36 protein-coding genes and 1 pseudogene (1 of these 37 cut by a window edge) are annotated in these 43,024 nt (G+C 41.1%); 13 read left to right on the top strand and 24 right to left on the bottom strand.

The features are described from left to right. Window positions 1-714: 714 nt before the first annotated feature. From H9647_RS15140 to phnE (H9647_RS15120), 5 genes are all read left to right on the top strand, one after another. Window positions 715-1,065: a hypothetical protein gene (locus tag H9647_RS15140; RefSeq protein ID WP_191801343.1), complete on the top strand. Its 351-nt coding sequence runs from the start codon at window positions 715-717 to the stop codon at window positions 1,063-1,065. Between the two features lie 1,233 nt (window positions 1,066-2,298). Continuing rightward, window positions 2,299-3,402 carry a phosphate/phosphite/phosphonate ABC transporter substrate-binding protein gene (locus tag H9647_RS15135; protein WP_404822631.1) on the top strand — a complete coding sequence of 368 codons (1,104 nt, stop codon included), beginning with the start codon at window positions 2,299-2,301 and terminating at the stop codon, window positions 3,400-3,402. 105 nt (window positions 3,403-3,507) lie between these two features. Beyond that, window positions 3,508-4,308, top strand: a complete 801-nt coding sequence (phnC, locus tag H9647_RS15130) for a phosphonate ABC transporter ATP-binding protein (RefSeq protein WP_191801341.1) — start codon at window positions 3,508-3,510, stop codon at window positions 4,306-4,308. After that, window positions 4,301-5,116: a phosphonate ABC transporter, permease protein PhnE gene (gene phnE, locus H9647_RS15125; RefSeq protein ID WP_191801339.1), complete on the top strand. Its 816-nt coding sequence runs from the start codon at window positions 4,301-4,303 to the stop codon at window positions 5,114-5,116. The genes phnC and phnE (H9647_RS15125) overlap by 8 nt, the downstream gene beginning before the upstream one ends. 13 nt (window positions 5,117-5,129) lie before the next feature. Further along, window positions 5,130-5,936, top strand: a complete 807-nt coding sequence (gene phnE / locus H9647_RS15120; protein WP_191801337.1) for a phosphonate ABC transporter, permease protein PhnE — start codon at window positions 5,130-5,132, stop codon at window positions 5,934-5,936. Between the two features lie 125 nt (window positions 5,937-6,061). On the opposite strand, the gene H9647_RS15115 is transcribed toward phnE (H9647_RS15120), so the two are convergent. From H9647_RS15115 to H9647_RS15090, 6 genes are all read right to left on the bottom strand, one after another. Next, window positions 6,062-7,654 carry a bifunctional metallophosphatase/5'-nucleotidase gene (locus H9647_RS15115; RefSeq protein WP_191801335.1) on the bottom strand — a complete coding sequence of 531 codons (1,593 nt, stop codon included), beginning with the start codon at window positions 7,652-7,654 and terminating at the stop codon, window positions 6,062-6,064. A 310-nt stretch (window positions 7,655-7,964) separates the two neighbouring features. Further along, on the bottom strand, window positions 7,965-8,360 hold the full coding sequence (locus H9647_RS15110; RefSeq protein ID WP_191801333.1) for a hypothetical protein: 396 nt from the start codon (window positions 8,358-8,360) through the stop codon (window positions 7,965-7,967). 753 nt (window positions 8,361-9,113) lie between these two features. Next, window positions 9,114-9,992 carry a carbohydrate ABC transporter permease gene (locus H9647_RS15105; RefSeq protein WP_191801331.1) on the bottom strand — a complete coding sequence of 293 codons (879 nt, stop codon included), beginning with the start codon at window positions 9,990-9,992 and terminating at the stop codon, window positions 9,114-9,116. A gap of 16 nt (window positions 9,993-10,008) precedes the next feature. Continuing rightward, window positions 10,009-10,899, bottom strand: a complete 891-nt coding sequence (locus H9647_RS15100; protein WP_191801329.1) for a carbohydrate ABC transporter permease — start codon at window positions 10,897-10,899, stop codon at window positions 10,009-10,011. A 58-nt stretch (window positions 10,900-10,957) separates the two neighbouring features. Then, on the bottom strand, window positions 10,958-12,235 hold the full coding sequence (locus tag H9647_RS15095; RefSeq protein ID WP_191801327.1) for an ABC transporter substrate-binding protein: 1,278 nt from the start codon (window positions 12,233-12,235) through the stop codon (window positions 10,958-10,960). A gap of 86 nt (window positions 12,236-12,321) precedes the next feature. Continuing rightward, window positions 12,322-13,200, bottom strand: coding sequence for an AraC family transcriptional regulator (locus H9647_RS15090; RefSeq protein WP_191801325.1), 879 nt, complete (start codon window positions 13,198-13,200; stop codon window positions 12,322-12,324). A 291-nt stretch (window positions 13,201-13,491) separates the two neighbouring features. Between H9647_RS15090 and H9647_RS15085 the strand changes: the two are divergent. Next, window positions 13,492-14,931: pseudogene (locus H9647_RS15085) on the top strand (metallophosphoesterase); the annotation flags it as partial. After that, window positions 14,920-15,495: an S-layer homology domain-containing protein gene (locus tag H9647_RS26325; RefSeq protein ID WP_404822632.1), complete on the top strand. Its 576-nt coding sequence runs from the start codon at window positions 14,920-14,922 to the stop codon at window positions 15,493-15,495. The pseudogene H9647_RS15085 and the gene H9647_RS26325, both read left to right, overlap by 12 nt. A gap of 293 nt (window positions 15,496-15,788) precedes the next feature. On the opposite strand, the gene H9647_RS15080 is transcribed toward H9647_RS26325, so the two are convergent. From H9647_RS15080 to H9647_RS15070, 3 genes are all read right to left on the bottom strand, one after another. After that, a complete protein-coding gene (locus tag H9647_RS15080) occupies window positions 15,789-17,243 on the bottom strand; it encodes an aryl-sulfate sulfotransferase (RefSeq protein ID WP_191801321.1) in 1,455 nt (484 codons plus the stop codon). Between the two features lie 211 nt (window positions 17,244-17,454). Beyond that, window positions 17,455-19,176: a ubiquinone-dependent pyruvate dehydrogenase gene (gene poxB, locus H9647_RS15075; protein ID WP_191801319.1), complete on the bottom strand. Its 1,722-nt coding sequence runs from the start codon at window positions 19,174-19,176 to the stop codon at window positions 17,455-17,457. Between the two features lie 277 nt (window positions 19,177-19,453). Further along, a complete protein-coding gene (locus H9647_RS15070; protein ID WP_191801317.1) occupies window positions 19,454-19,999 on the bottom strand; it encodes a hypothetical protein in 546 nt (181 codons plus the stop codon). Window positions 20,000-20,092: 93 nt separating this feature from the next. Between H9647_RS15070 and H9647_RS15065 the strand changes: the two genes are divergently transcribed. Then, window positions 20,093-20,842, top strand: a complete 750-nt coding sequence (locus tag H9647_RS15065) for a YqcI/YcgG family protein (RefSeq protein WP_191801314.1) — start codon at window positions 20,093-20,095, stop codon at window positions 20,840-20,842. A gap of 80 nt (window positions 20,843-20,922) precedes the next feature. Here H9647_RS15065 and H9647_RS15060 read toward each other — a convergent pair whose 3' ends face one another. The 5 genes from H9647_RS15060 to H9647_RS15040 all read right to left on the bottom strand — a co-directional run bounded on the left by H9647_RS15060 (window position 20,923) and on the right by H9647_RS15040 (window position 27,710). Continuing rightward, on the bottom strand, window positions 20,923-21,783 hold the full coding sequence (locus H9647_RS15060) for an AraC family transcriptional regulator (RefSeq protein ID WP_191801312.1): 861 nt from the start codon (window positions 21,781-21,783) through the stop codon (window positions 20,923-20,925). A 263-nt stretch (window positions 21,784-22,046) separates the two neighbouring features. Beyond that, a complete protein-coding gene (locus H9647_RS15055; RefSeq protein ID WP_191801310.1) occupies window positions 22,047-23,165 on the bottom strand; it encodes a hypothetical protein in 1,119 nt (372 codons plus the stop codon). A gap of 223 nt (window positions 23,166-23,388) precedes the next feature. Next, on the bottom strand, window positions 23,389-25,113 hold the full coding sequence (gene cysI / locus H9647_RS15050; RefSeq protein ID WP_191801308.1) for an assimilatory sulfite reductase (NADPH) hemoprotein subunit: 1,725 nt from the start codon (window positions 25,111-25,113) through the stop codon (window positions 23,389-23,391). A 37-nt stretch (window positions 25,114-25,150) separates the two neighbouring features. Continuing rightward, window positions 25,151-26,995: an assimilatory sulfite reductase (NADPH) flavoprotein subunit gene (locus H9647_RS15045; RefSeq protein WP_191801306.1), complete on the bottom strand. Its 1,845-nt coding sequence runs from the start codon at window positions 26,993-26,995 to the stop codon at window positions 25,151-25,153. 238 nt (window positions 26,996-27,233) lie between these two features. Continuing rightward, window positions 27,234-27,710 carry a VOC family protein gene (locus H9647_RS15040; protein WP_191801304.1) on the bottom strand — a complete coding sequence of 159 codons (477 nt, stop codon included), beginning with the start codon at window positions 27,708-27,710 and terminating at the stop codon, window positions 27,234-27,236. Between the two features lie 197 nt (window positions 27,711-27,907). On the opposite strand from H9647_RS15040, the gene H9647_RS15035 reads away from it, so the two are divergent. After that, window positions 27,908-28,924: a zinc-binding alcohol dehydrogenase family protein gene (locus H9647_RS15035; protein ID WP_191801404.1), complete on the top strand. Its 1,017-nt coding sequence runs from the start codon at window positions 27,908-27,910 to the stop codon at window positions 28,922-28,924. 105 nt (window positions 28,925-29,029) lie between these two features. Here the strand turns inward: H9647_RS15035 and H9647_RS26190 are convergent, their stop codons facing one another. From H9647_RS26190 to H9647_RS15010, 3 genes are all read right to left on the bottom strand, one after another. After that, window positions 29,030-31,939 (bottom strand): S-layer homology domain-containing protein, encoded by a 2,910-nt coding sequence (locus H9647_RS26190; RefSeq protein ID WP_318245317.1) that lies wholly within the window; start codon window positions 31,937-31,939, stop codon window positions 29,030-29,032. Next, window positions 31,920-33,236 (bottom strand): pullulanase-associated domain-containing protein, encoded by a 1,317-nt coding sequence (locus H9647_RS26185; RefSeq protein WP_318245316.1) that lies wholly within the window; start codon window positions 33,234-33,236, stop codon window positions 31,920-31,922. Before H9647_RS26185 ends, H9647_RS26190 begins: the two co-directional genes overlap by 20 nt. A gap of 334 nt (window positions 33,237-33,570) precedes the next feature. Continuing rightward, window positions 33,571-34,122 carry a hypothetical protein gene (locus tag H9647_RS15010; protein WP_191801302.1) on the bottom strand — a complete coding sequence of 184 codons (552 nt, stop codon included), beginning with the start codon at window positions 34,120-34,122 and terminating at the stop codon, window positions 33,571-33,573. Between the two features lie 181 nt (window positions 34,123-34,303). Here H9647_RS15010 and H9647_RS15005 point away from each other — a divergent pair, with 181 nt between their 5' ends. Together H9647_RS15005 and H9647_RS15000 are read left to right on the top strand one after the other, a co-directional pair. After that, the gene (locus tag H9647_RS15005) at window positions 34,304-34,603 is read left to right on the top strand and encodes an MGMT family protein (RefSeq protein ID WP_191801300.1); all 300 of its coding nucleotides are present in this window, start codon (window positions 34,304-34,306) and stop codon (window positions 34,601-34,603) included. A gap of 73 nt (window positions 34,604-34,676) precedes the next feature. Then, complete coding sequence (locus tag H9647_RS15000) at window positions 34,677-35,375, top strand: YoaK family protein (RefSeq protein ID WP_191801298.1); 699 nt, start codon at window positions 34,677-34,679, stop codon at window positions 35,373-35,375. 18 nt (window positions 35,376-35,393) lie between these two features. On the opposite strand, the gene H9647_RS14995 is transcribed toward H9647_RS15000, so the two are convergent. From H9647_RS14995 to H9647_RS14965, 7 genes are all read right to left on the bottom strand, one after another. Further along, window positions 35,394-36,212, bottom strand: a complete 819-nt coding sequence (locus H9647_RS14995) for a class I SAM-dependent methyltransferase (protein ID WP_191801296.1) — start codon at window positions 36,210-36,212, stop codon at window positions 35,394-35,396. Between the two features lie 352 nt (window positions 36,213-36,564). Next, on the bottom strand, window positions 36,565-36,903 hold the full coding sequence (locus H9647_RS14990; protein ID WP_191801294.1) for a hypothetical protein: 339 nt from the start codon (window positions 36,901-36,903) through the stop codon (window positions 36,565-36,567). Window positions 36,904-36,937: 34 nt separating this feature from the next. Next, a complete protein-coding gene (locus tag H9647_RS14985; protein WP_191801292.1) occupies window positions 36,938-37,540 on the bottom strand; it encodes a hypothetical protein in 603 nt (200 codons plus the stop codon). Between the two features lie 62 nt (window positions 37,541-37,602). Continuing rightward, window positions 37,603-37,980: a PH domain-containing protein gene (locus H9647_RS14980; protein WP_191801290.1), complete on the bottom strand. Its 378-nt coding sequence runs from the start codon at window positions 37,978-37,980 to the stop codon at window positions 37,603-37,605. A gap of 236 nt (window positions 37,981-38,216) precedes the next feature. Then, a complete protein-coding gene (locus H9647_RS14975) occupies window positions 38,217-39,467 on the bottom strand; it encodes a stalk domain-containing protein (protein WP_191801289.1) in 1,251 nt (416 codons plus the stop codon). Between the two features lie 174 nt (window positions 39,468-39,641). Beyond that, window positions 39,642-40,031 (bottom strand): hypothetical protein, encoded by a 390-nt coding sequence (locus H9647_RS14970; RefSeq protein WP_191801287.1) that lies wholly within the window; start codon window positions 40,029-40,031, stop codon window positions 39,642-39,644. Window positions 40,032-40,156: 125 nt separating this feature from the next. Continuing rightward, window positions 40,157-41,977, bottom strand: coding sequence for an APC family permease (locus H9647_RS14965; protein ID WP_191801285.1), 1,821 nt, complete (start codon window positions 41,975-41,977; stop codon window positions 40,157-40,159). A 322-nt stretch (window positions 41,978-42,299) separates the two neighbouring features. Here H9647_RS14965 and H9647_RS14960 point away from each other — a divergent pair, with 322 nt between their 5' ends. Both H9647_RS14960 and H9647_RS14955 read left to right on the top strand, forming a co-directional pair. Beyond that, window positions 42,300-42,800, top strand: coding sequence for a DUF4358 domain-containing protein (locus tag H9647_RS14960; RefSeq protein ID WP_191801283.1), 501 nt, complete (start codon window positions 42,300-42,302; stop codon window positions 42,798-42,800). 38 nt (window positions 42,801-42,838) lie between these two features. Beyond that, a protein-coding gene (locus H9647_RS14955; RefSeq protein ID WP_191801281.1) for an MBOAT family O-acyltransferase crosses the window boundary here: on the top strand, window positions 42,839-43,024 show its 5' end (the start). Its footprint extends 1,221 nt past the window's final position; only the first 186 of its 1,407 coding nucleotides appear in the window; the start codon lies at window positions 42,839-42,841; its stop codon lies beyond the right edge, outside the window.

The raw sequence follows: 43,024 nt of genomic DNA, 5'->3' as shown, positions 1-43,024 counted from the left end.
TTTTAGTTAATCAAGGAATTCTTATGTTTAGAGGGATACCGGGAGCTTTACATCAGTTTTCTATTAAACTTGGAACCTTAGATTAAGCTAACGGAAAAACGATAGCTCAATAAGAACAAGTAAGCAGCCGCTCAAAAAACCGGTTGCTTTTTCTTTTAGCTAACGAACAGTTTAGAGTGAATGAAAAGCAAGCAAAAAATAGATTGTGTTATAATAACCCATCAAGATAAAGAGTAAATGAAGCTGAGCGAAGGGGAGAAATTAATGGAACATGAAAAAGAAATTCAAGAGATTAAAGATCGATTGACAAGTGTGGAAAGTCAACTCATACGTAAATCGCAATTTTCTAGAACATTCAAGATAGTACTAATCGGAATTATTTTTATTTTTCTCGTACTGTTTTTAATTTTAATAGGGTTATATCAATTTGCTTCTGGGAGGATCACCGGAAATTAAGATGGTTGGACATTAGTTGACCTAACGAGAAAACGTTAGTTGAACACAGTAGGGAGCAACTTGCTATTTGATTGATGGAGTAAACTAAAAGGCTGAGATGAGACATGAGTCAGCGTTGCCCAGCAAAGGTAGTTAAAAAAGAACCTATAATCAACAAGACAATGTTGTAATCAAAATATAGGGGGGGAATTTAGTATAGAATACAAGAAACTAAATCGATTACTGAAATTAAGTATGCTTATCACGGGAGTGTTAGTTGTGCTTAGTGGTTGCTCCTCAACAGCAAAATGGGAGGAGGAAGTTACTGATTATGCTCCTTATATTGTAACATCAATTACAGTGAGTCACTCGCCTAATAACATTCATACAATTGACCTGCAGGAGATGAGTTCGAAAGTTGTGGATGTGAAGGATAGGAATGTTCGATATGCTTATTCTTCTTTGCGTATATATTACGGGAAATATGCTTCGCCATTGAAAAACTTCAAAGAGTTTGATGATTTTGATTTAGATTCTCTGGATAGATTTGATATTACATGGCTGGATGACTCCATTGCCGAGATTGGGGTTTATCGATTTACTGAGAACAGGGAAAGAGTAGTTTTGTAGGAAACCATACAATTGGACGTGACGAGATGAATGATTAGTTCCTATGCAATTAAAAAAACATATAAATGAATTTAATTACAAGAAGTAAAAAGTATTCAAAAGACTGGCTGCTTTTTAGTCCTTATAGCTATCAACAAAAGAAGTGATATATACGAAGTTTTCTTTTTAGTAGGGAATATTTGTTGCGGATCACCTATATTATTGTGGTCATTGTACTGATTTACAGATTTCAACTTTGGATTTCCTACAAAGAAAGATGAGATTTTACTTCGGAATCAAATAGTAATATAATGCATGAGAAGGCTGAGCAGTGCGCTCATCGAAGAAAGAGTAGCTCTGATTATGATCAAGTAGCTCTGATTATGATCAACCCACGAAAGAAAGACTTATATACATATGTACAAAATACGGGTTTTGTGATTATGTATAAGAAAAAACGCTTATGGATCAAGGATTATTTCATTGAATTCGATTATTTTGTTCTTCTTATTAATCAAGCTTATTGTTGGTCTTTGCTTCTTTTTTGTTCATTTGTAGCTTTTTTTGTTGCTGTTTACTTTCTTTTTAATAATTCTAAACAATCACAACTCTCAACATTCAAACTTATTCATTAATTAATTTCCCATAATGTTTTCCTAATATTATTTGATTGAAAATTAATAAATCATCTAAATGTGATCATTGATATTTAAACAATGACAAAGTTACTCTTCAATCATTAATTCCATTACTTTGTTATCAAACCTCTGATTTTCCTCACTTTTATTAACTATTACTCGATTCGACCACCTAATAAGCATCCATTGATCTTTTTAAATCCACTAACTAAATTAAACCAGCTACTTTACTCTAATCTATTAAATTAGATCCCACTATATATTTTCTGATCTGCTCACCTTATTAATTATATTACCATTATTTTCAAATTTATATTCACTGAATCTTCTACATGTTCTATTATGACCTATCACAATCCCCTCCTCAAAATCAAAAAAGCTGCAACATGATCCCACCAATTCTCACTTCAATCACTTGGATTATTAACTACATGTTAAAAAACATCATAATCACATCCTATTTGACAAAACAAAGGATATCTCCGCAAATTTTATCATTGGTTTGACACAACGCTTATAAATCGCGAACAAAGAGATTATACAATGAGTTTGTCTTTCAATAGCGAGCGTCTTCCGTCCGCCTTTGAAAATTACAAATATAATCGGGGGTAATGAATTGAGAAAAAGAATCATGCTTTTCACGTTATTCACTTTAGTCATGGTGCTGATCGCAGGTTGTGGAACCAGCAACAGTTCGCAGCAAAACACATCTTCCCCATCCTCTTCATCGTCAGGTGCTGATAACAACGAAACATCGGGTGATACAGGTATTAATTCAAAGGATATTGAGAAGCTGAGAATCAGCTTTGTTCCATCGAAAGATCCAGAAGATATTATTACGGCAACGGATCCGCTAAAAGACTTACTAAAAAACCAATTGGCAACTGAAGGTTTTAATGTTGGAGAAATAAGCATTGATGTAGGCACTACATATGAAGCTGTAGGTGAAGCTTTGACTGCAGGCACGACAGACATTGGATTTGTACCGGGTGGAACTTATGCTCTATACGATGATGGAGCTGACGTTATCTTAACTGCAACACGAGCAGGATTGTCTAATGACTCCGAACTAGCTAAAGACTGGAACGATAACAAGCCAACGGAACCGACAACTGACCAGGCAACGTATTATCGCTCCCTATTCATCGCAGGCCCTTCCGCTAAAGGACAGGCATTAGCTGAGAAAGTCAACAATGGCGAAAATCTGACATGGGAAGATGTAAACGATGCGAATTGGGCGGTTATGTCTACCTCCTCCTCTGCTGGATATATCTACCCTACACTATGGCTTCAAGAAAACTTAAATAAAAGCATTACTGATCTAGCACACGTGGTTACATCTGACTCATATGGCAGCTCCTTTGCCCGTCTAGCAGCTGAACAAGTCGATGTTGTCGTAGCCTTCGCAGATGCAAGACGAGACTACAACGAACAATGGACGAATGAATTTAGTCGCCCAGGTTCGATTTGGGATGAAACCAATGTAATCGCCGTAACGGATGGAATTTACAATGATACGATCAGCGTTAGTAAAAACAGTCCGATTATGACGGATGATCTTAAAAAAGCCCTTCAAAATGCGTTCATCTCCATCGCACAAACGGAAGAAGGCAAAAAAGTAATTGCAGTCTATAGCCATGAAGGTTATCAAGTAGCACAATCTTCAGACTATGATGCTGAAAGAAAAGCTCAAGATATTATTAGAGAAATGAAAAACTAGTAGAGCATAAATCAGGTAAGCAGCTAAAAAGCGAGAGCATCGTGATTTTTAAGATGTTCTCCTTTTCTGCTTGGCAGATGAAGACTATAAGATTGGAGTTTTTCCATGATCGAATTTATGAATGTACAAAAGACGTACCCGAACGGCACAACCGCTCTGAGCAATATAAATCTAAAGATTGAACAAGGTGAGTTTGTAGCCGTCATTGGTTTATCCGGCGCTGGCAAGTCGACACTGATCAGATGTATTAATCGGATGCACGACATAACAGATGGACAGTTATTAGTAGACCATGTGGATGTATCGAAGTTACGCGGCAAACAAATTCGCCGTTTCCGAAGAAGAATTGGGATGATTTTTCAATCTTTTAATCTCGTCAATCGAATAAGTGTAATAAAAAACGTGCTCGTCTCTTTCGTACCAGATCTATCCATATGGCGTAAGCTGACCGGCATTTTTACGAAAGAACAAAAACTCCTGGCATTAGAGGCTCTAGATAAAGTAGGAATTTTGGATAAAGCTTATATCCGTGTAGATCAGCTATCTGGCGGACAACAACAGCGGGTTGCACTTGCCCGTACACTCGCTCAAAATCCAGATATCATACTTGCGGACGAACCGATCGCCTCCCTTGATCCGGTAACTTCGAGAATGGTGATGGAAGATTTCAGGAGAATCAATCAAACCATGAATATCTCTGTTATCATGAACATCCATCATGTAGAGGTCGCTTTGGAGTATGCAAACCGCATTATCGGGGTTCGTGAAGGAGAAATTGTATTTGATGGTGCGCCCACTGAGGTATCAAAGCAAATTTTGAACAACATTTATGGACATGTCTCTGATTCTGAAGAGAAGAACGAAGAAGTTGCTTCAACGTTAGAGGTGGTTTCAGGACATGTATGATAAACTCTTCCCTCCAAAAAAGCTGGTTCTGGCAAACGGAAAAGTCGTCATGGAGAAAAGATCACGGCTCCCTTTCATATTCCTGATTCTTGCTGCCTTAACAGCGACATCCACCCAACTGACTGATTTTGATATTCAAATGCTCTTCGACCGGATAAATCAGTTTTTTATTATTATAGGCGAGATGATTCCTCCAAAATGGAGTTACTTTCCTCACCTGTGGGATGCAATGATCTCAACCTTGCAAATGTCATTTTTAGGATCTATTATTGGCGCTGCTCTAGCTCTTCCATTCGCCATGATGGCTTCTTCTAACGTCATTCGTAATAAATCGGTCGTTGCTGTATTTAAAATTATGCTCAGCCTGCTCAGAACGCTGCCTACGCTAGTAACGGCGCTGATCGCTACCTATGTGTTCGGTTTAGGCCCGATGGCAGGACTCGTGGCGATTATGCTCTTTACCCTCTCCTATGTCGGTAAATTAGTATATGAACAGATCGAAAACGTCGATATGGGATCTTTTGAAGCGATGGAATCGATTGGGATGAACCGTGTAGAGGCCTTTCGATATTCGATATATCCGCAGGTGCTCTCTCGTTATCTATCTACTTCCTTATTTTGTTTTGAAGGAAACGTGCGATACGCGGCTATTCTCGGATACGTAGGTGCTGGAGGAATTGGCCTGCTGATTCATGAGAACATCGGCTGGCGAGATTATTCCAGAGTGGGAATGATTATTTTGTCGCTTATCGTCACTGTATATGTAATTGAAACAATCAGCGAGCATTTCAGAAAAAAGTTAACTTGAGGAGGCTAATTTGATGACAACAATAGAGAAACAAATGCTGGCTTCCCCTCGAAATCGCAGGTATGTGCTAACCGTAACGGCTATTGTGCTTATTCTGTTCATCTGGTCTTTAAACACAGTAAGCTTTAAAGACATGAATCAGAATGGATTCGTGATCGCGCTGAACATCCTAAAAGGATTGGGCAGTCCAGACCTAGAGCTGCTGTTCAACTTATCGAAACAAGGTGTCATCTATTTACTTATTCAAACAACAGCCATCGCTTTTTTGGGTACCTTCGTAGGCGCAGTGTTATCTGTTCCGCTTGCTTTTCTAGCGGCCTCCAACATTGTACCTAAACCGATTGCTTGGATCACAAGACTACTCCTTATTATGATTCGAACCATTCCAGCGCTGGTCTACGGTTTAATGTTCATCCGCGTGTCCGGACCTGGACCATTCACAGGTGTGCTTACCATAGGACTCACTTCGATCGGAATGTTATCGAAACTCTATGTCGACACCATTGAAGAGCTGGATAAGAAAGTACTAGAGTCGATGACCTCCCTAGGCTGTACAACCTTTGAAAAAATCCGCTTCGGCATCTTACCGCAGCTGTTCTCATTATTCCTATCGGTTACGATCTATCGGTTCGACATGAATATGCGTGAAGCGTCTATCCTCGGGTTGGTTGGTGCCGGAGGAATTGGAGCACCACTGATCTTTGCCATGAACAGCTATAGATGGAATCAGGTCGGCTCGATCTTGATCGGTTTAGTGGTTCTAATTCTGCTTATTGAATGGATATCAAATCGCCTTCGTTCCAAACTCATCCATGGTTAAGTATTGGTACATAGTGGTTTTGTGGTTATTCTTCATCAAAATAGACAGCAAAAACCTCCAAATCCATTGGTTCCATGGTATTGGAGGTTTTTTTGTGTGTACCAATAATAGATAACGGTCTTTTTTCAAAAGATGACCTTCCAGTTGTGATCACATGATGCATAGATTACCTTTCGCTTCGTGATATAATCAGCCAAAATCTCGGTCATGTCAGTAGGTATTTCTCGGATCACAGGTTTATTCATCAGCATTCCGAAGTTGCCTCCTCCACCCGCTCGGTAGCTGTTCATCACAACTTCAAAGGAAGCGTGAAGGTTCATAGGAGCACCGTTAAACCATAGCTTACTAACACGGCTCCCTTCGGGTCTTGAGATATCCAGTTCATATTCGATGCCTTCCCACATGTCATAATTAAAGTGCTGCGGTTTAGGTTGCAGATATCCCTCAGATACTTGTAATCTCCCGATATCCTCCTCGAGCGTAAAGTAAAGGGCGTTCTGCTCCAGGGCATCCCGAATATCACGGCCTGTCAGTAGAAGTACCTTCAGGGTATTTGGATAGATATAGTTAGATACGACGTCTCGCATGGTGATGTGTTCTGAGAACCCTTTTGCCTTATTGGTAAAAATAGAAGCACAGGAGATAGCTGCACCCGTAACCTCCATCTGCACCCGATTAATAAATTCTGTGAAGGCATGATCCTTTTGTCTAGCAGTAAATGGATCGAGTATCGATAAGTCACCTTCTGCTCTGCCAATGGGCTGATCCAGCCATGCCTGGGTATTTCGTTCCGCCTCAGCAAAAAGTGCAAGCACTTCCTGATCTGCTTCTGCTTCGCTTGCATGTATCAGCTGTGCCTTCTTACCACATATTCCCCATCTGCCTTCCCCATCCTGCTCAAATCGAAGTTCCACTTTAGCAATGGCTTGTCCAGCCGAACCAGGCTGCGCATACACAACGCCATTTAATTCTCCGGTAAGAAGCCGATGCTGATGCCCCGTGAGCAAAACATCCACCCCTTCGAGGTGCATACACATCTCATAGCCCTGATTTTCCCCTGTAAGAGGCTCTGTAGCCTTTCCGGTGACTGGATCACATTCAAATCCTCCGTGGTAGCAGACGACGACAGCATCCGGCTGGTGGGTTTTACGAATATGAGTAATCCACTCCTGAGCAGACGTTAACGCATCTTTAAAATCAAGTCCACGGATGTTCGCTGAATCTTCCCAGTTAGGAACATAATGCGTTGTAATACCGAGCACGGCAACACGGATACCTTCCTGCATCATAAATATTCGGTAAGGCGGTCCGAATGCCGGATCACCATTGGACTCCGTTACGATATTGGCAGATAAATAAGGACACCTAGCGTCTTTAATATGGCTATTCAGCAGCTCTAAACCGTAATTGAATTCATGATTGCCAAGTACAGCTGCATCGTATGTAAGGTGATTTAACAGTTTCGTTGCCGGATGCATCCCTGTTCTATCGTATTTAGCATAGTAATACATGAAGGGAGTTCCCTGCAAAAGGTCACCGTTATCGATAAGTAAGAGATGCGGATCTATTTCCCGTTCCTTACGAATGATTGTAGACAGCTTGGCAAGACCAAGCGGCTTATCTCCTGCCTCCCGATAATCTGTTGGGTAAATGTGACCATGCACATCGCTTGTTTCCAGCAGTGTAATGACCACTGTATTTTTTGTCTGTGAATTCACTTTTTGAAGTCCCCCTATGAATGAAGCTATATATTCTCGTTAGATTGAGATCAAGGCCATCTATTCCTATATTTCCACTATTTCCACTCTTATTATATTTGTAATACAACAACTGACTTTAAACAGTTTGTTATCTACAAGTTAAAAATAAATCATTCAACTGTGTGTATAGAGGTAATCTATGTAGGAATCCTATCGATAGTTAACATAATATATATTAAGTTTACCTATTAATCACGGTGATCCCTATTTATCACTCTACAAAATAAAAAGTGCCCAAAAGTCATATAGACTATCCCGGCACTTTGTATTAACTCCGATCTGTTCCTTCTTCATTAGCATCTTCTGCTGATTTGGTAACTTCTTCTGATGCATCAACTACACTGCCTTCCGTCACATCAAGCTGAAACATATGGATAAAATCATCCATTACCATTTCGATTGCCTTCAGTTCTCCGCTGATCACTTGTTTAATTGATTCAAATTGCGGATCTTGTAACTGCCGCTGTAAAGTCGAACGATTTACTTGGAGTTTCTCTAAAAAAGCAATCGCTCTTCCGCGCCGAAACGTTTGGACCTTTTTATGATGAGACCCGTTAAAATCTCTCTTTCCCTCCTTATCAAATGACCTCGGACCTCGATGACCTCTATGTTCTTCATGATCTCTTCGTCCATGTCTACCTTGATTTTCTTCCCTTTCACGCATAAACAGTTTCCTCCCTTTTCTTATCGTATACATTTGTATACGTGTGTTATTTGTATACAAATGTATACGATATGTTCTGTACATGTCAAGGTAAACTTCTCTTTTAAACTTGGATAGAGATTTTTCGTATCAATCTTCATTCCAATATAATTACACATGGTTCTATGTTTAGTCCTTATGTATATAAGCTGAATCCATTCACTTAGGAACATACGTTCTCCACCCTATAAAACCGCACTTTTTCTTCTTTGGTCGTCTACTTTTTATGTTCTTACACACTCTTTTCCATGTATAAAAAGAAGAATTCTTCTGATTTTAAGCTCTTTCATCTATCGTTTTTGATACTATTCTCATTTTAGAACATATGTTCGGTCACCGTAAAAACCGCATTTTTTGATCATTTTTAGCTATATATCCGTATATATTTCACTTTAATTCCCTTTTAAGTAGTTATAAGGTAAATAAACCGTCCTTTTTCTCATGAATCCAGCGTTAGTGGTATGAAGTACTCCCCATGGTGCTGTCGTCAGCAGCATTTCTGTATTACCACGCTATAAAACGATCACCAGATTACGTCTATTTAGATTCAAAATGTTTGATTTTGACGGACGTGAGAACGTATGTTCGTAGTCGATAACCCGTTCACCCATATTCTTTCAAAATATCACCTGAATGAGTGGACTCGTGCCCATTACAAAAAACAAAGCTACCTGCGAATTAGGCAGAGCAGCTTTGCTATGTTCATATTTTTAACTATCCTTTCACAGCCCCGAGCGCTACGCTTCCTATAATTTGTCTTGAGAAGATCGAAAATACAATGATAATAGGTACGATCGAGATGGCCACACCTAAATACAATAATCCATAGTCCATTCCATAATATCCTTGCACCAAAGCAACGAGCACAGGGAGCGGATATTTATCTAGTGAGAAAAGAAGGACGAGCGGTGTGAGAAAGTTATTCCATGATCCAATGAACGTAAAGATCCCGAGTGCCGCAATAGCAGGTCCAAGAATCGGTAACACAATTTGATTAAATGTTCGAAACTCCCCTGCGCTATCTACACGAGCAGATTCAATAATTTCATCGGGAATACTGCCTTCAATAAACTGTTTGATAAAAAACACATTAAACGCATTAGCTGCTGCGGGTAAGATAATGGCCGCATAACTGTCTAGAAGCCCAAGTGTACTAAACAAGCGATACATTCCGATCAGAGCAAGCTGTCCTGGAACCATCATGGTAGCGAGCAGAAACAAGAACAGCCAGGTGCGTCCTTTAAACTTATACTTTGCAAAACCGTATGCGGTAAGTGCCCCTATATATAAAGAAAGTACAGTAGAAGATCCCGCAATAAAAAAGCTGTTGGCGAAACCTCTCCATATATTTATTTTGGAAGCCATGTTGAGATAATTATCGATAAGAAACTGTCCCGGAAGGAAAGTAAACGTTGATGCAATCGTTGCATTGTTATGTGTGGAATAGATGAGCATTAAATAAAAAGGGATGATACAGATGATCGCGAGGCTCACTAGAATGAAATACACTAGTATTTTCCCTATGGTCATACTCTTCATGTTTGGATGCTTCTGTACAGCGATAGGCTGATCTGCCATTTTTGCCGGTTGCATATGATTTCCCTCCTCCCTATGAACTGCTCTTCCGCTTGGTCATCATAAAGGATATGGCCGAGAACAGAATGATGATTACGAATAAACAAAAGGCAATGGCAGCTCCGTAACCAAAACGAGTACTCTGGAATGCGACATTATATAGATACATGATACTTGTCATGGCTGCACGATCCGGACCGCCTGTGCCATTCGTCAGTGTAAATGGCTGATCAAAAATTTGGATACCTCCAATAATGGACGTAATAATCTGAAAGAGAATGATCGGACGAAGCATCGGCACAATGATATGAAAGAAAATATGTTTTTTCTCAGCACCGTCAATTTGTGCAGCTTCTTGCAGTGAAGGATCTATTCCTTGCAGTCCGGCAAGATAGATCACCATGGAGTACCCAAAATATTGAAAGAATAGAATGGAAGAAACGATGAGTCGCATAAACCAAGGATCATTCTTCCAATTGATTGGATCATCGATGAGTCCGACTTGAACTAGAAAGTGATTTAGCCCCCCAGACTGCCAATCAAAGATTAGACTTACAAGTAGACCCAGCGATGCAGCAGTAACGATATTTGGGAAGAAATAGACGGCTCGAAAGATGTCTCGCCCCTTCAGTAGTTTATCGTTGAGAATAAAGGCGAGCACAAGAGAAACGGTAAGCTGCGGAACAACGGATACTCCCCAGATAAAAAGCGTGTTAAAGAGTGTTTTATAAAACAGAGGATCTTGTAGAACAGCAATATAGTTACCCAGTCCGACAAACTCGGGGGAAGTGATTCCGTCCCAATTCGTAAAACTAAGATATAGAGAGTAGAGAATAGGATAGAGTCCAAATATGAGGAAAATGAGAAAGAATGGCGCAATGAAATAGTATCCATAGTGGTCTTTGCGGATCGACTTAGCAAACATGAATGGTACCCCCCGTCATCGGAAATTTTATAGCCGTTAATTATCTTGCTAATGTTAGCTAATCGACTTCTAGCTCCGGAAATCTCAATTTCACATCCCTTTTTATTCTCTTCACTGCTTCTTCTTTGGTCTGAATGTCGTTATTAAGATACAACTGGAGTACAACTTTAAAAATATCCGCATTAATGGTCGTATCGTATTTGGTTCGCTCATACACAGGTATCTGCTTTGCTGCCTCTGAGAAGAACTCAAAATGTTTCTGTCCTCCTAAATAATCAGAAGTAACGGTTTTTGCAAGCTCATCATTCACAACCATATTACTAGTAAAATAATCTTGTTCCTTTGCAAGTTCGGATAAGAAATCATGATCAAAGTTATAGAACTCAATAAACTTCCAGGCAAGATCCTTTTTATCACTTTTGCTGTACATCGCAATATACGTACCGCCTGCACTAAAAGCAGATGGTCCCTGAGCGAGACCCCATAGTCCCTTTGTATCCGGTGCATTGGCCTTGAACGTATACTGCAGTGCCCAGGTTGCTCCCGGATAGAACATAACCTGCCCTTTCTGCATCGATGCTGCATAGCCGGCACTTCCATCGTCATACTCCCCAAGCACACGCCGCTGACGAGCTTCACGCACAAGATCCAGAACCTCCATATAGGTATCATCAATGACGAATTTCCCATCCTTCACCCAAGGAATACCGTCATATGAATTCGATATCGCATTCCAGTTCGCCAGCGCATGAACCTTATTACCGCTTTCTTGCTGTACCCGCTCTCCTATCTTAAAAATGTCCTCCCAGGTGCTAATCATCTGGCTAACTTTCTTCGGGTCATCCGTCCCCAAATATTGTTTTGCCAAATCCCTGCGATAATAGATCCCCCCTGGTGTGCCTTGATAGCCAATCGCTCTGATGTTTCCTTCGCTATCCTTTTCATTAGACTGAACAAAAGGGTATTGCTCCTTAATAAGCTCATTCGCATCATATGGTGATGCTGACAAATTCTCTAAATAGGGAACATCAATCAGCTCTCTTATATTGGCGTTCTCGATCATAAAAACATCGGGTGCTTTGGATGCGGTCTGTAGTGCCGATTTCAATTTCGTGATATAGAAACTCCCGGGGATATTGACGAAGTTCACTTTAATGTCTGGATAATTTTCTTCGAATTTCTCAATCGCATAACCCGCTTCATCGGTAAAGCTCCAAATTGTAATCTCCTCTTGTTTTGAATGGGTCGTTCCTGTGGCGTTGCATCCAGATAACATCATTGCCGCAGTAAGAATAGCAATGACCGAGATATATTTTCGATTCAACTTCTTCTTCATTTGCCCCCTCCTCCATTAAAGTAAACGCTTACAATTTATTAGAGTATAGTGATTTTGCAGAGGGCTTTCTCTTCAGATATTGCGAATTATCCTTCATATGTTGTGATCTTTGTGCGATGCTTCTTTCGAAATTCGGTGGGAGTGCAGTTGTTGTATTTTTTAAATAGCCGATTGTAGGAGTTGATATTGTTAAATCCGTGCCTTATGGAGATATCCAGAATAGAGTCTTCACTAAAAAGTAATGCCCATTCCGATTTGATAATGCGAAAATGATTTAAATACTCCATTAGTGTGACTCCCTTAAGCTCTTTAAACAGTGTACATACGTAAAACTTACTGAATTTAATATGCTCCGCCACCTGATCGAGCTTAATATTTTCCGCATAATGCTCTTCTAGGTACTCACAGATCGATTCAATGAATTCAAACTTCTTACTAGGTGAACATACTCGCCCTGAATTAGAAGTTTGAGATGTTGGTGTTTTTATACGCAATAAATGAACAATGAGATCATAAAACCTGGCAATCATGGACCAGCGGTATCCCGCCTGCTGTTTGGTACTTTCATCGGATAAGGTATCTAAATAGGAGCTTAGATTATTTTCACAACAGATGGTTGAAGGGATTAAGGTAGTCTCATTAAAAAGATCTATCATTTCCTTTGTATCTTCTGTGACTATGAAGCTTCCCGTGATCAGTTCTAGACGAAATAAAAGAATGGTAAGCTGATCCGTACCCGGCAAGAAACTATGTACATCCCCCGGTTTAATAATCAGTATATCCCCCTGCTCAAGTTCATAAAGACGGTTATATACTCTAATCTTCGCATTCTTCCCCCTCACAACGACCATTTCAACTTCTTCATGCCAGTGGGAGGCAAAATTGAATTGTCTACTCGTATGAATCACGCGTATAGGAAATCCTTCCGTCATATGACCTGTCTCAAGAAAAGTAGGTTCTCCCATCTGATTCACCCTCTCCTGTTTTCACTATGAAAGCCATAACATCATTATATTATGCACAAGTCAGACTTCTCCCTCTAACATCAGATATAAAAAATAAACGATTTATTAAATAGATTCTTTAAATTGGACATCTTATAAAGGGATCACACTCCGTATCTTCATTTTTACATTTGCTTATGTTTTACATAATACTTTACATAATACACTAGTATTCAAACCTTAGAATTAACAAACTGTTGTTATGATTGGCATGTCGAATATTACATATATATCACAATGAGGAGTGTACTTATGATTAACATGTTCAAAAAAGGAACCGCATTTATCTTATCTTTTATCCTAGTGCTAGGCCTGGTCATTATTCCTTCCGCCTTACCGGTTAACGCAGAATCAACAGAACAAGCAGATCAAGTACTGAATCAGGATATCAGTAAAGTAACAACGACTTTTTATGGTGATACAACAAGTTCGAAGGGGTTTACATGGTATACCTCCAAGCAGCTTACCGACAGCACGGTACAAGTAACGAAAAAATCAGGGGGCAAACCCGATTTTAACAATGCTCTCACGTTTACAGGCGCCTCTTCGATATCTACTAATTCTCCAGAAGAGCTTGTACATAAAGCAGAAGCTTCGGGTCTTGAAGCAAATACGATTTATTCCTATCGTGTAGGTGACAAAACGCGCGGAGTATGGAGTAAGGAAGGTACATTCCAGACAGCTCCGGACAGTGGTTCATTTACTTTTATTGATATCGCTGATACCCAAGCCAAAACGGAAGAAGAAGCGATTTTGTCATCGGAAACCCTTGAAAAAGCACTTCAAACCGTTACTGATGCTCAGTTTGTCGTTCACAACGGCGATATCGTGGATACAGGGACAACAGAAGATCAGTGGAACTGGCTACTAGGTCATTCTCAAGATAGTCTGCTACATACGACGATTGTTCCTTCGGCAGGGAATCATGAAGATGAGAATTTTGCTTTTTATGAACACTTTCATATCAACGAACCTACTGGTTCTGCTACAGAAACAGGAGCTTATTACTCTTTTGATTACAGTAATGCGCATTTTATCGTACTGAACTCGAATGAGGATTCAGAGAAATACGCTAATTTTTCCGAAGATCAGGTCGAATGGTTGAAGAAAGACGCTGCAGCTGCTAAAAAAGCGGGGGCCAAATGGATTATTGTGAACATTCATAAAGGACCTTACACAACCTCTAACCATGCAACAGATGATGATATCCTAGGTGCTAATGGTGTCCGTAATCAAATCGCACCTCTCATGGCCGAACTTAATATTGATTTTGTTATGCAAGGACATGATCATATCTATGCACGTACGAAACCGATCACTTCTGAAGGAAAAGCAACCTCTCCAGAGAAAATAACGGAAACTCTAAATGGAGAAACGATTGAATACAGTTTGAATCCAGACGGCAGTATCTACGTTATTCCAGCGACAGCGGGACCGAAGGTCTATTACAAAAATAAAAGCGAAGAACTCGGAGATAGCTACTATCGTCTTTTCGAAAAGGCTGAAGAGCATCATGCTGCCATATATGGACCCGATCCAGATAAAAATGATAGACCAAAACGAAGCCAAGTACAGAATTTTGTCGGCATCACAATCGATGGAGACAAGTTCACTGCAGTGACATATGAAATCGATCAAAATAAAAATGAAGCTAAGCCTTTCATTGTAGATCAATTCGGAATCATCAAGAAAGACACAGCAACAAGCACGGATCCTGTCGTATCTTTAAAAGATATTTCAGGTCACTGGGCAGAGAGTGCCATTCATTCCGGTGTCACAGCAGGATATATTACGGGATACACTGATCAGACATTTAAACCAAATGCGTACATCAGCCGCGCTGAGTTCATTACGATGCTAGGACGTGCCTTACAAATGAAGGAAACAACAAGTTCACTTACCTTTACGGATTCAAAGGAAATTCCATCTTGGGCATCTTCCTATCTCTCTCAAGCGGTAGAAGCAGAAATAGTCAGCGGCTATGGGGATGGTACATTTAGAGCAGGTAACTCGCTGAATCGTTCAGAAATAACGACATGGATGGTTCGTGCAGCAGGGCTTACGGTGACTAACAACGCCTCCCTCTCATTTACGGATAAAGATTCTGTTCCCGCATGGGCAGTTCCATATGTTGCAACAGGCGTTAAAGCAGGTCTTGTGAGCGGTGTGGGTCATAACCGGTTTGCTCCTGAGCAGCTAACTACCCGCGCAGAAGCCGCCGTCTTTATTGCTAAACTGTTAACAGTAAAGAATTAAAGTTGTTGTGATACTGATGACCTTTTGATCTTATGTGAAATCAAAAAATAAAACCTCTTTCTCAGTATGATTAGAGAAAGAGGTTTTTCTGTTATTTCTACAGATCTTCTATTATTAATAGCGCAGCCGATTACTCTCCACTTAAAATTTATACAAACTTCCACCTGCGTTTGCCCGTGAATGAAGACATAAGCTTACTTGTTTACCTTGTTACAATTTGGGTTTCCACTAATCCTTTTTATCTTACTGATCATAAAGCATCGCTTTGGTTCAAAACGTTCTGCATAATCCGTTCACTCCGCTACATCTGCATCTTTGAGCAGTGACTCATCTGTGGTAGCCACACAAAAGGCTCCATCATCATAGGAGACGGCTCCTTCAATGACTACGGTAACGGCAGCACCTCTTGGCGCAGCCCCAGGCAAACGAAAATCGGCAACGCTGATCGGAGCAATCTCCGTCTGAACCGGAAGTTCAAGCTGTGGTACCCATTCGTAAGGGACTCGGTAAGCACGGTATACCATGTTTGCATTTCGTTTATTTTTATAGGGAGAAATATATTCCCATACCAGTTCATGATCTCTCGTTACCTCAAATATTCGCCCATCTGCTCCCTCTGTGATAAGCGTATTTCCATTTGGCAAACGCTGCGCAGAACTGATATATGGACTATAGAAACGGTACGAATCCAGCGGAGCAACAAATCCTGCTTCTGTAGGCGTGTATTGCCATTCAATCTCAAGAGTAACGGGATTAATCTCAAGCACGCGTGAGTAGTCACGACGAGCCACTTTTAGTCCATCAGAGGATACTGTACCAGGCCGGCCATAACCACCCCAACCGCCATTATCAAAAATAAGGATATTTCCTTCTCCAGGAAGACCTTTGGGTACAAGATGAGCATGATGTTGACCGATAATCCAGCCAATATGTTTCGTTTCTTCCGTATCATAGTTTGGACCGAGCTGCCAGACGATTTTTCCAGATGTTTTATCAATAATGGCGATAATATTCGATTCTCTTGCATCCCATATGATGTTATCTGGATGAAAACGTTGGTCACCCGCATCATAATGTTTGTTAGGTCCAAGAACCGAGACGGAATTAATATGCATCCAGTCCCCCGCATGTTCACCGAATCCCCGAGTATTGGGATCTTTATAAATCGCTTGTTTTGCTTCCTCATCAAATCCCAGTTCATCAAAATGGTCACTGACGGCCCATTCCCACACGATATTGCCTTCATAATCAACTTCAATAATCGTATCATCAAGCAGTTCGTTATTCGATATTTCAGGACGATTTACATTTTTATGAGCCAAAATGAGAGTGTTACCCGAATCAATCTTCGGCTCCTGATTAGGAGCATAGTATCCTACAGAGCTTCCTTCTCTCTGATAATCGTGATGTTGACGAGCCATCCATTCCCCGCTGTGTCCAGGATCTTCAATCCACTCATAATGGTCGAATTTCCATACTACATTACCGTCCCAATCAACTTGTACCAAATTGGCTTCATCCTGAAATCCATACTTCGGATCTCGCTCTGCGGTGCTTCCAAGAACATAACCGCCCGGGAACAGTTTATTCGGAAAACCTCTAAGCCCTTTCCATAAGCGCACTTCTCTCCCATTCATATCAATGAGCAGAGCTCCTGTATCTGCGGCTTGAAAGATGGTGTAACCACTCCATGCTTTATTAGGTAAATAAACGGTGGTTCCTGTCGGATAAATTGTAGGGTGTCCCATGTATCTATCTCCTCTCGATCCTATGTAACAGCGTATTTGAGCTTTGCAGATATACAAAAAGGCTCAGAGCCTCTCTAATCATAAGAAAAGAGGAGCTCTGAGCCTTTGGCTGTCCAATCGGCTTAGCTATGGAGAATAGATTAAACCAATTATTCCCAGTCGTCAAGTGTGTATTGTAAAAATGACCATCCATGGTATCTTACCAATTATCTTATAGGTTACTTTTCGCTAGATCAATAATCTTATTGCCTTCTCCGTTCAGTAACGCTTTTGCAGCCCATATCGTGAAACCTTGCGCTTGCTCTAGACTAATCTTCGGCGGCATAGACAGCTCTTGACGATTCACTGCTACATCTACAATAACAGGACCGTTATGCAACAAAGCTCGTTCTAAGGCTGCTGGAAGATCTTCTGGCTTATCGACTCTGATCCCTTCAATCCCGAGACCATTCGCTACGGCCGCAAAGTTAGGATTAGATAGGTCTGTCCCGGTTTCTAAATATCCCGCTGCTTTCATCTCCAGTTCAACAAAACCAAGCGCATCATTGTTATACACAATCACTTTGATGGGGAGCTGATGCTGTTTAAGCGTTAGTAGATCTCCAAGCAGCATCGAAAGTCCGCCATCCCCTGAGAGTGAAATCACTTGACGATCAGGAGCAGCTACCTGAGCACCGATGGCTTGTGGCAAGGCATTTGCCATGGTTCCATGAATAAACGAACCTAATAGACGGCGCTCGCCGTGTAGCTCTAAATAACGAGCAGCCCAAACGGTAGGTGTTCCGACATCACAAGTGAATATGGCATCATCGGATGCCATTTCATTGATTAGACGAGTTACATACTGAGGATGGATCGGCGTATGCCCCGGTTTAAATTCAGCATATCCATCAAGTTCTTTCCGATCCTTCACGTAATTTTCTACGGCCTTCTCCAGATGTTTTGTATCTTCTTTTATCGTTAGATAAGGCTGAAGCTTCTGCAGCGTATCCTTTACTGTTCCGCATAATCCGTACGTAAGGGGGGTGCGTCTTCCCAAATGGGATGCCTCGATATCCACTTGGAGTATGGTTGCTTTCTCCGGATAAAACTGCCGATAAGGGAAGTCAGTACCAAGCATGAACAGGACATCGCAGTCCATAACTGCTTTGTATCCAGAAGAATATCCAAGAAGACCTGTCAGACCGACGAAATACGGATTATTGTCTTCCAAATACTCTTTACCGCGCAGAGCCGTTACCATAGGGGATTTCAAAATACTACAGAGCTCCATTAGCTCTTCACGAGCATCCTTCGCCCCTGCACCGCAAAGCAAAGTTACATTTTTACCTGCATTCAAATACCCAGCTAGAGTCGCTAGTTCCTCCTCCGAAGGATGAATTACCGGTTTCGTATGATACGAAATTTGATCGGGTACCTCATCTTCGCCTGCTTCTAGAGCCGCGATATCTCCCGGCAGAATAACAACAGATACCGTGGAGTTAGCAACCGCCGTCTGAATAGCCATCGAAATCGTTCGAGGCATTTGTTTCTTTGTCATAATTACTTCGCAGAAATCACTACATTCCTGGAATATCTGCTCCGGATGAGTCTCTTGAAAATACCCGCTGCCGATCTCATCACTTGGAATCTGGGCAGCCAAGGCCAGTACGGGTACACGATTTCGGTAACAATCATAAAGTCCATTAATTAAATGAAGATTCCCAGGCCCGCTGCTTCCAGCACATACAGCAATACTTCCTTCTAATTCCGCGTCGGCTCCTGCTGCAAATGCAGCAACTTCTTCATGTCGTACATGGATCCATTCAATTTGTCCCGATCTTCGAACAGAGTCGAGTACCGCATTCAAAGAATCACCAACGATTCCGTAAATCCGCTTCACTCCTGCGTTAATAAGAGAATCTACTACCGCATCTGCAATTGTCTTTTTCATGTATCCTCATCCTTTTCTAGTATAATCTTGAGGCAAATAAGAATCTGAACCCGATCTTGCATCTGATTATCTATACCCTTCCAGACAAGAACAGTAACGCTTTTTCATAAAAGCCCCTTTTTTCTATATGTAAACTCATTCATAATGTTAGATCACAGCCCACGTAGGTGAATCAATTTCATATCTCATTAAAACGATAAATATGAAATTGATTCAGGTATTTTAAAATAAAAAAAGAATGCCTCTTGGCATCCTTCTAATTCATAACAATTTTAAGCTAATTATTTGTTTTACTCTGCTTTTCAAGACGGGGCCAAACCGTGTAACTAGCACTGATTAATAGATCAATAACAAGGATAATAGACCAGACCTTTATCGTTTCTCGGAAAGGTTCCGAATTCACCTCGTTATTTATCCAAATTATCATACCGTATAGGAGCGAGCAGCCGATAATCCATGACACCAAGTGGGCGGCAAAGCCTCGCATTTCTTCTCTAGCATGTTCTTTTCCATACTTCTTCTGCGGTTTTGGCCCGTTGGCAAACCAATATGCAAACCTCAGATCCATCCATCTAATCATCCGATGTCCTAGCCCGATCGACACACCAATATATACAGCAGCTAGTGCGTGAGCAAACGACGCTGGGGCACCATTTTGAAGACTAATTACAGTAGCAACAAGCAGAGCAAGATCAATGATCGGAGTACAGAAGAGAAGTATATTTCCGAGTCTTTTCTTATGTAATACATACCTGCAGTAGAGACCGCCCAATACGAATATCCAAAATCCGATTTCACAAACAATGATAAAGGTTATGATCATCTATTCGTTCCTTTCATGCTAAAACTAAATAGATAGGACAAACACACATAACGACCTCCATTAATACGTTAGCAACAAAGGAGGAAGTCATACATGCTCTTGTTTGAGAAAGAAAAACTAAGCACTTTGTCACTAGGGAAATGGCAGCAAGATGCCTTTCAACTTTTTGAATCTAAAATGACAGATACGGCACATAAGTTTCCTTGTATACCTGCTACGATTGGATTTAAACTAAATCACTTCAGATATGGTTTTCTTAGTGATCCGAGGTCCGATCAGGCAGCTGATGAACTTGCTGAACTGCTGAGTATGTATGGTGAGCAGTCTCAAGCATTTGGTAAATACACTTCATTAATTGCTTTTTTCGATACTCCGCCAGATATCCAAAAGAACTACCAGGTCTCTGATTATCGCCAATTGTTCTGGGACGTCCTAAGTAAAGTTAGCAGCAGGGATCAAGAAGAATGGCCCTCTCATATCCCAACCGATCCGCACCATCATGTATGGGAATATTGTTATGCGGGTGAACAGTATTTTATGTACTGCGCAACCCCCGCACATGATCGCAGACAAAGTCGCTATTTCCCGTATTTTATATATGCGATAACGCCGCGCTGGGTACTTACCGAGTTTAATTCCAATGCTCAAGCATCTGTACAGCTCAAAACGAAAATAAGAGAACGAATTGAAGCTTATGATGAGGTAGGTATTCATCCCGATCTCCAATCTTACGGAAGTCAGGATAACTATGAATGGAAGCAGTATTTCCTAAACGATGATAATACTTCGACGGCAGAGTCCAAGTGTCCTTTTGCTCATCTTCATCTTAAGAAACAAAGCTAGATTATCAAAAAGCAAAAGCAACACGGGTGTAATCACATCCATGTGCTTTTGCATTCGTATTTATCCTCTAATAAAGATGTTTAACGTTTAATAGGAATCCAGATTTCGGTATAAAGATCTTCCTTTGATGGATCTTCATCCGTGTAATATTCAAATTCAATATTTAATGATTGCTTATATCCACTCGAAGGAAACCACTCTGAATAGATGCGAGTCCAAGCATCTTGTATCGCATTTGGCATCGGACCGATGACTTCAAATACGGCCCAGGTCGCAGCAGGAATTGTTAATTTTTCAAAACCCTCTTGTTCTTCACCTTTATATTCTGCCGCTATCCAGTATTCCATCGATTTTTCTCCAGCTTCTGATGGTGTGCATACACCGAGAATCCCTTTAATGTCTCCATTGTTCAGCGTAAACAGTCGATCATTAATTCCATTCTGATGAGACTCATGCCACATTTTAGGAACCTCATTAAACTTCTCAGCAGTTACCATTGAAAAAGTGCGATGCACACCAATTACCTCAAAGGCTTCTTTCTCGACGATTCGATATTTCATAGGATCTGCTCCTTTCAGACTCACCTGGATAGCCAGGCGGTTATAAGATGTAAAATTTCTGTTTTCTTTTCTTGCCTCTGTTGGTGTCATACCATGTTGTCTTCGAAATGCTTTCGTAAATGATTCAGGAGTTTCATAACCGTAACGAAGAGCGACATCTATGATTCTGACAGACGAAGTACTTAATTCTTGTGCAGCTAAGGTCAGCCGTCTACGCCGGATATACTCTGCCACTGAAGTGTCTGTTAAAAGCATGAACAGTCGCTGAAAATGATAAGCTGACATATTCGCTTCTTTGGCGATGTACTGAATTTGAATCTCTTCATCCAAATGACTCTCCATATAGGAGATCGCTTTTTGAAGCGATTCTACGTAGTTCATTAATCAATCACCCCTTAGATACATCTTACGATCCTTATGTAGTTAGATCCTGTTCTTTTGTGCTTTGTGAAGACAGCTTGCTAAAATGAATGCACTTTTCGTTTTACATTATTTAGTAATATTCTAAACAATCATCCTACTATTGTCTCTAGCTACTTCACATACTTTAGAAGAATACTACGGAACCTACCCCAAGTTGACGTAAAAAAGACTGCTCAAGGAAGTTGAGCAGTCTCGGTCGTATGTTCATAAATTCAAAGGACCTAATCGATGGAGTTAGCAGGCTTCAAATCAATCTCTGTATAAGCTGATTCCTGCCCGTTAATGAGTAGTGCGATTCGGTGAACCCCGACATAATGCTTGCGGGTCGTTAGATCAGCCCAGCGATGTTTTCTAGATCCGCTGAGACGTGTTCCTCCCGCTACTGTTTTATCGGACAATAGAAACTTCTTACGTGAAACTTGTCCGCTGGACTTCACAAAATCAATTCCGTACTCGATACGCAGCCGGGCAGGATTGCCTTCCCTTACAATTAGGTTATAACTAAGATCACAGCTTTCTCCAATGTGCAAGGCAGCTGGACTCGCCGTAATCTCTGCCTCAGTTACTAATGCTGTCCCTTCCGCTGATTCAGCATATCCGAAGAGAGCCATCACCTCGGGTTCTGCTTTACGTATCAGTGTTCTGCAGCCGTGTCTTACAATCCAGTCCGTATAGGGGTCTTGTCCCATCCATCTACGCGCCGTTTCTATAACGATATTCGGATGATCCTTGGCTATATCATTTAAGTTATTGGCAACACTCTTGCGTACATATAGAGAAGGATCTGCCTTTAATTGTTCCAAAATGGGGAGAATCGGAGCTGGATCTTGTTTAAACAAGGTGAGGGCCTGCCCCCAAGGAAGTCTAGGTCTACAGCCTTCACTGGCTAAACGCCGTACATGATCAATCGGATGTAGAGACCATTTCATCATTTGTTCCATCATCTTTTCCGGATGGCGGATAATGAATGGCCTTACTGCAAACTCCGCAGAGGAGTGCTGGGTGAATTTCTCTAACGCCTGCATGGATAGATCCCAATGCTGTTCCTCTTGACCAAAGACCTCCACAAAGTCCGGCATGATTAGATATGGAAAACCGGAACAAGATTCGCCCACGGTAAATAAGATCTGAATCGCATCCTCATAACGCTCAGGTAAAAAGGTCCCCATCGCAATCGTGATTGTACGGATCCGTTCTTTTAAAGCTTTCGCTTCAAAGCTCTCATCCATCACTTGCTGAATGAAGGAATCTACTTGAAAAGGAGGATAGACAGCCGATATTTTTCGTCCTAACTGAAGTAAAAAAGCTTCATTATATACATTTTTAAGCGGCTCTGCCACGGTAACACTTCCTTATAAGATTAATGACGCAAATCATACAGTAGACCTTTTCAGATCCCATGCTATCACATTATACGTGAAGAATGCTTCTTGCCAAAGTCCTAATCTGATGAGAAGAAGATCGAACAGTTCTGGCCCTGCATTGAGAACGTTCCCCACATAAAAAAAAGCAGCCCCCGGATAAACACCGAGAAACTGCTTTTTATCGAATTAGTGCTAAATGCTAGGCGTGGAATTGCTGACCATCATATACCGCATTAACATATTCCGCACGGATCACGAAATCACCGAAGTGCTCACCATCGTAACGTTCTACAGCATATCTTGAAATGATAGGTTCAAGAGATTCCAAAATCTCGGTTTCCCCGATGTTTTCCTTATAAAGCTTATTTAGACGGGATCCATTATGGGCTCCGCCTAAATACATATTGTATTTGCCAGGACCTTTTCCAATAAACGAAAGTTCTGCGAGCATCGGACGAGCACATCCGTTAGGACAACCGGTCATCCGAATCACAATCTCTTTATCACGTAGGCCATTGCGTTCAAGCATAGGCTCGATTTTATCCATTAAGGAAGGTAAATAACGTTCAGATTCAGCCATAGCCAGTCCGCAGGTAGGAAGCGCAACACAAGCCATCGAACTTCTGCGAAGCGCAGAATAGTGAAGACCATCAGTGAGTCTGTATTCCTGAATCAATTTTTCAATCTTCTTCTTACTCTTGTTTCCTACATTACCAATGATCAGGTTCTGATTCGCTGTTAAGCGGAAATCACCTTTGTGAATCTTGGCAATTTCGCGAAGTCCTGTCATGAGCGGGTAATCCTCAAGATCTACGATACGGCCATTCTGGATAAACAGCGTAAAGTGCCACTTCCCATTACTTCCTTGAATCCAGCCGTAACGATCTCCATTATGATCAAATTCGTAAGGTCTTGCTTCTTCCAATGTATAACCCAGTCGTGCGGTTAATTCATTCTTCAGCCAGTCAATACCACGATCATCAACGGTATATTTAAAACGAGCATGCTTCCGTACCGCACGATCTCCGTAGTCCCGCTGAATAGTTACAATTTTCTCAGCAATATCAACCATTTGCTCAGGCGTGCAGAAACCAATGACCTTACCAACTTGCGGATACGTCTTGGTATCTCCGTGAGACATTCCCATCCCGCCGCCGACAGAGACATTAAATCCTTTCAGTTTTCCATCTTCTACGATAGCGATCAGACCTAAATCTTGTGAAAATACATCGACATCATTTGATGGAGGTACCGCTATCCCGATCTTAAACTTACGCGGTAAGTATACTGCTCCATAAATCGGTTCTTGTTCCCATTCGTTATCACGGGTATCGATAATTTTCTCTTCATCCAGCCAGATTTCGTGGTAAGCACGCGTTCTCGGATCAAGATGCTCACTTACTTTGCGAGCCCACTCGTATACTTCTTCGTGTACTTCAGACTGGTAAGGGTTCGGATTACACATCACATTCCGGTTTACATCTCCGCACGCTGCCAAGGTACTGAGCAGTGCATCGTTTACTTCACGAATGGTATTCTTTAGATTCCACTTCAGTACACCGTGCAGCTGAAAAGACTGACGAGTGGTTAATCGAATCGTGTCATTACCATATTTATGTGAGATACGGTCCATCATAAGCCATTGTTCTGGCGTGACCACTCCGCCTGAAGCACGAACACGAAGCATGAACTGATATGCCGGCTCAAGCTTTTGTTTGGCACGCTCATTACGCAAATCACGATCATCCTGCATATAACTTCCGTGGTGTTTCATTAACCGGTTATCATCTTCCGGAATGGATCCTGTAATTGGATCTTTTAAAGTCTGGACAAGACTTCCTCTTAAAAAATCACTGCGACGTTTAATCTCCTCGACATCACTGTGAGGCGCATTCTGAGGTGGATAAAGTTCATTTATAGCCATGCTGGAATCTCCTCTCGTATCTATTAAAGCCGTAGGCTTAATAGACATCACGCTGGTATCGTTTTTGCTGTTGAAGCTCTATCAGATAATCGGTTGCTTGTTCCATCGTCATGCCGCCTTCTTGTACAAGGATGGCAGCAAGCGTGGAATGAACGTCGTGTGCCATCTTTTTCTCATCCCCACACACATAGATGTATGCACCTTCTTGCAGCCACTCATAAATCTCTCGGCTTCTTTCCTGCATCCGGTGCTGAACGTAAACTTTCTGATCCGTATCACGTGAGAAGGCAACGTCCATATTGGTAAGAATTCCATCTGCAAGCCAGCGCTGCCATTCCACTTGATAGAGAAAGTCGGTTGCAAAATGCTGATCTCCATAAATGAGCCAGTTCTTGCCCTCACTGCCGCTTTCTTCTCTTTCACCAAGAAATGCTCTAAACGGCGCAACGCCCGTGCCTGGTCCAATCATGATGATCGGCGCGTCAGGGCTATCAGGAAGCTTAAACCCATCATTTTGCTGGATAAAAACAGGTAATGTCTCTCCTGGCTGAATGCGTTCTGCCAGTTGTGTAGAGCATACTCCGTACCGGTTACGTCCTTTGTGTTCATAGCGAACCGTACGTACCGTCAAATGCACTTCATCTGGATAAGCACTTGGACTGCTTGCTATCGAATACAGTCTAGCTGGAACTTTACGAAGCACAGATACCAAGTCTTTAGCAGATACGCCTTCGAGCTTATAATCCTGTATAAGATCAAGTAAATCGTGTTCCGAAATATAACTGCGGAGCTGTTGTTCATTACCTGGTTCAAGCAGTTTTCTAAGTTCAGCATTTGCTGTAATCTTCACAATCTGCTCAAGCAGCGGTTTGGTAAGAACGGTAATTTCATAATGGAATTGAAGAGCTTCTCTTAATGAAACTTCGCCTTTATTTTTGGATAAGGACACGAGTTCTTCTGCATTCCACCCTGAAGCAGAGATAATGTCTTCAACGAGTTGCGGGTGATTCTGCGGATAAATTCCGAGACTGTCGCCTGCCTGATAAGTGAGCCCCGAACCTTCCAGTGATAATTCCAAATGCCTTGTTTCCCGGTCCGATCCTCGTCCGTTCAGATTCAGATTCTCAAGCACTTCAGCCTGGAATGGATTGGAGCGGCTATATACTGACTCTGTGGTAACAGAATCTGCTGCGCCTACACTGCTTACACTTACTAGATTTGCGGCCGACTTCTCACCAAGGGATTCTAGTACCTGACTCATCCAATCCGCAGCAGACTCATCAAAATCAACATCACAATCGATACGCGGAGTCAGACGACCTGCCCCAAGTTCTTCAAGGCGTGTATCAAAATCTTTACCTGTTTGACAGAAGAACTCATAAGATGTATCCCCGAGCGCAAGAACGGAATATTTCAGCTGTTCAAGCTTCGGTGCACGTTTACTATTCAAAAACTCATGGAAAGCAATCGCACTATCCGGCGGTTCTCCTTCTCCATGAGTGCTGACTACAATGAGGAGGTTTTGAAGCTTTTTAAGTTGATTTGTCTTAAAGTCACTCATCGAGCTCAGATTCACTTGGAATCCTTGCTCCTCCAGTTTTTTCGTCATTTTTTTAGCTAGGTTGCTGCTGTTACCTGTTTGAGAACCAAACAGCACTGTAATGTCCTTGCTAACTACAGCTGCAGGAGCTGAAGTCTCATTGATTGTGGAAGCTGGACTGCTTGGTCCATCACTAGAAACAACTTGAGTTCCAGCAGCTTGTTTGGCAGTAAAATATCCACTTAGCCAAATGAGCTGTGTTTGTGATAGAGTAGGTAATAAACGATTAAGTAGTTCCGTCTGTTCCTGAGTAAATGGGCTGTTATTCGCCTGAAGTTCCAATAAGATCCACCTCGGATGATTGAATTTAATTCTCAGTAAGTTCATCAGAATTATTTATCTATACTGAAACTACCACAGCTGTTAATACCTGGTCAATTAGAATCATCTTATAGTACTTATTAGTTAAGCTGATAAACCTTATTAGGAACCCCTATTCGTATCCAAAATAAAAAAACTCCCACAAGATCAGGTCCATGACCCAAGTGGAAGTTCTCCTTATTTTTAATAGACATTAACGTTAGTCTTCTTTATTTCCATATATTAGTTCCGTACTTTTATTATACAATTCTAGAATATTTCCGAACGGATCTTCGCAATACTGCAGGTAATAAGGTTTACCATTCCTCGTATTCCACATTTCACTTGTTTTTTTACCGCCTGTAGCCTCAATCCGGTTAGCCACCGCTTCAATATCGTCTACCAGCAAACAAAGATGAAAGAATCCATCATATTCTCCCTTTGGCACCTGTTTTCTTCTCGGCTCCTCGAATTCAAATAATTCAAGTCCCACCTGATTTCCACAAGTTAAATGAGCATTTCGCATCTTCCGTACTTCCTGTCCCTGCAGATCGTTCGTCATATTATGTTGATTCTCGCTTTTTTGATCGAAAGAGTATGGACCTGCTATTTTTTCAAAACCGAGCACTTCTTCATACCAACGTATTGCTTGATCTAAATCTGGAACGGATAATCCGATATGTGTAATGGCGATCATCTGTACATCCCTCCTTCCTCTTCTTACCCTTTTTATAAGAATCATTAATCATAAACATACATTCTCCATAGATTCCCCCGTGAACATTATCACTGCATAGCTCTGCGAAAACATGGTTAGTAATATAGGGAGTGTAGGATGAGAGAATTAAAAAAACATATGCAAAAAGGAGAGGATTCATCATGTCAGATCAGCTCATGAAAGCGGTAGGGTTATATAGATACTTACCTATTGAAGATCCAGAGAGTCTCATGGACTTAACCATAGAAAAACCAACTCCGGCCGGCCGAGATTTGCTAGTAAAAGTAAAAGCGATATCTGTAAATCCTGTAGATACAAAGGTCCGAGCACCGAAGGATAAAAAAGAAGAAGATCCCAAAATACTTGGTTATGATGTGGCGGGTATTGTGGAAGAAGTGGGTGAATCTTGCACCTTATTTAAACCAGGAGATGAAGTATTCTACGCGGGAACGATCACTCGTCAGGGGGGAAATAGTGAATTCCACCTTGTGGATGAGCGAATTGTCGGCCATAAGCCTGCTACATTATCCTTTGCAGAAGCTGCAGCCCTGCCTTTAACAGGAATAACTGCTTGGGAAGGGATGTTTGAGAGAATCGGTATTTCTGAGAATGCAGCTGATAATCATAATAAAACAATTCTCATTATTAGCGGAGCCGGTGGTGTCGGCTCGATCGCAACGCAGCTAGGTAAATATGCTGGTCTAACGGTCATTGCAACGGCCTCTCGCCCAGAATCTATCAACTGGGTTAAGAAACAAGGCGCAGATCATGTGGTAAATCATAGAGAAGATCTGGTCTCCCAAGTTAGAGAACTAGGTTACACCTATATTGACTACATCTTCTGTCTTAACAGTACGGGAGAGCATTATGAAGCAATGTGTGAACTGATTGCACCCCAAGGGACAATAGGAACTATCGTTGAATCTGATCATCCCCTCGATCTCTCTCCGCTGAAAAGCAAGAGCGCAGGATTGGTCTGGGAGTATATGTTTACTCGGGCCATGTATGAGACCGAAGATATGATTAGACAGCACGACATCCTTAATAAACTAAGTACTCTTGTGGATCAGAAGAAGATCCATACGACACTAACGAAGAGGCTTGAACCAATCCATGCAGCCAATCTCAGAGAAGCACATTCCATCGTCGAACAAGGAGATATGATCGGGAAATTGGTACTCGAACATTTCTAACAAAATAGAAAGAAGGGACAGCATGCTCGCTGTCCCTTCTTTCATTCAAATATAAGAAGAATTTCATAAGAATCCCTTGTTAATCTTCTCTGTATTATTTTTCTGTTACTGCTTCGTAGATTTTAGGAACTGTACTGCCATTTTCGCGAGTTGCTCCCTAGTAGCTATTTCTTTTGGCTGAAATTCTCCGCCATTCCCTTCCATGATCCCAAGCGTTTTAGCTGCTTTAACAGCAGATTTCGCATAAGCACTTACCTCGGAAATATCACGGAATTCAGCTTCTTCATACCCTGGAATATCGGATAATTTCTGACCTGTTTTGTATTCATACGCATTCATCAGGGCAGTTATCATTTCTTCACGGGTGATGTTTTGTTCTGGGCGGAACGTATGATTAGGATCTCCTTCTACAATTCCAGCTGAAGTCAGGGCATTTATATAACTGCTGTAAAACTTCTGAGGTTCAACATCTGTGAATTTACGTTTAGCAGCTGTCTCCTCAGTTAGACCCAACATCCGGCCAAGAATGACCGCAAGTTGGCCCCTCGTCACCTTCATCTTAGGAACAAATTTATCGTCTGTTATTCCATTCACGATCTGTCTTGCACTAAGATACTCAATATCATTTTTAGCATAACTTAGATGGATATCGCTGAACGTAAGTATTGATTCAAGCAAGAAGTAGGTTCCCGTTTGTTTTGTTTCTAATAAGTTGACCTGTGTTTCATTTACATCACTTACGTACTTACGCTTTTGATCACTAGATTTCATATACCATCCAGTTTTGTTCAGGTTTTTCACTTGTTCTGACCGGTATAATCCTTCTAGCAACACAGGTTTTACGAAATGAAGAATTTCACTCGTGGCGCCGCCATTTCCTTTTTGACTGACCTTCATTGAGAACGTCAGTCCATCTCCCACTGCCTTCATAGAAGCATCATGCGCAGTTGAGGAATCAGAAGCTTTGGACAATGTTATTACAAAAGAGCCCTTAGAAATAAAATAATTCGCCTCGATCGCCCCTGCTGGGATTGTGACACTTCCTGAGTTTGATATAAACTGAACGCCTGATGATAATTGATGGACTTGTTCTACAAAAGAAGTCGGCAGATCGACGGATACCTGCTCCCCTTGAACTGATTTCGTATCGATTATCACCTGAAGCTCTTGTTGCAATGTAAGCAGGAGATCTTTATGCTGTGTTTTATTTAGTTTTGAAATCTGACCCCATGCGCTTTGAAGACGTTTATAGGCTTGATTCAATGCGGAGGAGTCAGGTGTAACGATTGTAGATCCCGTCTGGTCTATGGTGGTACTGAATTTATTTACGGTGAGTAGCGGTTTGACTATACTCATCATTTTTTTTGCTGCTGTCTTTGGATCTGCAGGAATGTTAGTAAGCAAAGCAGTTAAATCTTGCTCCCACTTCTCTTCTTGTCCTGATACGGAAGGAGCTGCAGGAGTTGCAGGATTTGTTGGTTTTGACGGTACAGAAGGTTCTGATGGCTCTGAAGGTTCTGGTACCGTAGGGTTTTCAGCAGATGAATTCATTTTGATAATGACAGCGGTAAGCGGCTCCAAAGTGATAGAATCTTTCTTCAGAACATAACCAGAAGGGTTCTGTACCTGTGATATCCCTGCCTCATCTTGATCCACGACAACTGTTCCTTTCGTTAAATCAACAGGAAGCGTTAATGTTCTTTCAGAATGGTCTGCGTTTAAGAAAACATAGTAGTCACCGGTTTGGTCTGTTGATTGGTTTTTGTAGGCAATAATTAAATCGTTCTTTTTCATCTCCGGGGCAGCAATTAAACTGATATTACGGTCAACCAGTCCTTTATCTCCCAGACGAAATGCATTGGTTGATTTACGCAGTTGAATAAGTCCCTCTGTGTACTTTCGTGTTACATTATTTACGGGGTATTTATTTGAATCTATCGCCTTGGACCAATCAAATTTATTAATGGCATCTGAAGAATCATAGGAATCATGAATGAAATAACCAAAGACTTCACCTTCCTCGTCTTCGAAGGCATGAAACTTCTGCTCCGGAACGCCTTCTCCAAACCACTGTTTTGTTCGTCCATATTCTTGACCCGCATGAAGGAACGCGGTACCTTGTGATGTAAGAATCATGAGATTCCCCAGCCGAATACGCTGATGAATTTCCACATCATTTTCCGGAATGGCAGGGTTCTTCTTAATGGACTGTGCAATGACATCATATAGAGGCAGATTATCATGGGCTTCGATATACTGAACCATATCTCCTGGGGCGTCTGCTGGTGTATTGCTTGGCTGTCCTTTAATATTGTTCAGAATGAGGTCTATGTCACGAGCTCCACCTGTAAGAAACCGCGGTTCTCCTTCCGAACCAAATCCGGATTTGAGCTCATTACGGATCTCATCAGAGAAGACACCCACATCATCCGTCTGATCCATCCAGTCTTGATCTGCACCCTGTCCGGCAAGCGAAGGTTCTGCTAAGGCACCGCTAAAGGTTCTCCATCCTTCTCCGATGAATAGAGCATTTGGATTAAGCGTTGCTGCTGCATCGTACGCTTTTTGAATGGAGCTGTATGTGGCATCGCCCATCATATCAAAGCGCATGCCATCAATTTTGTATTCTTCAAACCAGTATTTTACGGAATCGACCATTAATTTCTCTGCCATTGCATGATTCGTAGCGAGGTTGTTGCCAAATCCCCCAACAAAACTTCCTGTTTCGTCCTGCCATGCGTAATAATTAGGCACAATATCATTCAAAAGTTCTGCTTTTGCCATATGAGTATATACAACATCTAGAAGGACCCCCATACCGGCATCATGGATCGCATCGATCATTTCTTTCGTTTCACGAATCCGCAGCTCCGGATCAGCTGGATCTTCGGAATATGCACCATCGGGAGAAAAGTAATGATGCGGATCATAACCCCAGTTGTACTCATTGTTTTTAGCAGAATACGTTAATTCCCGTTCGCCCATCTTCGTCTCATCACCATAATACCAAGCCATAATACCAAGCCATAATAGGAAGAAGCTGTACGTGAGTTACTCCTAACGATTTAATATAGCTGAGTTTTTGTTTAACCGCTGCATATGATCCCCACCGTGTATCACCTAACTCACCTTCAATAGAAGGGTCTGATGTAAAATCTCTCACATGCAGTTCGTAGATTATTGCATCTTCCCTCTTCTTATATCCATCTATCGTTGCATAATCGTATCCTTGCGGGTCCGTACCCTCAAGATTCACTATGGCTGCTTTCCCAACGGTATCTCCATCAGGTCCTGCATTCCCGTTCGTATCGACTTCAAACACAGCCATTGATTTCGCGTAAGGGTCTAATACTTTTCGGCTTACTCCGTTATTCACTACATCATACTGATAAAAGTAACCTTTCAGATCCGCTAAATTCATCTCGGACGGCTGAACTTCTGCTTCCCATACGCCTTTCTCACCTAGCGTAAGCGGCTTGAATCCAATCTGAATCGTTGAATCTTCCTTGTCATAGACGTTCAAGGTTACGCTTGAAGCGGTAGGAGACCAGATTTTAAACGTCACTTTTTCTGGAGTATAGCTAGCTCCAAGATCGTTACCATCATACGAATATCCCGCATCGATCATTTTATAGTCGGTTATAGTCGTGACTGTGATCCCTGCATAAGTGATAGTTATGGGTAATTTGTCCATTGTCACTTCTGCTGCGAGATTGACAATTCTGTCACTCACGATCTCTGCCTTATTCACTTGGACCCCTTCACCATCACGATCTTTTGCGATGATTTCGCTTAAGAGTTGTTCATCTGATAGTCCTTTTGTATCTGAAAAGCGGAGCTGAATCTGATTTTCAGAAGTTACTTTTGCCGATAACAATTCCGTAGTAATCTCCGGTTCAATCGGATATACTTTGTCAGATCCTTTCTTCACCCATACTTCATTTACAGACAAGTTGTCTAAGTTGACCATTTTGTCTCCCCCATCTTTTTGTCCATTCTCCCGGTTTACGATTAAGAATCCTACTTTTTGAGCACCTTCTTTTAGCTGTATATCGACGTAGGCTCCGTATGTATCCTGCTGTTCTGCGGAAAAGGGGGTTGCATCTGTAGGCCATGTTTGAGACGGAGCAGCCACATCCTCCCATGTCCATACGCCTAATCCTTCGCCGTCTCCTTCGTAATGGATGCGTAAATGTTGCTTAGGAACCCCATTGTCCGAGGCAGAAGCAGTGAGTGCATGCCAGCCTGAACCTGTAATCACGAGCATACAAACTAACAATAAAATAGCCATTCGCCTGACAGAATACATCATAAAAAATCCTCCTTCATTTGATTTATTCAGTTATTAAAAAGCACAGTTCTTTTGTGGAAACGTTTGCACAAAACGCCGATCATTGCCCTTTTGTGTCGAGTTTCAGAATAAACTGACTTCTCAGAAAGAAGGCTACCACCCCATTTCCTCTACTTTTTATTAAGAACAGTATCGGTTTTCACTTCTATATCTATATTTCTGCTTCACTCCATAATGAAACCGTTTGCAACAATATATTACCGTTTGTTTTTACATCCGGTCAACCCATAATTTTGTAATTTTGTCTTCTTATCAAAAAAACTCCCTGCTTCAACGGAGCAGAGAGTTTTTGTCTTTATTCATTTAGCGGTTTGCCGTTCTCATCATAATATCTATACTTGAACTGAAACTCATTAGACTCCGGAAGTTCAATCCATTCCACAGCTTTCTGATTCACCTCGAACTCCCGCTGGAATACTTGGTCTTCATTTACGGTAAGTTCAAGCTTCGAGATCGTGTTATCTTGATTCGCAATATACAACATGGATGCGGCATGAACTTCGTCTTGATCTTCAAATTCTTGAATAAGAAAAGAAGACAAAGCTTCCCCATTTCGATCTTGAAACTTAGAAAGAAGATAATTCCCCTTCCCGTCTTTCTTAAATTCAGCATAAGCAGGATTATGATCACTTAGAAAAGCAACCACCCTTTTATTATAGATATCTTTGATCTCTAAAATTTCTATTTCTGTGTTTTGATACACTTCGTCGGATTCAAGAATCTTCTCAATAGACTCTTGATCGTTCCCATACAACCCTGCAGGCCTACTTATAAAATAAACAACAACAATCATAAGAATGATAAGTGCAACTGCTAAATAAACCCCATATTTCTTTTTCAAAATCATGAATAGTTCCCTCCTTTGTACATCAATCATCCTATTAAGGCTATAAACCTTATTATTCAATTTATTATATATTGAACGAGGATTTTGAAATTAACGAAGGGGGAACTCGTACTTTATTCAACTTCTATATCTTCTGCTATACTAAAATACATGAGACTTAAGAGAAGGAGAGTTTGTAGTTATGCAGCCTTTTACAGCAAGAGTTATAGATATCATACAATCGATTCCAGAAGGAAAAGTGATGACCTATGGCCAAGTAGCTGCTTTGGCAGGCAGTCCCCGGGGAGCAAGACAAGTGGTACGAATCCTGCATTCCATGAGTGAAAAATATAGTCTTCCATGGCATCGGGTAGTGAATAAGCAAGGGGGAATTTCGATGAGTGATGATTTGCACCGCTCACTACAGCAAAGTTTACTTGAGAGCGAAGGTGTTGAGCTCGATCTTTCGAAGCGAATTGACCTCACCCGATATCAAGCTTGAATCATTCTAAAGTGAATAAAATACGGACAGATTAGGCATCTTGAAGACAAGTAAATGATAAAGGAAGTCTGATATGTTCCGTAAACGAAAAATGCTGAAATTATCTCCAGAATCGGTTTATATCGGCGCCTTATTATCTCTCGTCGCAGGTTATCTCGATGCTTATACTTACATTGGCAGGGATGGTGTATTCTCTACCGCCCAGACAGGGAATATGGTTCTTCTCGGTATTGAGGCTGCCAAGGGGAACGTGCATGAGGCTCTTGTACGCATTCCACCTATTGCAGCCTTTATAACCGGAGTATTCGTCGCGCAAATGCTCAATCATCCCTGGATCATACGGAAATTATTAGATCCTTCGAGAGCTGTACTTTTGCTAGAGATTCTCGTCCTTTTTGGCGTCCGGTTTCTTCCTGCGTCCGTTCCTAATATGATTGTGACGATCCTAATTGTATTTGTCGGCTCTCTGCAAATCTCAACCTTTCGTTCTCTAGAGGGGTGGACCTATAATACGACCGTGACAACAGGGAATTTATATACAGCATCTAGAGCCCTCTACATTTCTTTGTTTCGTAAAGATCAATCTGCATCCGTTCAATTTAAAAAGTTTGCCACGATCATCAGTTCATTTCTAGGCGGGGCTTTTATCGGAACCTTTGCCACGTATCATCTAGAAGATCAAGCGGTATGGGTTGCAAGCGGTCTTCTTCTTATTGTCTTCTTTATGATGTGTGTATCTCCTGCTCAGCGTGCTTCACAAGAAAAAATATGAATCAGGAGAACGGTCCTATTACCTTTTGTTTTTACGTCCTATATACAACAAGTGGGAAGATACGCCAAGGATCGAAGGGTCAGCTGCCGTTTGAATCATAATGGATATAAACTTCTGATAAACTTCTTCCCCCTGCTCTTTCCAGTATTCTTGTGTTTTTGCGTCCAGCAATCCCCCGATACTGGTTGAACCAATCAGTTCAATCGTACTGAATCCGTTACTTTCCATAAAAGGCTGAATTTCTTCCACACCATAGTAGTAAGCACCTGTAAATCTGCCTGGTTCATCATGTGTAAAGCTACTGCTGGATAAAAACGCTTCGATCCCTTCCATCGTATGATTCGGCTTCCAATGCCCAGGATTCTGAAGTGAATTGAACAGCATTCTCGTGCGGGATTGGAATGCAACAAATACGATTCCTTCCTCTTTGGTCACCCTATATAGTTCCTGGACTGCTGCCAACCTTTCTTCTTCGCTTTGAAGATGGTACATAGGCCCAAGCATCAGACTTGCATCAAAGGAGTTATCTGTTAGCTCATGTAAATCTGTCGCATTCTGAACGTGAAAACCAGTAAAGGAAGACTCCAAGTCCAGGTCTTTTGCTTGTTCTCTCGCGAATTCTACAAGGGCAGGCGTCAAATCAGATAAACTGATCCGGTATCCTTTCTGTGCGAGCTTCATTGCATATTTCCCTGGACCTGCTCCGTTATCCAGCAGATGTCCCTGCTGCGGTAAATACTTATTTATAAAATGCATGTTCACGATAAACTCGTGTGGTTCGCGGTCAAGCCTTCCCCATTCATCAAAGCGGGAATAGTAATCAATAATATGACTCATAGCAACTGCCTCCCTTATCGAAAATAAAAAGCCCGCCGCCTCAAAAGAGGCGACAGGCAAAGTCTGACGCGGTACCACTCTTCTTTGTGATGAAATATAGACAGTCTACATCTTATATCTCACCACATCTTAAAGACCAGTTAACGCTGGTTAGACGGAGTATCAATCATTATGACAATATGATCCACTCTTGCTCCGGGGTGAGCAGTTCTTCGGCCATCATCCTGCCTCTCAGCATACCGGCAGTTCTCTGTAGATTCACTTCCGAATAACGAGACCCATCATCACAAACATATGTATATTTTTTACAGTATAATATCAAATCACAATAAATGCTATAGACAATATCCATTTAGAAAAGGGTATACCAATCTCTAAACAAAAAGGCAACCGCGATGAGTATCCCAGGCTCTATATATCCACACGACTTACGCGCCCGTGCATGTTGTTCCCATCTTCTTGAGAAGATGTCCCTTTCACTCCTACCTTGACGCTTTTTCATTCTTCGCTTAAAGAACCGTCTGATATCTACATATAGAGAAGAAATAAGCCAGATCGCGCCCACCAAGTATAAGGCTAGAGCTATATAATCATTCCACATGATTTCGCTCAGATCTCCGCTTATGATACGTTGCAATGTTACTGTAAACCCTGTCCTTGCGTCATTATCCAAAATCCATTTTCCCTTCATTTGATGACTGTACTAAGAGGCATCTTACTTTTATCTATTCATACCAGTAAAGAAATAGTTGGCTTGTATAACGAAAAATCCCGGATAAAAAAACGAATATACTTACAAATTTCGTACTTATCCTGCTTTCTTCTTTACCTAACAATCTCATTCCTTTTCCACTACGAAAGGATCGCTCTTTTCTCAATTTATCAGATATAGCTAACGCCAATTTAAGAATCAAGATAATGAGTAAGATAACAAAAAAGAAAGCACCTAAAGAATTTAAACTAATCGCAATGTAATGATTCCACCCAAGTTCATTTCTGCGTCCATTGAAGAAGTACAATACAATATCTCTATATGTTAGACTTTCAGATTCAGGTAGAACCATCGCATCTTCAGGTCCTAGAAAAACGATAACAATTCGAATGATACAAAAAAATAAAAGAGTTAATATAGCTGTCCCATATAAAAACAGTTCAGCCCACTCTCCTAGCCTCAAACGTTCCGGTGGGTCTAAATACGCTTGGCTGATTCTTACTCTTCTAACAATTCTATAGAGCTTTAACATACCTCTACTTAGCCAAATACAAAAAATACTAACGATGCAGCAAACGAAGACCACGCTTGCTGCAAAGAGTATATGGTTTAACATTTCAATCGAACTAATTTTCTCGCTCCTGACTGTCCATGATGACTGATATCTGCTTGTTTCATTTAATTCAAAATATAATAGGACAATACACTTTGTACTTCATAAATATTTGTACTTTTATTAAAGTTTTTCTGAATCGGTACCGTACTGCTGGAGATATAGATTTTCAGCTCAGCTTCCATATCGAAATGCCCTGCCGTCTCAATGGAATAATGCGAGATACTTTTATATGGAATTGAATGATACTCCACTTTTCTCCCTGTTAATCCTTGTTTATCGACAATAATCAGACGCTTATTCGTAAAAATAAACATATCCCTTATTAATTTGTACGCACGCTCAATTTGTTCATTTGGAGCAAGCAAAGGAGCAAACTCCTTCTGTATTTCATTTAAATTGACTTGAGAAGCATTTCCTAGCAATCCATCAAAAAAACCCATGTCTCATCCCTCTTTCTAAAAATCGTTTGTTTCCATATTATATAGGATGTTTATAGAAATGATCAGTTAAATTCAGGAAAAACAAGTTCCAAATATTTACCGATGAAAGAAATTTCAATTTCTTCACTTATTAAAAGGTATAATGAAATCGATTCATTCCATAACAATAAAAAGAACACAACCTCACAAACAAGGGGCTGTGTTCTTTAGCTTACTTTTATGAAGAATGAGTTTAATTAGTCAAGTACAATGGACTTATTCATCTCAGTCCAAGCCGCAGGACCAATAATGCCTAGTCTCCACAGTGCTATTCCTTTGAGATCGTACCGTTTGGCAAGACCAATCTTACTATTAATGCTTGCTGCATCTTCACTGCCTCTGGAAATACCAAGGAGCAGTTTATCTTTACTTGTCTCTTTCAGTGCAAGGCGAATCGCTTCGTCTACCTTGGCAAGAGGTTCGGGTCCTTTTTCATTTTCGAAGGCATATGCCATGATAATAAGTTCATCAGCCAGATTTCCTAGCGTTTTGTAGTCGTAGCCTTTGTAGGAACTGTTAATTGGATGGAGAGCAAGAGTTAAGGTAAGTCCTTCCGAGTGAGCCCGTGTAGCAATCGCTTTGACAAAAGCATTGTAATCACTTTTCACCTTGGCAGAATCACCAGTGAGTCCAAGCCCTTCGAAATCAAGTGTAATTCCTTTAAACCCTTTTTCTACCGCCGTAGTCACGATACCCTCAATTGTCTTAGCTTGAAGCTGCTTGTCTTCTAAATTCTTCGTAAGCTCAAGCTGCCCATCTAAGGCATATACCATGAAAGAAGAAGCTGTCCCCACGCTCTGTGCTTCTTGTACAATACTCTCTCCTGTGATGTCTCCTAGTGAAGAAGGCCATTTATATTCGTCACCTGTGGTTGTGAAGTTTCCTTCCCGGTCAATTCGTCCCCAACCGAAAGCGGCAGCATCCAGGCTTGGCAGATACTTGATTTCATCATAAGAGCGAAGAGCATAGAATCCCATTGTATACATTTCTTCTCTTGGAGAAGTGATTGACACGGTCTTTGCGGCTTGATTCCAGCCGACGGCTGCTCCAAACTGCTGACTGAAGAAGCTAAGCGGGATCATGGTTGTATTACTGATGGTCCTTGGTGCGAGAGTAAGAGGTACATTTTGTCCATTTACTTTAGCTGTCTTACTTCCCATTGTGAGTTCTACGACTTTACTTCCTTCATCAGTCTGTTTCGTTGCTGTAATTTTTTTAAGTTTCTGATTCCACTGTACATTAATACCGAGGGCTTCAGAAATAGCTCTGAAAGGAACCATTGTTGTTCCGCTAATAACGACAGGTGCTACTGGGAACGGAAGTGAGTAACCGTCCAGCACTATTTTTACTTGATTCGTTGCTGCATAAGTGGAAGGAATACCGGTACTTCCTACAGTACCTCCTAGTAGTATGGCACAGCTTAAAATTAATTTTCCCCATGGTCTCATATGTTTTCCCCATTCTTCTGTAGTGGTGGTAATTAACTATAAATCTAGTAACTACCACTACTATTCTACTATAAATCTACATTAAAATGGGTTATTTTGCTTATCTTGGTTTATAAAAAACAAAAAAACCGTACATGACGGTTTTTTGAGTAACAGCTATGTGACACATCAAAATTATAGATACAGAGAATCTACGTACTGCTTGTCTGCATTTTCAAGAGGTGTATATCCTTCTTTGATCACCGTTCTGACCGTAGTTTCTTTTAGCACCCAGATTAAATATTTGTTCAACAGTGCCCATACCGCAAAACCTACCAGAAAGGCTGGGAAAAATGACGTGGACACCAGGATGGAGAAGAACATTATGATCATCTGAGCCAAAATAAAATACAATATAATGAGCGCAGGCAGAATCATACGCGTAGGTTTTACTTTTCGATATGCATTAAATAGGCGAAAAGAGCCAACCCAGTTCAAAGAACCTGTTGCTTTGATCGGTACTTCAAGTTCCTTATTTTCTTTTACAAAAGTGAGTATATTTTTTTTGTTTTTCTCTCGTTTCAAAGACAAATCCACCTTTAGTTACTTAGTAATCAAATGCTACCTTAAAGAGTAACATATTTAGCTTTGATTATCGAATCCTCCTTATTAAAAAGAAAACCGCCTCCTAAGAGACGGCTTCTTCCCTATTATTTATCAAGATGATAAGTCACTGTAGAAATGACGACGTCCTTATGCCGGAAAAGATAAGCTCGAAGCAGCAGGCTGGTTTGATTATGAAGAACATACTGCCACCAATGTTTTGTAATAAACTGCGGAATCAAAATAGTAATATGATCTGTCTCATTTTTCTTCCATTCCACCGTATCTATAAATTTTATGAGCGGCTTTACAATACTTCGGTAACTCGATTTCAGGGTGATGAGTCTAACGCCTGGGTTCCATCCCTCCCACTTCTCTTCCATCTTATGAATGCTGTCATCATCAAACCCAACATATACAGCTACCACATTATCGGTTAATGACTTGGCATAACTGAGTGAATTGCGAACAACATTTGTGATCCCCCCAATTGGAACGACGACCGTACTTCCTTTAATCTGTAGTTTATCTTCCTGGATATTAATCCGAAGCTGATCTGCTACATGAATATAGTGACGGTGAATTCGCATAAAGATCCAAATGACCAGCGGTAAGAAAATAAAGACGGCCCATACTTGACTGAATTTAGTGAAAATAAAGATCAGTGTAATACTTAGCGTAGTCAGCATACCAACCGTATTAATAAGAAGCTTAATTTGCCAACCAGATGGTTTCAGCTTAATCCAGCGGATCATCATACCGAGTTGGGACAAGGTAAAGGGGATAAATACCCCAACTGCATACAGTGGAATTAATCCTTCTGTATTCCCGTGGAAAGCAATCACAAGTACAGCTGATAGAACCCCAAGGAAAATGATACCGTTGGAATAACCAAGCCGATCACCGCGGACGAGAAACATATGCGGCATAAATTTATCTTTTGCTAACATAAAGGCAAGTAATGGAAAAGCAGAATAAGCCGTATTTGCTGCTAAAAATAGAATGAGTGCCGTAATCCCTTGGATGATGTAATAAATCGTCCCCCTGCCAAAAACGGAATTCGCAATTTGCGATACGACCGTTTCTTTTTCGCTTGGTATAATCCCATACCAGTAGGCAAGTAAGCTGATACCTATAAACATAAAACCAAGTATAGACCCCATCATGACTAACGTTTTTGCAGCATTCTTCTCTGCTGGAGCCCGGAAGTTAGGAATGGCATTGGATACCGCTTCTACACCTGTCAGCGCAGAACACCCCGAACTGAAAGCTTTTAACAAGAGAAAGAGACTTACATTGTTTGCGGCGCTCCCCCATTCCACTGGAACGGCTGGTTCTGCTCCGCCCATCGCATATTTAACAAATCCGGTAATAATCAGTACAACAATGGCAAAGACAAATAAGTAAACCGGTAATGCAAGTACGGAAGCAGACTCCGTAATCCCTCTCAGATTTAGGATCGTGAGCAGTAGAATCATGGTGAGTGCAATAAGCACCCGGTAATCATGAAGTACTGGAAAAGCGGATGTAATGGCATCCGTTCCTGCGGAAGAGCTTACGGCAACAGTCAAGATGTAATCGACAAGCAGAGATCCTCCTGCGAGCAGACCGCTTGATAACCCGATGTTATCTTTTGCTACGATATAGGCGCCCCCGCCTGATGGGTATGAATAAATCGTTTGTCTATATGAGAATATTAGAATGACGAGTAGTCCGAGTACTGCAAGTGAAATCGGTATGGAATACCAGGCAGCTGCAGCACCCACTGCCATCAAAACAATGAGAATTTGTTCTGTACCATAAGCTACGGACGATAATGCATCCGAAGAAAGTACGGCGAGCGCCTTTAATTTACTTAGTTTCTCTCCTTCTAGTTCGCTGTTTTTCATAGGGCGTCCAATCAATAATCGCTTCATTTTTCTAACCATAAAGATCTCCCTCTTTACCCCGTATCTAGTGCTGAGTTTTCTTTTCTATGTGTTTATCCTCTCAGCAGATGAATCATACTCCCATTGCCTTTAAATGGTAAAGGAGCACGAAGGTCTAAAGAAATCAAACGAAGCCGAATACATACAGGAATTATGTACCGCAGATTAAAAATCTCTTCGTAGCTTTATTTATCTCGTTCGATTGTGTTTTTTTAGAGAAAAAAAAGTTTTTTTTGAAAAGGGAACCTTCTAAATGATTAATTTGTCTAACTCTAAGGAAAGAATATTTCACATCATGAGAATTAGAAGGAGTTGCTAAGAAATGAAGAAAATGATTTTGATGTTAATGACGTTTACGATGGTGATCGCTGGATGTGGAACACAAAAAGCGGAGGAAGTTAATGAAGTTAACGTACCGGTAAGTGAATTAATGGAAGTTATTATGCAGAAAACGGAGATGAATAAAGACCAGTTCTTCGACATAAATCTCAAAGAAGATACAGAGACGGCAAGAAACTTAGGTATTGATCCGACGATTATTGAAGAAGGACAGTACATGAAAGCGATGATGAATGTACATGCCGATGAATTTATTATTTTAAAAGCATCTGATGCTTCGAATGTAGAAGAACTAAAAGCTGCACTGGAGAAAGAAGTTGCTAATCAAGAACGAAATTGGAGTACTTATTTACCAGAACAATACGAAAAAGTGAAGAACCACATTATTAAGCAACAAGGCAACTATTTGGCACTCTTAATTTCAAACGATGCTGAAAGAATGGAACAAGCCTTTACAAATGCTTTGACTTCCGAGAGCAAATAATTCACGAGCCCTTTGAAGGAAGACTGGAGGGAATATCCTTGGTTTTTAGCTCTGTAGCCTTTTTGTTTTACTTTTTACCCGCAGCTTTATTAGTATATTTTGTAGCGCCGCAGCGATGGAAGAATGCGGCGCTTCTTCTTATTAGTTTGCTTTTTTACGCTTGGGGAGAACCGGTTTATATTCTTCTTCTACTGTTTTCCTCAGTGATAGATTACATGAATGGG

It is taken from the genome of Paenibacillus gallinarum, from assembly GCF_014836635.1.
In the GTDB taxonomy this organism is placed as follows: Bacteria; Bacillota; Bacilli; order Paenibacillales; family Paenibacillaceae; genus Paenibacillus; species Paenibacillus gallinarum.
The sequence above is the reverse complement of the archived record's forward strand: the minus strand, read 5'-3'. Positions and strand labels throughout refer to the sequence as shown.

What these genes read in the sequence shown, in the direction of transcription:
- H9647_RS15010 (WP_191801302.1), bottom strand. Translation starts at nt 34,122, where the DNA reads ATGATTTTGAAAAAGAAATATGGGGTTTATTTAGCAGTTGCACTTATC.
- H9647_RS15100 (WP_191801329.1), bottom strand. Translation starts at nt 10,899, where the DNA reads ATGTTTGCTAAGTCGATCCGCAAAGACCACTATGGATACTATTTCATT.
- H9647_RS26190 (WP_318245317.1), bottom strand. Translation starts at nt 31,939, where the DNA reads ATGGCTTGGTATTATGGTGATGAGACGAAGATGGGCGAACGGGAATTA.
- H9647_RS15070 (WP_191801317.1), bottom strand. Translation starts at nt 19,999, where the DNA reads ATGATCATAACCTTTATCATTGTTTGTGAAATCGGATTTTGGATATTC.
- H9647_RS14985 (WP_191801292.1), bottom strand. Translation starts at nt 37,540, where the DNA reads ATGTTAAACCATATACTCTTTGCAGCAAGCGTGGTCTTCGTTTGCTGC.
- H9647_RS15080 (WP_191801321.1), bottom strand. Translation starts at nt 17,243, where the DNA reads ATGGGACACCCTACAATTTATCCGACAGGAACCACCGTTTATTTACCT.
- H9647_RS15095 (WP_191801327.1), bottom strand. Translation starts at nt 12,235, where the DNA reads ATGAAGAAGAAGTTGAATCGAAAATATATCTCGGTCATTGCTATTCTT.
- H9647_RS15060 (WP_191801312.1), bottom strand. Translation starts at nt 21,783, where the DNA reads ATGAACTACGTAGAATCGCTTCAAAAAGCGATCTCCTATATGGAGAGT.
- H9647_RS15005 (WP_191801300.1), top strand. Translation starts at nt 34,304, where the DNA reads ATGCAGCCTTTTACAGCAAGAGTTATAGATATCATACAATCGATTCCA.
- H9647_RS14965 (WP_191801285.1), bottom strand. Translation starts at nt 41,977, where the DNA reads ATGGTTAGAAAAATGAAGCGATTATTGATTGGACGCCCTATGAAAAAC.
- phnE (WP_191801339.1), top strand. Translation starts at nt 4,301, where the DNA reads ATGTATGATAAACTCTTCCCTCCAAAAAAGCTGGTTCTGGCAAACGGA.
- cysI (WP_191801308.1), bottom strand. Translation starts at nt 25,113, where the DNA reads ATGGCTATAAATGAACTTTATCCACCTCAGAATGCGCCTCACAGTGAT.
- H9647_RS14990 (WP_191801294.1), bottom strand. Translation starts at nt 36,903, where the DNA reads ATGAAGGGAAAATGGATTTTGGATAATGACGCAAGGACAGGGTTTACA.
- H9647_RS14975 (WP_191801289.1), bottom strand. Translation starts at nt 39,467, where the DNA reads ATGAGACCATGGGGAAAATTAATTTTAAGCTGTGCCATACTACTAGGA.
- H9647_RS15065 (WP_191801314.1), top strand. Translation starts at nt 20,093, where the DNA reads ATGCTCTTGTTTGAGAAAGAAAAACTAAGCACTTTGTCACTAGGGAAA.
- H9647_RS14980 (WP_191801290.1), bottom strand. Translation starts at nt 37,980, where the DNA reads ATGGGTTTTTTTGATGGATTGCTAGGAAATGCTTCTCAAGTCAATTTA.
- H9647_RS15090 (WP_191801325.1), bottom strand. Translation starts at nt 13,200, where the DNA reads ATGGGAGAACCTACTTTTCTTGAGACAGGTCATATGACGGAAGGATTT.
- H9647_RS15035 (WP_191801404.1), top strand. Translation starts at nt 27,908, where the DNA reads ATGAAAGCGGTAGGGTTATATAGATACTTACCTATTGAAGATCCAGAG.
- H9647_RS15105 (WP_191801331.1), bottom strand. Translation starts at nt 9,992, where the DNA reads ATGCAACCGGCAAAAATGGCAGATCAGCCTATCGCTGTACAGAAGCAT.
- H9647_RS26185 (WP_318245316.1), bottom strand. Translation starts at nt 33,236, where the DNA reads ATGATGTATTCTGTCAGGCGAATGGCTATTTTATTGTTAGTTTGTATG.
- H9647_RS14960 (WP_191801283.1), top strand. Translation starts at nt 42,300, where the DNA reads ATGAAGAAAATGATTTTGATGTTAATGACGTTTACGATGGTGATCGCT.
- H9647_RS15000 (WP_191801298.1), top strand. Translation starts at nt 34,677, where the DNA reads ATGTTCCGTAAACGAAAAATGCTGAAATTATCTCCAGAATCGGTTTAT.
- phnE (WP_191801337.1), top strand. Translation starts at nt 5,130, where the DNA reads ATGACAACAATAGAGAAACAAATGCTGGCTTCCCCTCGAAATCGCAGG.
- phnC (WP_191801341.1), top strand. Translation starts at nt 3,508, where the DNA reads ATGATCGAATTTATGAATGTACAAAAGACGTACCCGAACGGCACAACC.
- H9647_RS14995 (WP_191801296.1), bottom strand. Translation starts at nt 36,212, where the DNA reads ATGAGTCATATTATTGATTACTATTCCCGCTTTGATGAATGGGGAAGG.
- poxB (WP_191801319.1), bottom strand. Translation starts at nt 19,176, where the DNA reads ATGAAAAAGACAATTGCAGATGCGGTAGTAGATTCTCTTATTAACGCA.
- H9647_RS15040 (WP_191801304.1), bottom strand. Translation starts at nt 27,710, where the DNA reads ATGATCGCCATTACACATATCGGATTATCCGTTCCAGATTTAGATCAA.
- H9647_RS15110 (WP_191801333.1), bottom strand. Translation starts at nt 8,360, where the DNA reads ATGCGTGAAAGGGAAGAAAATCAAGGTAGACATGGACGAAGAGATCAT.